Raw genomic sequence first — 57671 nt, forward strand, 5'->3', positions numbered from 1 at the left:
GAGGTACTTGTTCATAAGGCGTTGCAGGCGGTAAAAAGTGTTGGTGTGAATACGCTAGTGTTAGCTGGTGGCGTTGCAGCCAATAGTGCACTTAGAGAACGATTAAATAATGAATGTGAAAAGACTAATATAGAGTTTTGTTACCCTACACCTATTCTTTGTACGGATAATGCGGCAATGATTGGCTGTAGAGCATATTATCAAAGTAGATTAAAAGAGTATTCGGATTTATATTTGAATGCTGTACCTAGTTTGAAACTAACGAGTAAAGTGCAGGCGGGATAACCTGCACTTTACTTTTTAAGTTCAAGATATAATATTTTGTTCAGTCATAGATCAGGCTACTTTAAATTACTAATCAATCCCAGAGGATTTGATTTTTTTTCATTGAATAGAATAATTTTAAATATTATTTATTGGAGTGATATTTGTGAACTCTATTATAGATATGTGCCATATGATGACGACATTATCAGTTGTGCAAATGGATATTTTAGATAAACTACATAGTGTATATCCGATTGTTGCAGATATTGCCCATGCACAGCTTACTGTTTATGTAAAATCGTCGGAAGTAAAGAACCTATTAGTTATTTCTCAAATCAAACCTAATACGAATTTTAGTCAATATCGCGCTAATAATAAACTTGAATCTCAGGTAAGAATTGCTGAGGAGCCATTAGTTTGGCATACGTTGTCTACTGGTGAAACACTGCAAGGAAAACGTGAATGGGCTTGGGGTCTCATGATGGATATGTATACCTACCCGATTTATGATTATTATGGAAAGATTATTGCATGTGTAAGTTTTGAGACAAATTGGAAGGATTTAAAAATTAAAGGATATAATTACTTATTAGAAACTGCTTATGCAATTATATCAAATGCAAGTTTTCCGATAGATTATGAATTATACCGTTCTTTGTCGGCGAGTGATGGAATTGTCATTACAGATAAGCATAGTAAGATTACATTTGCTAATACCGCAGCAAGAAGTATCTATAAAGTCCTTGGTGTAGGTGAAATGGTAGGACATCATATGTTTGATCGCGAAATTACGATGCATATAAAAAAAGAAACGACACTTGTTCAAAGACCGCATGAAAAGGAATTAGAAATTGGGAACCTAGTTTTAATTCAAAGAAGTATACCAATTTATGAAAATCAGAGATTATTTAGGACAGTTATTATTGTTTCTGATGTTACGGAATTAAAAAAGAAAGAAAAAGAATTAATTATAAAATCTGCGGTTATTCAAGAAATTCATCATCGTGTAAAAAATAATTTGCAAACGATAGCTAGTTTATTGAGATTGCAATCAAGAAGGACAAATTCACCGGAAGTAAAGGCTGCCTTGAAAGAAAGTGTGAATCGTATTTTGAGCATTTCTGTTGTCCATGAATTTCTATCTCAGCAAGATGCTGAAATTATTGATGTAGTTGAAGTAGCAAAAAATATTCTTGATTTAGTTATGCAGAATATGCTCGAACCGGACTTTAAGCTCGAAACAAAATTTAAAGGGGAAACGATTATTTTACCATCTGAACATGCTAGTAGTTTAGCGCTAGTAATGAATGAACTTATACAGAACTCTATTGAGCATGGATTTATTGGTTGTAATGAAGGTGTTATTGGACTTAATATTGTCAGAGAAAGCGATAATTATCTTATTGACTTATATGATAATGGGACAGGATTGCCGGAAACCTTTCAAAAACATGCATCAAAAAGTTTAGGACTGCAAATTGTCCGCACATTAATTGAAGATGACTTAGGTGGGACATTTGAACTTTACAGTGATAAAGGAACACATGCGCGCATAAATATTCCAAGAAAAATGGGAGGGGGCAGGTAAATGGAGAGTTTACGAATTGTAATTGCCGATAATGAATCTATTATTCGCATGGATTTAAAAGAAATTCTTGAGGAAGCTGGACATGAGGTTATTGGAGAGGCTACAGACGGGATAAAAGCGATTGATCTTACTCGTAAATATAAACCGGATTTAATTATTATGGATATAAAAATGCCAGAGATGGATGGAATTACAGCGGCGAAAACGATCGCAAATGAAAAACTTGCACCCGTACTCTTACTTACGGCTTTTAGCCAAAAAGAAATTGTTGATCGTGCCAAAGATTCGGGTGTTTTAGCATATCTAGTGAAACCAGTAAAAGAAAGTAATCTTTTTCCGGCGATGGAGATTGCAATTTCAAGATTTCGTGAAATTGCTCAATTAGAGCAAGAATTAGATGATGTTAAAAACTCTTTAGAGATGCGAAAGCTGCTTGATCGTGCAAAAGGCATACTAATGGATGCGTATGGAATTAATGAAAGTGAGGCATATAGAAGAATTCAGCAATATAGTATGGCGAAAAGAAAAACGATTAAGGAAGTAGCAAAATCAATTATAGATTCAGTTTTGAAAAAAAATAGATAGTTTTATTCTTAATAAAAAATTGGAGATGGAACTTTTTAAAAATAAATGTGCTGAAATAATTTCATTGTAATTTTTATATGTATAAATAAGGAGAAAATATCATATAATTTTAGTATGGGTTCTATTCTATTAGGGATTTGGGGTAAAAATTAGCATGAGGAAGTAAAATGGAGAAATTCTAAAAGAATAATAGATTTTTATTACTTTTTGAAAAATTTTTTTTTATAAAAAGTCTAAAATTTTGTTTATTGCTATTGATTTTTGGCAATGAATTATATATTATGAATTATGTAATTAGCACTCACATATAAAGAGTGCTAACAAAATAATAATAATTTTATTAAAATAAAGGGAGGCAAACCAACATGATTAAGCCATTAGGCGACAGAGTTGTTATCGAAGTTGTAGCAGGAGATATGAAAACTGCAAGTGGTATCGTATTGCCTGATAGTGCAAAAGAAAAACCACAAGAAGGTAAAGTATTAGCTGTTGGTACTGGTAAAGTATTAGATAATGGTCAACGTGTAGCATTAGATGTTAAAGTTGGCGATAAAGTTATCTTCTCTAAATATGCTGGAACAGAAGTGAAAGCACAAGGACAAGATTATTTAATCGTTAGCGAAAGAGACATTTTAGCTATTGTTGAATAATTTCTTTTTATTTACTATTTAAATATTTATAGGAGGCAAATACATAATGGCAAAACAAATTTTGTTTGATGAAGAAGCTCGCCGTGCATTGGAAAAAGGTGTAGATGCTTTAGCCAATGCGGTAAAAGTAACTTTAGGACCTAAAGGTCGTAACGTTGTACTGGACAAAAAGTTTGGTGCTCCAACAATTACAAATGATGGTGTTACGATTGCTCGTGATATCGAATTAGAAGACCCATTTGAAAACATGGGTGCACAATTAGTGAAAGAAGTTGCAACAAAAACAAATGATGTTGCTGGTGATGGTACAACAACTGCAACTTTACTTGCACAAGCAATGATTCATGAGGGTATGCGTAATGTTGCTGCTGGTGCTAATCCGATGATTATCAGAAAAGGTATCGAAAAAGCAGTAACTGCATTAGTTGGTGAAATCAAAAATAATGCACATAAAGTAGAAGGTAAAGATGCGATTGCTCAAGTTGCTTCTATTTCAGCTGCCGATGATGAAATTGGTAAATTAATTGCTGAAGCTATGGAAAAAGTGGGTAAAGACGGTGTTATCACTGTTGAAGAGTCCAAAGGTATGGGCACTAGCCTTTCCGTAGTAGAAGGTATGCAATTTGATCGTGGATATATTTCTCCATACATGGTAACAGATACTGATAAAATGGAAGCTGTATTCAATGATCCATATATCTTAATTACAGATCGTAAAATTTCTGCAATTGCTGATATCTTACCTGTACTTGAAAAAGTTGTACAACAAGGTAAAGAATTAGTAATTATTGCTGAGGATGTTGAAGGCGAAGCTCTTGCAACATTAGTTGTAAACAAACTTCGTGGTACATTTAAAGCTTTAGCAGTGAAAGCACCTGGTTTCGGTGATCGCCGTAAAGCTATGCTTGAAGATTTAGCTGTTTTAACTGGTGCAAGTGTAATTACAGAAGAATTAGGACGTAAATTAGACAGTGTAGAGCTTGAAGATCTAGGTCGCGCTCGTCAAGTACGTGCGAATAAAGAAGAAACTACTGTAGTTGATGGTGCTGGTGATGCTAGTCAAATCAAAGCGCGTGTAGAGCAAATCAAAGTTCAAATCCAAGATACTACTTCTGATTTTGATAGAGAAAAACTTCAAGAACGTCTTGCTAAATTAGCTGGCGGTGTAGCTGTTATCGAAGTTGGTGCAGCTACCGAAGTAGAATTAAAAGAAAAGAAACTTCGTATTGAAGATGCATTAAATGCAACTCGTGCTGCAGTTGAAGAAGGTATTGTAGCTGGTGGTGGTACTACATTTATCGATATTCTTCCTGTACTTGACACAATTGAAGTAACTGGCGATGTAAAAACTGGTGTATTAATTGTAAAACGTGCAATTGAAGAACCTGTTCGCCAAATTGCAAACAATGCAGGTCTTGAAGGCTCTGTTGTCGTTGAAAACGTGAAAAAATCTGGTAAAGGCATTGGATTCAATGCTTTAACTGAAGAATATATCGATATGATTGCTGCTGGTATCGTAGATCCAGCGAAAGTAACTCGTTCAGCACTTCAAAATGCTGCTAGTATCGCTGCTATGGTTCTTACTACAGAAACTTTAGTTGCTGATAAACCAGAAAAAGATAATGGTGCTTCTGCCGCTGCTGCTATGGCTGGCATGGGCGGCATGGGTGGTGGCATGGGAATGATGTAAGCTTTGCTTACACATTCTCAGCTTGAGTAATTTGTAAAATTATAATTTACAAATTTCCACGAACTCAATAAGGTCACTACATGTGTAATAAAATAATGAAGAGCAGTGTTCGCAATTCCACGGTTGCGAGCATCCACGACTGCTAAACGAATAATAAAAGAGGAGCTAAAAAGCTCCTCTTTTTATTTTGGATTAGAGAAAATGAAATTAACTATTATTTTTATTATCGAATAATAATTTGTAAATATAAAATGGTAGATAAATAATTTTTTTGATACAATAAGAAAGAAGCCAAAAGATTGCAATGATAAAATTTAAAATTGTATTCATGAATAAAACCTCAGATTAATATGATTTAATTCTACTGTATGTAAAGTTTAAAAGAATTTTTAGATAAAATCAATTGGTCTTCTATATTATATTTAGTAAGGTGATGCTAATGCAAAAAAAGATTTTTTCTTTAAAGTTAAATCAAGGTGGGTGGATTTATATTGATTCGTTAATTGCAATGATTATACTATCTGTTGCTTTGATTGCGCTATTAATCACTTATCAACAATCGACTTCTTCCACTGTTCATGCGAAAACCTATAGTCAGGCAGCTTTATTAGCGCAAAGTGAACTTGAAAAGTTGACAAACGTAGAAGAAAACTTACATAGCAATGATTTACTTAATGAAGAAGTTGAAAGGGAAATTGATGGGGTAAAATATAAACTTTTTACTATATGGACGAAGCCATCTTTAGAACAAGCGGAAAACATTTATCAGTGCGAAGTGAAGGTACAATGGCGTGCACCAATTGCAAAAACAGACTCGATCCTATCGATGGTGAGTTATTTTGAAATACAGCGATGATAAGGAGAAAATAGGCGATGAGAAAAAAGGATGCGCAAAGGGGTTTTTCGCTTATCGAAGTAATGATTGGGATTGCGATTATGGTAATTATTTTTGCTGGAATTACCAATGTATTTAGAAGTTTAATGACCAGTCAGGAATATACCTTTACACAAAATAGCAATATGCAAGATGCTAATGCGGTGATGAAGTTAATTCAACGTGAAGTTCAAAAAAGCAAAGAAATTGTACAGCCAATAAAGGATGAGGAAGCAACCGATTTTTTGGAATATTATACGGAGGAAAAAAATGAGAAAGGGGAGGTTAGGGACATTTTAAATCGGATTTTTATTGAGGGAGATGCCGTTGTATGGCAGCATGGAGAAACAAAGCAACTGCTTGCAATCCATCGGGTAATCGCAAGTGAAGATTTAACAAAGAATTCGTTGCGGTTTCAAAATATTTCTACCAATTCGGATAGAAGTTTAATTGAAGTACATGTGTTATTGAAAGATGTGGAAAAGAAAAATACAACTGAAGCAGCTGCGGTTCACTTAGAAGCACAGATTTCTACACGGTAATTAGATCCTGCATAAAAAACGTGGCATCGTAATTTAAGATACGATGCCACGAATTTCTTATTGTTAAATTAGACCGATACTATATTGAACGATAAGTGAAACTATAGCAACAGCAATCCAGCAAATGAGACCGAGGATAATCAGTCGTATGCCATTGCCTAATAGTTGACGAATATTAGTATTTAATCCGATTGCACTCATTGCTAAGATGATGAAAAATTTCCCGGTGTTCCCTAAAAATTTACTTACTTCCCCAGGTAAAAATCCAGTGGTATTTACAATTGATGCTACTACGAACCAAAGGATAAACCAAGGAAAAACTCTCGCAATGCTAAAGTTACCTGATTTTGCGTTTTTACGAGAAATAAAAATTGCGAGAATGATTGTAATTGGCACAATCATTAGCGCTCTCGTCAATTTAACGATGGTCGCATAATCGCCAGCAGCTTGGCTGTAGGAGTACCCAGCAGCAACAACTGAAGAGGTATCATTAATTGCTGTGCCAGCCCACATGCCAAAACCAGCATCTGTAAAGTTAAATAGATGTCCAAAGAATGGAAAGATAAAAACAGCTAAAATATTAAAAAGAAAAATAGTTGATATGGAAAAAGCAACTTCCTTTTCTTTTGCACCGATAACTGGCGCTGTTGCAGCGATGGCAGAACCACCGCAAATTGCAGTACCAACACCGATTAAAGTTGTTGTATTGCCGTCTAGGTTCAATAGTTTACCAAAGATATAAGCCGTGATAAATGCAGTGAGCAGGGTGAAAATCATTACGGATAAAGACTGTGCTCCAACAGCAAAAACATTATATAAATTCATTTCAAATCCAAGTAAAATAATTGACCATTGTAAGATTTTTTTCCCTGTAAATTTAATGCCTGGTTCAACTGATTCAGGTCGCTTAAATGATGCAGCGATTATTCCTAATAAAATCCCAAACACGGGGCCGCCAATGATTGGGAATTGGTTGCCTAAAAACCAAGCAGGAATTGCAAAAATAAGTGTGAATCCAATGCCTTTTAATAAGCGGATATTCATGTTAAATCATCTCCTTTGAATAACTGTAGTCTATCACTTGTAGTTGCATATGTACAATAATATAATTATATAAAAACGATAGGTATTTACATATAGAAAGTGGTGTTTGCTTTGACTTTAAGACATTTACAAATTTTTATTTGTGTTTGCGATGAACTTAGTATGACTAAAACAGCAGAAAAATTACATATGACTCAGCCATCTGTTAGCCAAGCCATTCATGAAATTGAAGATCATTATAAGGTTCGTTTGTTTGAGAGATTAGGCAGGAATTTATTTATTACGGATGCCGGAAATAATTTATTAACTTATGCACGGCATTTTGTTAATTTAAGTACAGAGATTGAAAATGCTATGCAAAAGTTTGGCAAGCAGTATATGATAAGAATTGGTGCAAGTGTTACAATTGGTGAATGTGTATTAATAGATTTAATAAAAAAACTACATATAGAATATCCAGAATATCAAATAAAATCCGAAATTCATAATACGAGAGTTTTAGAAAAAATGGTACTAAGTGATAAACTCGATATCGCTTTAGTAGAAGGGAAAATAAAATCAGAATATTTGATTGCTGATGCATTTTTGGATGACGAACTGGTTTTTATTGCATCTCCTGATTTAGAATTGATGAAAAAAGATAAGATTGAAATAGCTGATATAGAAAAGATGAATTTCTTTGTAAGAGAGGAAGGAAGCGGGACGCGAAACTTATTTGATCAAGTTATGGAAAGCAAAGAAATAAAATGTAACATTGTAGGTGTTTATAATAATGCAGATACAATAAAAAAAGCGGTTTTGGCGGGATTAGGTATAAGTGTAATTTCTAGATGTGCTGTTCGTAATGAAATTAAAAGCGGAGAACTTTCTGAGTTTAAGATGAAAAATATTAATTTTAAACGGAAGTTTCATATCGTGTATCATAAGAATAAATATTTATCTCAAGGAATTAAAAATATTATGGAAATTTGCAAAAAAATGAGTGAATGAGTTTCTTGGATTTTTAGATATAATATAGTAGAAGTCATTTAAATATATTGGGTTAGGGGAAAGGAGGATGAGATCGTTGTTTGCAAACTTAAAAATGGAAAAAGGCGTTACAACGTTGACTGCTGCTATGATTGTGGCATTAGTTGGTATTGTCTTAGCTGGTATAGTACCCATGATTTCTCAATCAGCAAGAGCGAATATCAGTAATAAAGATCAAATCCAAGCTATGTACGCTGCAGAATCAGGGATTAAAAGAGCAATGAATGAATTGAAAAATAAACCTGATATAGATTCATGGTCAAATGAAGAAAATATTTGGTTGGAAAAAAATGCAAAAAATTATTTGACTGATGGTGTTAGATATGAGGTACAAATACATAGACAAGGTATTTCTGGAAACCAATATACATACAAAATAGAGTCTAGAGGGATTGTTGAGTCGACATTTGGAACTGAGAGTAAGTCGGAAAAAATGGCAATCCTTGTCGTTATAAAAAATGATGATAATTCAGCTGATGAAGTTTTTGGTAAGTATACGTTGTATGGAAATGGACACGTCATACTAACAGGTACTGCTGGATCTATGGTTTATGGTGATATCGTAGCAAATACAAATTATACGTTATCTGGATATACTAGAATCGTTGGCGATATATATATTTATAATAATGCTACGGGAAAATATAACACGATTAAGGAAATGCCTAAACTTACTGTTAATATCCCTGGAATTCCAAGTTGGGAAAGTACAGGGTATACGGAAGCACCTAAAATAAAAGGTGATAATGTTAATTTGTTTGGAGATATTTCTTTATCAGGTAATTATAAAACATCGAATGCGCAGAATTTATACAATATGAATGCTGTTTTATCTGGAAATACCAATCTTTATATAAATGGGCAAAGTGGTTTTAACATGAATAATCAATCTTCCATTAATGGTCAAAATCACGAATTGACTTTAGTAGTAGATGGAAATGTTACACTTACAGATGATTCCTATATTAAAGCAAAGAAGCTTAGAATTTATGCTACAGGTGATGTGATTTTAACAAGTAGAGCAGCGTTAAAAGGTGATGATGTTTTTATATCAGCAGGAGGAAAATTTAAATTTACCGATTCTAGTAATGGAATTAATCCAGATTTTTTTACTGTTGAGAATTATGATATGAATAATAGTTCTGTTCGAGTCTATGCTACGGAAATTGATATTACAAATGGACGGAATATTAATGGAAATAAAATTGTTTTGCATGCAAAAAATCGTTTGTCTTTTAATGGGGACGTTGGGATTAATCGCGGTTTAGAACAATATTTACAAAAGAATCCGAGCTATCAGACAGAAGCTGAAATTTATAGTAATCAACATTTAAGTTTTCAAAACGCTTGTCTTGTAAATGCTAGTGATTGCCGAATTCAAAGTGGAGATAGTATGGAGCTGCGAGGAGATGTAAAAGTCAATGCATATCGAAATATTGCCTATCCGGTTGTTACGCAAATTTACAGTGGAAACCAACTTGTTATACAGGGATATAATAAATTTGAGATTACGGACAGTGTCAAGGATTCACGGAATGATGCGATTATAAAAGCTGAAAATCTGATTAATTTATCAGGGGAAATTTATGCTAAAAATACATTGGTTATTGGTAATCAGAATATAGTTAGTAGTTATGGCAATATGAATCTAGCTGCTATATATAGTAATGGTTTTATGGAAATAAATAATTGGAATCTGCTTATGATTAATGAGGACTATCGTAAAGGTGGAATAATAAAAACATTGGCAAACTATTTGTCATCTGGTGTTGCTGGAGAGAATGAAGTTATTATAAAGGAATGGAAATAATTTAAGTTTTATAAAGAAATCTTCTTGCATAGGTTTAGTAATAAGTTTTATGCAGGGAGGTTTTTTTATGGTAATCAATTTAAAAAAATTAATTGGGCAGAAGCAGTTTGTTTATGGACTTATTGGTTTATTTATCTTTAGTACCGCTTATGTTCAAGTCGCAAATCTTGTAAACACTGGACCCATTGCAATTGCAGGAACCAATACGGAACAAAAAGTGGTTGCATTGACATTTGATCATTCCTGGGGAAATAAATTTACTCCTTCGATTTTGGAAACACTAAGAGCAAATGATGTAAAAGCTACATTTTTTATCATGGGGCCATGGGCGCTTAAATATCCAGAGGTTGCAAAGCAGATAGCTACTGACGGTCATGAAATTGCTAGTCATGGGCATAAGCATGAAAACTATGGAGACCGAACAGCAGATTGGGTAAAGAATGATATTGAAAAAGCCGAAGCGGAAATTAAGGAAGCAACAGGGGTCGAATCAGTGTCTTTAGTTAGACCTCCGAATGGAAGCTATAGCAAAGAAGCATTATCCGTCATTGATAGTTTAGGCTACAAAACGATTATTTGGAATATTGATTCTTTAGATTGGAAAAATCCCGGGAGAGATGTAGTTATTGATCGTGTAGTAAAGCGCTTAAAACCAGGTGGTATTATTTTAATGCATGCCTCTGATACGCCACAGCAAACAGCAGAAGCTTTACCAATTTTACTAGAAAAGATTAAAGCAGAGGGATATCAAATTGTAACAGTGGGGGAACTTTTACAAAACTACGCTGAGGGTGGATTGAAGCGCCACTGATAGCTGAATAAAGAATAAAAAAACCTTTAGCAGGATTTTAGCCAGAGCTAAACGAATTTTATAAAGTTATGTAGTGCGAATATAGATAGCAGTATAAATTATGCTAAAGGTGGCGATTTTTGTGATAGATATGATGACGCCTGCCCGAAAAGCGGCAGAGGGTATTCGACTAGATTTTTCTGACGCAGTGCAGCTATATAAGGAAGAAAATTTGCTTAATTTAGCAAATTGGGCGCGAGCAATCAAAGAAAAAAAGAGCGGCAAAAATGTGTATTATAATGTTAACCGTCATATTAATTTGACGAATATATGTGTATCTGAATGTCCGTTATGTGCATTTGCGTGTACAGCTGAAGAAAAAAGAGCGTATGTAATGAGCCAAGAGGAAGTGGAGAGAATTGTGCAAAGCACGATGGCGAAAACTCCTGATTTAAGTGAGTTTCATATGGTAAGTGCACTTCATCCGGAGAAAGATTTTGATTACTATTTAAATATTGTAAGAGCGGTAAAACGCATTGCGCCTCAGGTACATTTAAAAGCGTTTACCCCGGTTGAAATTGTCCATTTTTCAAAGATATCCAAACGAAGTATTGAAGATGTGCTAAAAACATTAAAAGAAGCTGGGCTGGATTCATTACCTGGCGGTGGTGCTGAAATTTTAGATGATGAAATAAGAAAAGAGATTTGTCCGAATAAAGCAACGACAAAAGAATGGATTGAAACGATAAAAACGGCACATCGCCTAGGTATATTGACAAATGCAACGATGCTTTACGGTCATAAAGAAACGATTGAGCAGAGAATCCGCCATCTGTTCACCTTGCGTGATATTCAAGATGAAACAGGTGGCTTTCAAGCTTTTGTCGCGTTCCCTTTTCATCCGGCAAATACAGGATTTTCAGACCTTAAGCGTGTCAGTTCTTGGGAAGATTTAAAAATGATTGCGTTAACGCGATTGATTTTAGATAATTTTGACCATATAAAAGCTTTTTGGATGATGCTTACGATGCCAATTGCACAGTTATCACTAGCCTTTGGGGTAGATGATTTGGATGGAACGGTCGAAGAAGAAAAGATTATCCATGCAGCAGGAGCAAAAACAAATAAAGGAATTACAAAACAAGAAATTATTCAATTGGTGAGTGAAACGGGATATATTCCTGTAGAACGTGATACATTTTATCAACCAGTAGAAAAATTTTAGTGAGGGAAGAACCATGGGAAAAGCAAAATTAGGGCATATTAATTTTATTAATTGTTTGCCATTAACATATAGCTTTGAAAAAGAAGGGTTTGGAAAAGGACTAAATATTACTTCGGCAGTACCGACAGTGCTAAATAATGATATTGTCAATAACAGGCTGGATGTCAGCCCTGTATCTTCTATTGTTTATGCACGAAATAGTGAAAAGTTTTTGATTATGCCAGATGTGGCAATTAGCGCAGATGGCAACGTGCAGAGCATTATTTTAGTCTCGAAAAAACCAATTGAAGAGTTAACGAATGACAAAATTATTCTAACGGCAAAATCGGCAACTTCTCACTGCTTATTGAAAATAGTTTTAAATAAAGCATATGGTGCAAGACCAAATTATTATATTCGTATTATTGATATGAATCGGATTATTCCCGAGGATGCAACTGCAACTTTATTAATCGGTGATGATGCATTATATGCAAATCACAATCATCAAGAAGGTTTTTATTATTATGATATCGGTATGGAGTGGAAAAAACTCACCGGACTTAGAATGGTATATGCAGTATGGATTATCAATCGGAATTTTGCCAAAAGCCATGCTGATTTATTACAGCTCGTTTTTGATAGAGTAACAAAGGGATTTGCGAATGGTTATCAAAAGAAAAAGCAAGCAATTGAAATGATTTTAAATCATAAACCATTTTCATTTGCGCAATTAGATGAATATTTAGAAGTGATAAAATGGGGTTTTTCCCAGGAACATCAACGTGCGTTGTTGATGTTTTATGAGATGGCACATGAGATGAATTTGATTGACCATGTACCGAAAATAGAACTGGCAGAGGTGATTCGATGAGTTTGTCGCCCAAAGAAGGTTTAGATTTGTTATGTAATGGCGATGTACTCGCACTTGGCAAGCAGGCAGACGAAGTACGTCGTAGCTTACATCCGGATAATACAGTAACTTTTATAGTTGATAGAAATATCAACTATAGCAATGTATGTGTAAGTGAATGCAAGTTTTGTGCATTTTATCGTCGTAAAGGGGAAAAGGGGCAGTATTTATTATCGAATGATGTCATTCTTAAAAAGATTGATGAAACGATTTCAGCAGGGGGAACACAAGTTATGATTCAGGGGGGGTTACACCCTGATTTGGATTTTCAATATTATCTTGATATGCTGAATTTAATAAAAAAGAAGTATCGGATTACTATCCATTCTTTTTCGCCAGCAGAGGTCATTCATATGGCGAAGAAAGCCAATTTATCTATTTTAGATACGCTTAAAGAATTAAAAAAAGCCGGATTAGATTCACTTCCGGGAGGCGGTGCTGAAATTTTAGTCGATGAAGTTAGGCAGCGTGTCAGTCCAAAGAAAATATCAGCTGGTGAGTGGCTAGAAGTCATGGAAATTGCGCATGGCATTGGTCTTGAGAGTACTGCAACGATGGTAATCGGTATGGGAGAGACGCTAGAGCAAAGGATTGAACATATGGAAAAGGTTCGTCAATTGCAAAAGCGTACGGGCGGCTTCCGGGCATTTATTACATGGACATTCCAACCCGGGAATACTGAACTTGGCGGGAAAAAAGTTACTGCCTGGGATTATTTAAAGACGTTGGCTGTAACGAGAATTTATTTAGATAATATTAAACATATTCAAGGTTCGTGGGTAACGCAAGGGCAAAATATTGGACAACTTACGTTAGCTTTTGGGGCAGATGATTTAGGTAGTATTATGTTAGAAGAAAATGTGGTCAGAGCCGCAGGAACTTCTTATCAAATGTCAATTGATAAGATGGTAAATATAATTCGTGACGCTGGAAAGGTTGCCGCTCAACGTGATACCCAGTATAATATAATAAGAAAATTTGAATAGAGGGAAAAGAATGAGTATACCAAATGTAGAATTTGCTGTAATCGGAGGATCAGGTACATTGTCTAGCGATTTTCCATTGGGTGCAAAAGCTGATGATGTAACGATATTAGAAGATGAACTCGTTTTTGATACGCCATATGGGACAAGTCCGGTTTTTCGTTTATTTTCGGTAGGTAAGAAAAAAGTTTTAACTTGTAGAATGCATGGTTGGCGTAGTGAAGTGAGCCGAGCGGATGCGTCCAGACAAATCTTTTGGGTGTTTCGGGAAGCTGGAGTAAAACGAATTATCTCAGAAGGTGGAGTTGGGACAATCAATCCACTATTAGATCCGCGTGATTTTTTAATTCCAGATGATTATCTTGATATGTCAGAGCGTAAAGGCGTGGGCTTGGAAGGTAAGTATTTACTGATTATGCGTGATGCGCTTTGCCATGAACTGCGTCAAACGTTGATTGAAAAAACGAGAGCTGAATATAAAGGCAGAATTTTTACCCGTGGAACTTATGCAGTAACTGAAGGCAGACATTTTGAAAGCCCAGCAGAAATTGCAATGTTAAAAGGACATGCTGATATTGTTGGACAAAGTATTTGCCCAGAAGTGTATTTAGCAAGGGAAATTGGTGCATGTTATGCAGGAATATATTTTGTTGTAAATTATGGTGAAGGGTTAGTAAAATCTTGGTCGCATGAAGTTTTGGAAAATATTTTTTACGATGATGCTCCAATGATTAGTCGTATTATTTTAGATACAATTCGCGATACAAAAAGTGAAGGAAAATGTGAATGTAAAGATCTTCGCAAAGAAACACTATTAAAAGGTATTTACAATAAGTAGAATCTTGTGGTATATTGTCGTCATTACCAAAGTCGAGGAGGAAAGAAATTTTGGAAAGTAAGCATCATGAAATGGTATTAATATTAGATTTCGGTGGTCAATATAATCAATTGATTGCCAGACGTGTAAGAGAATGTGGCGTTTATTGTGAAATAGTGCCTTATGATTATAGTATTGAAAAAATTAAAGCGAAAAATCCACGTGGTATTATTTTTACAGGTGGACCGAATAGCGTGTATGGAGATGATACACCAAAAGCAGATCCACAAGTTTTTGAACTAGGAATTCCTGTACTTGGAATTTGTTATGGACACCAATTTATGGCATATACATTGGGCGGAGTAGTAGAAAGCCCAGATATTAGAGAATACGGAAAAACTGCAATTGCTTTAGATGGCGCATGCAAGTTATTTGAAGGAATTGATGCCGATAACGAATGCTGGATGAGTCATACAGATTTTGTTTCTAAAGCACCAGCAGGCTTCAAAATTGTTGCAACTACGAAACAATGTCCAATTGCAGCAATGGCAAATAAAACAAAAAAATTATATGGTGTACAATTCCATCCAGAAGTTGAACATACACCATATGGCAAAAAAATGTTGGCGAATTTCTTATTTGATGTTTGTGAATTAGAAGCAGATTGGAATATGTCTTCTTTTGCTGAGAGTAAAATCGCTGAAATTAAAAAAATCGTTGGCGATAAAAAAGTTTTATGTGCTTTATCCGGTGGTGTTGATTCCTCAGTTGCAGCAGTGCTTGTACATAAGGCTGTTGGTAAACAATTAACTTGTGTGTTCGTTGATCATGGCTTACTTAGAAAAGATGAGGGTGATCAAGTAGAGGCGATTTTTAGAGAACAATTCGATATGAACTTAATTCGTGTTGATGCAAAAGATCGTTTTCTTGGAAAACTTGCTGGGATATCTGATCCAGAGCGTAAACGTAAAATTATTGGTGAAGAATTCATTCGTGTATTTGAAGAAGAATCTAATAAACTTGGCAAAATTGATTTCCTAGTACAAGGTACAATTTATCCAGACGTTGTTGAAAGTGGAACAAAAACCTCTGCGACAATTAAAAGTCATCATAACGTAGGTGGTTTGCCAGAAGATATGGATCTAGAATTGATTGAACCACTTCGTGAATTGTTTAAAGATGAAGTTCGTGCGGTTGGTGAAGAATTGGGAATTCCACATCATTTAGTATGGCGTCAACCATTCCCAGGTCCAGGTCTTGCAATTCGTGTACTTGGTGAAATTACGGAAGAAAAACTATTTATCACGCGCGAAGCAGATGCAATCTTTAGAGATGAAGTTGCAAAAGCAGGCCTAGAAGGTAAGATATGGCAATACTTTGCTTGCTTGCCAAATATTCGTTCCGTAGGTGTTATGGGTGATGAAAGAACTTACTGTCACACAGTAGCACTAAGAGCAGTAACCAGTTCCGATGGAATGACTTCCGATTGGGCACATATTCCATACGAAGTATTAGATAAAATTTCCCGCCGTATCGTTAACGAAGTAAAAGGTGTAAATAGAATTGTTTATGATATAACAAGTAAACCACCATCCACAATTGAGTGGGAGTAAAATGAATGTCGTAGGGCACTGCCATTTATGCTCCAAAGGGCAAAATGGCTTAACCTGCCGACATAGAAAAAACGACCTTGCATTAAAGCTTTTCGAAGCTTGTGCAAGGTCATTTTTTTATCCTCAACCCGCGTAAATACAGGAAGTTCTGCTTGCTAAAAGAGGCGGGCACCATGGAGTGGCGGGCATTCCTGGCAAAGCCAGGGAGAATACAGGAAAATGCCCTTTGGAGAATAAATGGCAGTGCCCCACGACATGGTGATGTTTTCTTTTATGCTTTTTGGCAAAAAGCATAGCGCTATGACTTTCATGAACATTGGCTTGAACGCCCGTAACATAGGGGAGAGTATATTCATGATTTTCTGTTTCCCAAAAACCGAGTCTCCAATTCCCCCAAAACCGCCCATTTTCATTTTTGGGCGCGTTTTTGGGAAAATGGAGTCAAGCAGCAGAGCGTTCCTAATATGGAGGTTTTGCAAAGGTGAGGAAGAAAAATTTTAAAGGTCGTTGTGAAAAACGTGTCATTGCAAAGTGCAATGAAGTATGCAGGACATACGATGCGATCCAGTATGTCTATGCAGATATTCTGCAAGCAAGTGATGAAGTAAAAGAAATCAGGTGCAATGTCCCGCTTAATGGGCGGGACATTAGCGAATACACATCGGATTTTGTCTGCGTCAAGTCTGACAATGATTTGATGGTGCGTGAATGTGTGTTCCGCAAGTTTCTGATGAAGGCACTTACGGTCAAGCTGCTGGATGCTTCAAGGGAATACTGGTTAAGGCATGGGGTCACCGATTGGGGGTTAGTCATTGATGAGAAAAATGATTTGTTGAAGGACGGTGACAACATTATCAGGGTTTTAGAGGTAAAGCCTGATAAAATCCTCATTATCGACTGCATCAAAAGGACTATGCCCGTATGGGTGGAATCTTCGGCTTTGGATTCCTTCTCTTGCTGCACTGATGAAGTACTGAACCAGGCTACAAATTTTATCGTCACCGATATTGAAAATCTAAATGCTAATCAGAAAAGAATCATGTTTGAGCGTTATACATTAATTGCATCAATTTTCCCTTTTGTAGCAGAGGAAAGAATGCGTTCAAAAGTTATCGATTCTATAGATACAGAACACAACATATCTAAGCAGACCATCAGAAACTATTTATGCTTGTATTTGGTCTATATGAATATAATAGTCCTTGCCCCAAGGCAACGGCTAGACGATGATGGAAAGCTTACACAAGATGAAAAAAACATACGATGGGCTTTGAACAAATTCTTCTATACCACGAAAAAGCAATCACTTATGACTGCTTATACCATGATGCTGAAAGAGAAGTATTGTGATAGTATGGATATTCTAGCAAACCAATACCCGTCTTTTTATCAATTTCGTTACTTCTACCGTAAAACAAAAAAGATGCAGAACTTCTATATTTCCAGAGATGGATTGAAGAGTTACCAGAGAAATAACAAGCCTCTTATTGGTGATAGCATACGGTCGTTTGCTCCTGCTATTGGCGCTGGTATGCTGTATTCTACTATACTTGTTCAGAACGAACATATACATTTCCACCCCAGTGGTGATGCGCTGCCAATCCAAGAAGACATTACTATCATTAGAAAACTGGTCGAAGCAGGTAAGTTACTGGATATTAACATTTTGGACCATATTATTATCGGTAAGGGGAATTTTGAGAGTTTAAAAGAGCGAGGAATCTTGTGATAAATAGTTTATCAATATTAAGAGGCTTATACTACATCTAAGCTGGATAAGACAATAAAAGTACCCTATTGTTGCATCGAGACAATGGTGTATTTCTGCTTTTTAAATTGGAAGTTTTCAATTGTTTAACCTTGCTGAAATTACTGGATTATCTAATTAGGTTCCTGCCAACATTTTGACCCAAATATACGCTAAGCTTCAATTTTGTTTTGTTATTTCTGCGTTGAGGTTATCTATTTATGGGAAACTAACCTGCTCTATTTACGTCGATTCCGCTTACCATCATTTGCAAGTATTCTTTCGCCTGTGCCTTTGAGCACTCCTTTTTATCGAGATATTTCCATTCCAAGATAATCAATACCGCTTTACTGTATAGTTTTGCAGCCATCTCCTGCGGTATTTTGAATTGGTGGGTATTCGGACTGCTTTTAAAAGCTGCCATCATATTTGTGATCAGATAAAAATGAATTTGATTGATAAAGTATTGATTCGGGCAATTATTCTTCAAAATATTCTGTACGATTTCAATGTTTTGGTCAAAGAAATCAATAAAGTTTTCCATCAGTGCGTTCAATCGTTTCTGACAATTACCTGTTTCTTGATTGCTGCTGTCAATTTGCTTATGAACGGTCAAAAAACAGTATTCCAGAAAGTCATATTTATCATCGAAATAATTATAAAAGGTAGCTCGCGGCAGCATTGATTTTTCGCAAAGCTCTTGAACGGCAATTTCCTCGAAAGATTTTTCGGCGAGCAAGGTCAACATTGCTTGCTGCAAAGAAATGAGAGTCCGAGATGCGCCAATGGTTAATTTTTTAGATAAATCATACTTCATTTGAAGACCTCCTTTGACATTTTTTCAAATCTGTATAAATTTTGACTTTTCTACGATTCTGTCACTTGTATTCTTGATGAGTCCATTATAGACTAGAATAAAAATTTAGACAACTGCAAAAATACGGTCACGAGAAAATATAGCAAGCGATTATAGTTAGTCTTTTAAAAGGTGAGGTACAGTTGTGGAATACAATGAAATTTTAGCGATGCAGAAAAATTTTTTTTATTCCGGTAAAACCAAGACGTATCAATACAGGCTGGATGCGTTAAAGGCGCTGAGGGAATCCCTAATTTATTATGAAGAAGAAATCAACCAAGCGCTTATGGACGATTTAAACAAATCGCCATATGAAACTTATATTTCTGAATACGGCATATCGCTGCAGCAGCTTACTTACGCAACCCGTCACCTGAAAAAATGGATGAAGCCAATACCCAGATCGGTTGGAATCAATTCATTTCCTGGCAAGGCTTATGACATCTTTGAGCCTTATGGCACAGCCCTCATCGTATCGTCTTGGAATTATCCCATTACACTGACCATCTTACCGCTAATCGGCGCTATAGCAGCGGGTAACTGCTGTGTCATTAAGCTGTCAGAATTGTCGCCGAACACATCAAACGTAGTCGAAAAGATTGTGGCACGCGCCTTTCCGAAAGAATATGTCACCACCATATTAGGTGGAAAAGAGGAAAGCCAGCAGCTTCTCGAACAGCGTTTTGATTACATCTTTTTTACCGGAAGCACCGCAGTAGGTAAGTATGTGATGGAAAAAGCGGCACAGCATCTTACTCCGGTGACACTTGAATTGGGTGGTAAATGCCCGTGTATCGTGACTGCCGATGCCGATATACGGGAGGCGGCAAAAAACATAGCGTATGGCAAAGTTCTCAATAGCGGACAGACTTGTACCGCTCCGGATTACGTGTTGGTGTATGAAAAAGTAGCGGAACAGTTTTGCAGAGAAATTACAAATCAATATAAAAAGATGGTTGGGGATTCGCTTACAAATCCGGTATATCCGCGCATTGTAACTGAAAGACACTTTGAACGGCTTCGACGCCTCATGGAAGAGGGAACGGTTTATAGTGGAGGACATTTTGATCAAGGAGCGTTGAAAATAGAACCGACCGTCCTGGTCGATGTGAAGCCTGATTCTCCCGTGATGCGCGAAGAAATATTCGGTCCCCTCCTCCCAGTCATTCCCTATAGCACGCTGGACGAGGCGGAGACATTTGTACAAGAGAGGGAAAAGCCGCTGGCGCTCTATCTCTTTACAACAAGCAAAAGCACAGAAATAAGAGTACTTAACAAACTCTCCTTTGGCGGAGGCTGTGTAAATGACACGATTTCCCACATGACCTGCGATGGTCTGGGGTTTGGCGGGATCGGCCACAGCGGCATGGGAACGTACCACGGTGTATATAGCTTTGAGGCCTTCAGCCACAAGAAAGGGATTTATAAAAAATCCAGGGTGTTTGGGCTGTCGCTGCGATACCAGCCATATGCCCAGAAAGTAAGCAGGCTGCTTAGGTTCTTGATGAAATAAGTGTAAATTCGTATTTCAAAAACAAACAGAAAAGAGGGTAAAGGGATGAGGTATCCAAATTTATTTTCACCCATGAATATTGGTTCAGTGACCATCAAAAACCGAATTGTGATGTCCTCCATGTGCATTGGATTGGCGGCGCATGACGGCGCGGCGAGCAAAGAATTATCCGACTATTATGAAGAACGCGCCGCCGGAGGCGTGGGTCTTATCATGACAGAATGTACCCGCGTCAATGAGACGGATTGCGTGTCCCATTCTAGCATGTTATCCATGTCACACGACAGATATATTGAGCCGTTTCGCAGAATCACGGAAAAGGTGCATGCCCATGGCACTAAGATTTTTGTTCAATTGTTTCATCCCGGTCGGCAAAACGTGGTTATTTTCCCAACGCTGTGGCAATTCAATGAGAGAGTTGCAAGGATTTTTCCTCCATATTGGGATTTATTTTTTAAAGCCACCGGTAGCTTTGATGAATCCGCCATGGAAGATCCCAAAACCGTGAAGCGGATGAAGCGCTATATGAAGCCGCTCCTTGCACCAAGCGCTGTTCCTTGTGGCCTTGGTGACAATCCTATTCGTAATCAAACTACCATTGCCATGACAATACCTCAGATTAAAACACTGGTCAGCCAGTTTTCCGCCGCTGCGAAACGGGCGAAAAAAGCCGGAGCCGATGGCGTGGAGCTACACGCTGCCCATGGATATTTGCTGCAGCAGTTTTTAAGTTCCTACACTAACCGTCGTACGGATGAATACGGTGGCTCTCCGGAAAACCGGATGCGACTCATTCAGGAGATTATAGAGGACATCCGCCAAAAGTGCGGGGCTGATTTTCCCATCAGTGTGCGATTGACAGCAGATGAGTTCTATGACACGATTGGTTATCCCGGTCAAGGGATCACCTTGGGTGAGGGCGTAGAGATTGCGAAACGGCTGGAGCAGTTCGGAATTGACGCGCTCAATATCAGCAGCGGCGCTTACGATACGGAGCACACCTCCTGCGAACCAATCAGCTATGAACCCGGCTGGCGCAAGTATTTGGCGAAAGCTGTTAAGGGAGAGGTCAGCATTCCGGTAATGGCGGCTAATTTGATCCGCTCTCCGGAACAGGCGGAAGCGCAGCTCGTGGAAGGAACCCAAGACTTCATCGCCATGGGGCGGCCTTTCCTCGCTGACCCTGAATGGTCCAATAAAGCGAAGGAGGGGCGCAGCGAGGATATCCTTAAGTGTATTTGCTGCCTGCGTTGTATGGAATGTTTACGTAAAAACATCATGAACGGCCAGCCGATTGAATGTGCCGTCAATCCCCGCACCTGTCAGGAAAATAAATATGAACGCAATGCACCGAAAGATGGTCATCAGCGGCAGATCGTCATTGTGGGCGCTGGCCCGGCGGGCTTAACAGCGGCAAGAGAACTGGCGGCGCGGGACTTCAAGGTAACCGTACTGGAAAAGAATGCAGAACCCGGCGGTCAGCTTCTCTTGGCGAAATCGCCGCCGCATAAGGAGAAAATCGGTTGGCTCATTGAGGGATTAACCCATTTGGCAACTCAGCAGGGTGTAACAATTGAGTACAATATCGAAGCCACCAAAGAAGTTATTGATACGTATCATCCCCATGCCGTGATCTTCGCAACCGGCGGAGAGGCAATCTCACCGAGAATATCGGGATCAGAATCAGAATCGGTTGTCACGGTGACGCCGATTTTGACAGGGGAAAAAACCTACTCCAATAAGAAGATTGCCGTTGTCGGCTCCGGTATGACCGGGCTGGAGACAGCGGAATTACTGTTGGAACAAGGGAATACCATCACTGTAATTGAGATGGTGGATAAAATCGCTCTCGGCGCACATCCTTCTAACTCTATGGATGTAGTTAAAAGATTAAAACAGGGGAATGTTAGATTTTTCCTTGGCAGGCGGTTGGATCAAATCGACGATGGCATGCTGCACCTGAGCCGGAAAGACGGCGTTCTTGAATCAATCAGTACGGATGTGACGGTGCTTGCCACTGGTGTACGTAGTTGCAACAGGCTGGCAAAGGAATGCTTCGGCCATTATGATCATCTTTATACCATCGGCGACGCAGAAAAAACCGGACGCATCGGCGACGCGACTCGCGGAGCTTTCGAGCTGGCACGCTCTTTACATTGATGTTACCCATAATCGTGAATTATTTGGAAAAATGAAAAAGCTGGTAGTTGACATCGAAATAGTAATGAATCATTTGGAGGAATAAGAAATGTCAGATTGTATTCGAATTGATAAAGCCGCTTGCATTGGCTGTGGAATGTGCGTGAAGGATTGTCCGCACCATGCCATTGTTTTGAAGGATAAAATAGCTGAAATGAAACTTGATCGTTGCATGGAATGCGGTCACTGCGTTGCGGTCTGTCCAAAAGCTGCCGTCAGCATGAATGGCTATGCTATGGACGAGGTAAAAGAATATGATAGGGATACTTTTACCATCGCGCCTGAAACCTTCCTCAATAACATAAAGTTCAGACGCTCCATCAGGCATTATAAGAATATGCCTGTAGAACATGAAAAAATCATGCAGATAATTGATGCTGGAAGGTACACCCCTACGGGAAGCAATAAGCAGCGGATACGTTATGTTGTTGCTGAACACCCGGAGGATAATATCGAAAAGGACGCAATCATAACCTTTCGGAAGATAAAGTCCGTAACCGATGTGGTTGGTAAATTCATTAAGTTACCGATTGATACGAGAAAATATCAAGTTGATAAAGGGTTTTTCTTCCAGGGGGCGCCAACAGCTATTTTTGTAATATCCGATGATACGGTCGATGCTGCATTGGCTTCAACAAATATGGGTACTATGGCTGAATCACTTGGTCTTGGTGTATTATATGTTGGATTCTTTGTACGAGCTGCACGAATAAATAAAACTATCCGCAAAAAGCTATCGATTACAGGGAAAGAACGATTGGTAACTGCTATTGCTATTGGCTATCCTGATGCTCATTACAAGCGGACTGTTCCGAGAAAACCAGCAAAAGTGCAATGGCTGTAAGCTTGTTCAAATATTACAGAATTGTGAAAGGGATTTGACCTGATTGACACCCTAGTGTCTTGACAAAGTTAATTACACTACCTTAACGTGCAGGTGGATACAAAGCACGACCAGCATATCGAAACCTTGAAACGGGTATAGATCACTGTTGCGAGCTCTTTTAGTGTTTGTTTGAATATTAAAAGTGTAGAGGTTTGCCCTTAATAAGCAACTTTCTGCGCTAAATTTACTTTCATCATCCAGCGTACAGGGATGATGAGGTATTCTGTTTGTCTCTTTTGCGATCGGGAGGAAAGGCAGCTATAATAATTGTAACAAGGTCGAGGATACTATGTCGTGGGCACTGCCATTTATCCGCCAAAAGGGCAAAATGGCTTAGCCTGCCGACATAGACAAAACGACCTTGCATTAAAGCTTTTCAAAGCTTATGCAAGGTCATTTTTTTATCCTCAACCTGCGTAAATACAGGGATTTCTGCTTGCTAAAAAAGGCGGTCACCATGGAGTGGCGGGCATTCCTGGCAAAGCCAGAGAGAATAATCTTGGACACGCCCCCTACTTGTGAAGTTCTTTTGTGGAAAGAAAGCGCTAAGAATGAAGGGACGCTGCCTATTAATGTTTTTCACCTAATAAAGTAACGATGATTTCAGAAAGTTTTTCAGGCGATTCTTGATAATTATCATTTATCCAAGTATTTTTTATGTTTCCCAAGCCACCTGCCATAAACGATTGAATGTATTTCGTGTCTACTTTTTCGCTACAAATCTGGTTTTCAACTGTACTTAAAATTTTTTCCATATATGTGTGATAACATTCAATAGGATCATATCTAAATTCAGTTTTATTTAGTAGATTTAAAAAATCCCTATGGTTTTTCCAAAATTCAAAATAGACTACTAATACTGCATAAAATGTTTTTACCTCCAATTTATTAACCTCTTCAACAAGAGCTTCGTATAACTGAGCGATATAAGCAAATAACACAAAATCTTTTGATTTAAAGTGTCGGTAAAATGTTTGTCGAGTTAAAGCTGCTCTCTCAATAATATTTTGTGTTGTAATTTTATCATATTTTTTTTCGGCCATTAATTCTAACAAGGCACTAATGATCCATTTTCTTGACCTTATGGCTATGATGTTTGAAGGTTCTTTTGTCAAAATGTTACACTCTCCCTTAACTTGTATCACTTGCTTAGAATCCATTGACTATATAGTACTGCTTAATTATAATACAACTCAGAAGGTGTTACAAGTGTCACACTTTGCAAATAAATAAAGAAAGGAGGTGGCGTAAATGATTTTTTATTTTTCCGGTACAGGAAATTCCCTTACTACTGCAAAGAGATTAGCGGAACAACTTAATGATCAAGTTATGGCAATGAATACCGCTTTGAAATTCAAAGATGAATTTACAAATAAGAGAATTGGTTTTGTATTTCCTGTATATTTTTATGATGTGCCCAAAGTTGTTGAAAAGTTTATAGAAAAACTTGAACTGGCCTCAGGATATTACTTTTACGCTATAGCCACTTGTGGTGGTGAACCAGGAAATGCATTGCATTCTGTGCGGGAATTATTTTTTAAAAAGGGATTAGAGCTTTCTTATGCAAAAGCAATAACATTGCCTGATAATACCGCGCCTCTGCTTAACTCGCATTATGATCTAACTACTCTGAAACCTCTACAAAATACAATTGAACAAATAGCTTCGGATATTCTATTGAATACTGAAAATACAGCAGAGACGAGATACAAATATAAAGCCAAGCTGTTAAATATTACAACTAGAAAGTTTGCAGAAAGAGAACTATCAAAAAAACAGGCTGATGAAAACCTTTGCATTCAATGTCACATTTGCGAGAAAATATGTCCGGCAAAAAACATTAGACTCATAGATGGAAAAGTTAACATTGGAAACTCGTGTGATGAGTGTTTAGCCTGTGTTCATTGGTGTCCACAGGCTGCGATTAGATTTAATAAGCGAAGTATTTCCATAAAGCAGCAATACCATCACCCAGACATTGTACTGCAAGACATGATTAATTCTTAGGCTGATATGCTTTGCGCACAAGTTTTTATTAGAACCAATAAATCAGAAAGAGGAAGAAAAATGCATTATACCGGAACCATCTATAGACCGCCTGTTGAAGCAGATTCATTGCTTTTGCAAGTCACTGTGGGGTGTGCCCATAATAAATGTACTTTTTGTAGTATGTATAAAGATGTGAACTTTAGTATAGAGAGATTGGAACAAATAGAGAAAGATTTAATGGAAGCACGAACCTACCATGATCGGGTGGAAAGAGTTTTTTTGGTAAATGGGGATGCTTTTGTTCTCAATGCAGATTACTTAAAAGCTATAGCCACAAAGATCAGGGATTATTTCCCTGAATGTAAAACAATAACAATGTATGCTTCCATACAGAATATTAAAGCTAAGAGGGATGAAGAATTAATTGAGTTAAGAAGATTGGGGATAAACGATTTATACGTGGGCTTAGAATCAGGATCTAGTGATGTTGTAACCCGAATTAATAAAGGTCATAGCATTCAAGAAGCTAAGGAACAATTAGAAAGATTAAATAATGCAAACATAAATCATATGGCATTGCTTATGTTGGGGGTAGCGGGAAAAGGTAAGGGCGTAGAAAATGCTAAATTAACGGCAGAATTGCTTAATATAACTAAACCAAAACTTGTCTGGGTTGGAACCTTGGGGGTAATAGCAGGAACGAAGTTGCAGGAAGAAATCATAGCGGGTCGTTTTGAAGAAGCTACTGAAATCGAAAATCTGATTGAGGAGAAAACATTGATTGAAGAGATTCAATTAAAAAATATTCCATTCTATGGTGTGCACAACACGAATGCTATCCCACTTGCAGGGATGCTACCCAGAGATAAAGAGAAAATGTTGATGATACTCGAAGATGGCATTAATGATTTTGACGAAGACGCCTTTAAGAAAACATTTAAACGAATTCCCAGGTAGAAAAACAGAAACCATGTTTTATTAACCAATTACTCAAATGATCGTATTAATAGCGCGAAATTTTCAATTTGTAAATCCAACCAAAATCATTTTTAGGAAAGGCGAGATTATTCAACTATCGAAGGAAATTCCTTTAAACAGCAAGGTCTTGGTCTTATACGGTGGAGGAAGTGTCCCAAAAAGTGGGTTGCTTCAAAGTATCAAAGATGTATTGCAGAATTTTTACGTGGGAGAATTTGGCGGTATTGAGCCCAATCCGACATATGAAACGCTCATGAAAGCGGAAAAAGCAGTCAAAATACTTCAGTATGGGGAGCGAGTATGGAATATAACTGGAGATATGCCGGAAAAAGAAAAAATCAACCTGGCTATGAACTGACCCCCAAAAGTTAGACCTAAATTTAACTTTTGGGAGGTCAGTTTTTTCATGGCAAAATATAGTTTTGAAATTAAACAAAAAGTTGTCCAAGCATACTTATCTGGTGAAGGTGGATACAAATTTATAGCAGATAAATATAAAATAGCAGACAAATATATAGTAAGGAGATGGATAAAAACTTATGAAAAATTGGGTTCTAATGGATTAATGAGATCCCGAAAAAATCAAACTTACTCTTTTGAATTTAAACTTTATATGGTAGAGTCATATTTAACAACAGAAGTCTCGTATGAGGAGTTGCTTTAAAGGCCGGAGTGAATAATCATCCACTAATTACCAAGTGGGTAAATGATTTTAGAATTGCTGGTCCTGAGGCTCTGAGAGAAAAAAGAAAAGGACGGCGACCCAAAGTGATAAAACCTAAAAATGATAAAACATTGCAAGGTATAAGTCAAACTCCTGGTGCACAATATCTTGAACAACTAAAAGAAGAAAATTTAAGACTTAGAATCGAAAATGCATATTTAAAAGAACTGAGGAGACTGCGTTTAGAGGAAACACCTCTAAGCAAAAAGCGAAAATCATCCACAGCCTCCGGGGAGAATTTAAACTAAAAAGATATTCTCGCATTTACAGGTTTCCAAAAAGCAACATATATGTATTGGCAAAAACGCTTTGAACGCAAAAATCCTAATGAAGAACTAGAAACCCTAATCCTTAAGATTCGAAACGATAATAAAGATTTTGGATATAGACGAATTTACGGTCAATTGCGCAAACAAGGGATGAATGTGAACCATAAGAAAGTGCAAAGAATTGTTCAGAAACTTAAAATATAAGTAACTTCCTTTATCCGGCTGTTGTTCATAAGGTATTGGAAATCAGTTTATAATTAATTAATGGAAGGAAGATTGTTAGTGATACAAGATAAAAAATATTTGCTATGGGAAATGATTTTTGGTATTTATGCATGCTCAAAGTTCGAATAACTTACTATCAATGGCTAATTATATTTGTCGAAAGGGATGAAATGTTATGAACGAAGTCATACAAAATATGTTAACAAGAAAAAGCATAAGAACTTATAAAAAGGATCAGGTCAAAGATGAGGATTTAAAGGACATTATTCAATCCGCAATCCATGCACCGTCCGGAGGAAATTCGCAATCTTGGATTTTTACTGTGTTGCAAAATGACGATAGACTAGCTGAACTTAACGACCAAGTAAAAGAGGTATATAAAGATATTGAAGTAAATGAAAAAACATATCGGTCCATTGTAGCAGGAAAGAATGCAGCAAAGAATGCAGGCTATAATATATGATCCAGGATTTGTTAGTTTCCATCAGGATAAAGGAATCGGGCAAAAAGATTTTAAAAATGGTAAAAAAATCGCATGGTGGGAATTATTAATGTTACATCAGATTCTCTTGCTGATGGAGGAAAATAGTGAAGAGGTTATCAGCTTTTTTCAGAGAATAAGAACAACATAAATTTGTTTAGAGTGAATACTGAGACAATAAGTAGAATTTATTGTGGTTATAGGTGTGATGCTGATGAAGTAAAGGAGTTCGCTTGTAGTAATTCACAATTGGCATGCAAAAATGAAGCTTATAAAAAAGCAGAAGGCAAGCATAGGATATATCCCAAAAAAGAAATATGGTATCATTATGCTTTTAAAGATCAAGGAATAAAAATTGAATATCATGACAATACTTTCAAGAAAAAGATTAAGTTTATGAAAAATTTAAACTGGAAGAATGGAAAAAGGAATTTTGGAAAGCCCCAACATTGCTTGATACAACAAATCCCGATATTTCGGCGTTCCGGAAAAATGGCGGTAAATTGATTATCCTTCATGGAACAGCTGACCGGGTTTTGGCATTGTCAGGGACTATAGATTACTATAACAAATTTGTAGAAAAGTTTGGACAACGTCCACTGAATAATTTTGTGAAATTTTATATTGTGCCAGGTTACGGACATGGCAAGGAAAGTGTCTTTACTATGGGAAGAAATGTGCTGCAAGATCTGGATCATTGGGTCGTAAGTAAAGAAGAACCGGGGAACTTGGTCGTTACGGACCAAAATGAAAAAACAAAGGGACGTGCACTGCCGTTGCAGGTCTATCCTGGGTACCCCCGATATTCGGGAAATGGTAATGTGAATTCAGCTGCGATTTATGTATATGGTTCATTAGCGAATGGAAGATAATTTTTGGTATTTATGCATGCTCAAAGCTCGAATAACTTACTATCAATGGCTAATTATATTTGTCGAAAGGGATGAAATGTTATGAACGAAGTCATACAAAATATGTTAACAAGAAAAAGCATAAGAACTTATAAAAAGGATCAGGTCAAAGATGAGGATTTAAAGGATATTATTCAAGCCGCAATCCATGCACCGTCCGGAGGAAATTCACAATCTTGGATTTTTACTGTGTTACAAAATAACGATAAACTAGCTGAACTTAACGACCAAGTAAAAGAGGTATATAAAAATATTGAGGTAAATGAAAAAACATATCGGTCTATTGTAGCAGGAAAGAATGCAGCAAAGAATGCAGGCTATAGTTTCTATTATCATGCACCTACCCTGATTCTTGTGTCTAATGCAAGGGAATATCCGAATGCAATGGCCGATTGTTCCGTGGCTATTGAAAATATGATGTTGGCAGCCCATTCTTTGGGTTTGAGTTCATGTTGGATTAACCAGCTTACATGGTTTGGTGATATTCCGGATATAAGAAAGCTCTTATCAGGTTATGGCGTTCCAGATGATTATATGGTATGTGGTTCTGTCGCATTAGGTTATAGTGAAAATGACTCGGGGAAATTGGTGCCTAGAAAAGAACCAAATGTGACTATTATAAAATAAGCAATAGAATAAGATTTAGATTGTTCATATATATATGATCAAGGATTTGTTAGTTTCCATCAGGATAAAGGAATCGGGCAAAAAGATTTTAAAATTGGTAAAAAAATCACATGGTGGGAATTATTAATGTTACATTAGATTCTCTTGCTGATGGAGGAAAATAGTGAAGATGTTATTTCCAACCTTGGAAAGACAGATGACGATTTGTCAGTGAAGTCGCAGCTAATCCTAATTTACTAGGTATAATTAAACGTTCTGAAAGCAACCGTATTAAAAGAAACGCAAAGATATTAACTCAAATTCAGCGAATTCACAAAGAAAGTCATACTAAGAAGATCCCTTGATTTTTTATTATGGAAAATCAGCCAACGTACAGGGATGATGAGGAATTCTGTTTATCTCTCTTGCAATTTGAAGGGTGGTAGCTATAATAATTGTAACAAGGTCGAGGATACTATGTCGTGGGCACTGCCATTTATCCTCCAAAGGGCAAAATGGCTTAGCCAGTGAGACATAGAAAAAAATGACCTTGCATTAAAGCTTTTCGAAGCTTATGCAGGGCCATTTTTTTTATTTTTCAAACTATCCTCAAACCGCGTAAATACTGAAATTTCGGGAATATTCTGCTTATTAAAAAAAGGCGGTCACCATGGAGTGGCGGGCATTTCTGGCAAAGCCAGGGAGAATACAGGGAAATGCCTTTTGGAGAATAAATGGCAATGACTCACGACATGAAAAACACGAATCCTTTAAAATGTTTATTACATGATTTAACTGTTTATTGTTGCTATATGGAAAATATGGTACAATTCTAACAGGTGCTACTAAACGTAGGCGGTTAGTTCCCATTTGTATTCCGTTACATACGGATGAATGGGGGTGATGCCATGAATGATGCAAATTTAACATTGTTACTTTTCATCATCCTGGTTTTTGCCATAAAAAAAGATTAACCGCCCAGCCTCAGAAACTTTGCGGTTAATCTAATCGTAATTTCATGGGAGCTAACCGTTTTATCGGTAGCACTTTTATATGATTATCATAACACAAATATTTTATACTATCAATTCAATTATTTAATAAAACATATGGATAAAGAGGATGAGGTATTGTGAAAATGCAAATTGAAACGGATCGTTTACTTTTGCGTCCAATTACTATGGAGGATGCAGGAGATATTTTTGAATACAGCAAGAATCCTCATGTTGGTTCAAATGCGGGATGGAAGTCACATGGAAATATTGAAGAAACGATAGAAATCATGAAAATGATATTTATAAATCAAGACGGTATTTTCGGAATCATTTTAAAGAGTAACAAGAAGTTAATTGGGATAGTAGGAGTAATGTTAGATCCAAAACGGCAAAATCACAAGGCGTATATGTTAGGATATTCTTTAGCAGAACCATATTGGGGGCAGGGGATAATGACGGAGGCGGTAATGGAAACGATAAAATATGGATTTAGTCAGTAAATCTAATCTTTTTGCGTCTTAGAATTTTTTATCATTTTGGATTTTTATTCGAATCTTTTTTATTCAAAGAGTTCCCAAAGGATTTTCCGAAAGTTTTCAAATCTTTCCTTGATAAGATAAAGACAAATTAGGAAAGGTGGAATTTAAATGAATAAGTTAACTAAAGGATTTGTTGCTATAGCAATGGTCGGAGTATTGCAAATTGGATTTACGAGTGCTGTTTTAGAGGCTTCTCCTAGAGATGATAGACCGCCACAACGAGTTAATCATCATGACAAACATCGAGATAAAGCTCACTATGATAAAGAGATGAAAAAAGAAAAAGAGCGTCATGAAAAAGAAATGAAACGTCATCCGGGAGAATCTAGACACGAATGGGAAAAAAGAAAGCATGAAGAAGAAAAGCGGCATCAGAATGAAATGGATAGAATTGCCGCTCTGCTTGTTGGAATTGCTATAGGAAGCTCTTTGTAAATTCCATTAATGATTGTAATTTTATAAGCTTTGTAAAAAATAAATAATGGCTGTCTGGCGAACCTTTTGGAGCTACATAAAAATAGGTATGTAAAGATTCGTTATGACAGCTCTTTTTGTATAAAAAATAAGTAATTTTAAAATAAACAGTCTTTACGGTAAAGAATATTTTTTATAAATGCCTTTTATGACGAATACAAACAAAATACTGCAAATTCCGTTGACATTCTTAAAAATAATCTGTTATTATAAATAGAGTGGCGCAAATAGTAGTATAAGTTTTTAATTTTTATATATTTATTTGTCATTGTAATTATAGGATGCTTTTTGACAATTTTTGTTGATAAAACCATAAAATATTATCGACTCCGGCCCAATTGGTCGGAGTCGAATGAATTTACGATATAGGTGATAAGCTGAATTGGGGAACGATTGCCCTGTGGATTATTTGCATTACATGCAGATAATCGGAGCCCATATATTTTTATATGGTTAATATAGATAATTTTAAGCTAGTGAAGTTTATTCGCAAACAGAATTGATCCAAATGAATAAACTACGATAATTCGCGTATGTTAGGAAAGGTGGTTAATTCATGAAAAAAGTAGCTATTGTTATGGGGAGTGACTCTGATTGGCCGATATTAAAAACGGCGGCAGATTTACTAAACGATTTTGGTATTGAATATGAGGTCGTTGTTGCATCTGCACATCGTACACCAGCAAAAGTACACGATTTTGTTACTTCAGCACCTGAAAAAGGGATTGGTGTGTTTATTTCAGCAGCAGGCGCGGCAGCCCATTTAGGTGGTGTGATTGCAAGTCTTACAACACTTCCTGTAATTGGAGTTCCAATTAATGCAACTCCTTTAAATGGTATGGATGCATTACTTAGTACAGTTCAAATGCCATCTGGAATTCCAGTTGCAAGTATGGCTGTGAATGGGGCAAAAAATGCAGCAATTTTTGCGGCGCAAATTTTGGCTGTAAGCAATCCTAGTTTACAGGAAAAACTAATTGCACATCGCAAGCAAATGGCAGAAGAAGTTGAGAAGAAAGCAGCGAAGGTTGCAGAAAGTTTATAATATAAAGTAAGACTTAATTCAGGTGGAGTGTTCACTCTAGCTGAATCTTAGTCGACCTTATTCAGGAAATTAGCCGCTCACCTGTGCCCTGTGGGTATAACTCCTACTTATAGAAGTTAGGAGTCTTATAAGCAGAGAACAAAAATCTTTGATTTTGTGTGAATCGCTTATTTTGTCAGATGGGCGGGATAGTTATCTGGTAAAAAACTATGAAATTTGGAGGCTATAAGCAATGGGAAAAAAACCATTATATGAAGGCAAAGCAAAGCAAATTTATGCAACGGAAAATCCTGATGAAGTATTAGTATATTATAGAGATGATGCAACTGCTGGTAATGGAGCAAAAAAAGGTACGATAGCAGATAAAGGGATTATGAATAATAAAATCGCATCATTTTTCTTTAAATTATTAAAAGAAAATGGTGTTGATAACCATTTTGTAAGTATGCCAAGCGATCGTGAGATGTTAGTAAAATCCTTGAAAATTTTACCTCTTGAAGTTGTAGTAAGAAACATTGCAGCAGGAAGCCTTGCGAAGCGTTTAGGTTTAGAAGAAGGCATAAAAATGTCTTGCCCTGTTGTTGAATTATATTATAAAAATGATGAACTTGGTGATCCATTAGTTAATGATTATCATATAAAAGCAATTGGCTTAGCAACGGAAACTCAAGTTGCTGAAGTAGAAAGCATTGCTTTAAAAGTAAATGAAATTTTAACAAAATATTTAGCAACAAAAAATATTGAATTGATTGATTTCAAACTTGAATTTGGTTTATACAAGGGTCAAGTATTGTTAGGGGATGAAATTTCTCCAGATACTTGTCGTTTCTGGGATACAGTAACAAAAGAAAAATTGGATAAAGATAGATTCCGTCGTGATATGGGCAATGTTGAGGATGCCTATAAAGAAGTATTACACAGATTAACAGGAGAGGTTAGATGATAGATTTAGAACTGGACAAGCTAAAAGAAGAATGTGGTGTTTTTGGCATTTATTCGCGAACTGAGGATGTAGCACTTAATACGTATTGGGGACTTTATGCGCTTCAGCATCGTGGACAAGAAAGTGCCGGGATTGCTATTACTGATGGTTCTTGGATGGATGTAACACGTGGAATGGGATTGGTAAATGAAGTTTTCCGCCATCAAGTACCACATATGGACAATCAATATATTGCCATTGGTCATGTTCGTTATTCGACGACTGGCTCCAGCCTTCTAGCTAATACTCAACCGTTAATGGTAAATTATTCTGGTGGTAAAATTAGTTTGGCTCATAATGGTAACTTAACAAATGCAGCAGAAATTAGACGTGAATTAGAAGAGCAAGGTACAGTTTTCCAAACTTCAATTGATAGTGAGGTTTTTGTGAATTTAATTGCGAGATCTCGCAAGGAATCAGTTGAAGAAAAAATTATGGAAAGTTTAGTGAAAATTAAAGGTGCATATTGCTTAACGATTATGACAGAAGAAAAGTTAATTGGTGCACGTGATCCGCAAGGGTTCAGACCGCTTTGTATCGGGAAAATGGGAGATTCATGGGTGCTATCTTCTGAGTCTTGTGCACTTGATACAGTTGGAGCTGAATTTGTTCGAGATGTAGAACCAGGTGAGATGGTTGTGATCAACGATAAAGGGCTTAAGTCATATCATTTTGCAACAGCTGATAAAAAGGCAGCATGCGTATTTGAATATATTTACTTTGCTCGTCCAGATAGTGTGATTGATGGACAGAGTGTTCATGATGCAAGATTTGAAATGGGTCGTATATTAGCAAGAGAAAGTGGCTTTAAAGCAGATATTGTTATTTCTGTACCTGACTCTGGTACTACGGCGGCAACTGGCTTTGCTTATGAATCTGGAATTCCATTTAAAGAAGGTTTAATGAAAAATCGTTATATTGGGCGTACTTTTATTCAACCTAGTCAACAAAAACGTGATACAAGTGTCAGACTTAAATTAAATGCAATTAAATCAGTAGTAAATGGTAAATCTGTAATTATGGTTGACGATTCTATTGTGCGCGGTACGACGAGCGGAAAAATTGTTCGCATGCTCAAGGCAGCTGGTGCTACAGCTGTTCATATGTGTGTAAGTTCGCCTCCAATCGGTTATCCATGTTATTATGGAATTGACACTTCTGCACGTAAAGAATTGATTGCAGCTACAAAATCAGTAGAAGAAATTCGTCAATATATTGGGGCAGATTCTTTACATTTCTTATCTATTGAAGGATTAAAAGAGTCGCTAAAAGCAGTAAGCTGTGAAGATATGTGTTATGCTTGCTTTAATAGTGCATATCCTGGTGAAAAACCTAAAGAAGATACAATTGGTGCAGATAAATACGTTTTTGAAAAGAAAAAGTAAAAATAATTAAGCTCTGAATTGGGGGAGTTCGATGACTACTGAAAATAAATCTCAACAATTAACTTATCGTGATGCTGGTGTTGATATTGACGCCGGCAATCATGCTGTAACATTGATGAAAAAACATGTAAAATCTACTTATCGTCCTGAGGTATTAGGTGATTTAGGTGGTTTTGGTGGATTATTCGCTTTAAATAGCGGAAAATATAAAGAACCAGTTCTCGTCTCTGGTACAGATGGTGTGGGGACGAAATTACGTTTGGCTTTTATGCTAGACAAACATGATACAATTGGTCAAGATGCAGTTGCAATGTGTGTGAATGATATTTTAGTGCAAGGTGCAGAACCTTTATTTTTTCTTGATTATTTAGCTGTGGGCAAACTTGAGCCAGAAAAAGTTGCAGCAATTGTAAGTGGTGTTGCTGGTGCTTGTAAAGAATCTGGGTGTGCGTTAATTGGTGGAGAAACTGCTGAGATGGCAGGTTTTTATCCAGATGGTGAATATGATATTGCTGGTTTTGCTGTTGGTATCGTGGATAAGGCAAAGATTATTACAGGTGCAAATATTAAGCCAGGTGATATTTTAATCGGATTACCATCAACTGGTGTACATTCTAATGGTTACTCACTTGTAAGAAAAATTTGTTTTGATGTAAAAGGGTTTAAAGGCGATGAATATATTGAAGAGTTCGGTAAGACGATTGGTGAAGAATTATTAACACCGACACGTTTATATCCAAAAGTTTGTATGCCTTTAACAGAAAAATTCACGATTCATGGTATGGTGCATATTACTGGCGGTGGATTCTATGATAATATTCCACGGGTTTTACCAGAAAATTGTGGAGTAGAAGTAGATTCTACATCTTGGGAAAGACCAGCTGTTTTCGATAAATTGCAAGAGTGGGGCAACGTTGCTTGGACGGAAATGTACCGTACTTTTAATATGGGGATTGGTATGGCTTTAGTTGTTCCAGCAAATGAAGTTGAAAAAATTCAAGCGCATTTAGCAGCAAATAATGAAACTGCTTATGTGATTGGTAAAGTTGTCGAAGGTAAGCAAGAAGTTGTGATAAAAGGTGGGGTTTTTAATGACTAATACTGCAGTATTAGGCGTTTTAGCCTCTGGTCGCGGCAGTAATTTGCAATCGATTATTGATGCAATTGATATTGGTAGAATTAAAGCAGAAATTGCAGTTGTTATTAGTGATAAACCAGAAGCAAATGCTTTAAAACGCGTAGCTGAATTAGGGATACCTGCGGTTTGTGTAGATCGCAAACTTTATGATACGAAAGAAGAATTTGAAAAAGCACTGGTAGAAGAACTTGAAAAACATCGTGTGGATTTAGTTATTTTAGCTGGATTTATGCGTATTTTAAGTCCGTATTTTGTAAATGCTTTTAAAAATAAAATCATGAATATTCATCCTTCTTTATTACCGGCTTTCCCTGGTGCACATGCACATCGCAGTGTTTTAGAATACGGTGCGAAAGTTTCTGGCTGTACAATTCATTTTGTAGACGAAGGAATGGACAGTGGTCCGATTATTTTGCAGGAGTCTGTTCCAGTACTTGATGATGATACAGAGGAAACTCTGGCTGCTCGTGTACTTAAAGTGGAACATGTATTATATCCAAAAGCAATTGCATTGTATTTGGAAGATAAACTTGAAATAAACGGTAGACGTGTAATGATTAAAGAATAGAGAATAGGTGGGAAGAGCATGAAAATTAAACGTGCCTTAATCAGTGTTTCTGATAAAACTGGTGTTATTGAATTTGCGAAAAAGCTTCATGCTGCTGGGGTAGATATTATTTCTACTGGCGGTACAATGAAAACTTTAAAAGAAGCAGGTATTCCTGTAACTTATGTAAGTGAAGTGACTGGGTTTCCTGAGATTATGGATGGTCGTGTAAAAACTTTAAATCCATATATTCATGGTGGTATACTTGCAATTCGTGATAATGCAGAGCATGTGGAAGCGATGAAAAAACATAATATTACAGGCATTGATATGGTTGTTGTAAATCTTTATCCATTCCGTCAAACAATTGCCAAACCAGGGGTTGAACTTGCAGAAGCAATTGAAAATATTGATATTGGTGGCCCCGCGATGATTCGTGCGGCAGCAAAAAATTTCAAATATGTAACTGTGGTTGTAAATCCTGCACGTTACGATGAGATTGCAGCTGAACTTACAAGTGATGCTGGTATTACTGATGGACTTCGTATGTCTCTTGCAAAAGAAGCTTTTGGGCATACCGCTGAGTATGATGCTTGTATTAATCAATACTTAGCTAAAGAGTTAGGCGAAGGCAATTTCCCTAATACAGTACATATGACGTTAGAAAAAGTTCAAGATTTACGTTATGGTGAAAATCCACATCAAAATGCGGCTTTCTATCGTGAAGCGCATAGTCCAATCGGGGTTGCGAATGCGAAACAATTGCACGGAAAAGAACTTTCCTTCAATAATATTGTTGATATAGAATCAGCTTATAATATTGTAGCTGAATTTAAAGATCCAGCAGTAGCGATTATTAAACATACAAATCCTTGCGGTGCAGGAATTGGTGCAACAATTTCTGAAGCTTACACAAAAGCATATGAAGCAGATCCGTTATCTGCTTTTGGTGGTATTGTGGCATTAAATCGTACAGTAGATAAAGCAACTGCACAGCAAATTAGTGAAATTTTTATTGAGGTTGTGATTGCTCCTGCCTTTGATAAAGAATCGCTTGAAATTTTAACAGCGAAGAAAAATATTCGCCTATTAACATTACCGCTTCCTGAACTTGGCGGTTCTCGTATGGATATGAAAAAAGTGGCTGGTGGAATGTTACTTCAAGATGCAGATACGCTTGAGGCAAAACGCGAAGAAATGCAAGTCGTTTCTAAGCGTCAACCAACGGAAGAAGAATGGCGTCAAGCAATGTTTGCTTGGAAAATTGTAAAGCATGTAAAATCTAATGCGATTGTTGTTGCTGGCAATGACCAAACGTATGGTGTTGGTGCAGGTCAAATGAATCGTGTAGGTTCAGCAGCAATTGCGCTTGAACAAGCTGGTGAAAAAGCAAAAGGTGCTGTACTTGCTTCTGATGCATTCTTACCGTTTAGAGATTCTGTGGATACGGCTGCAAAAGCTGGTATCACATTAGTTATTCAAACTGGCGGATCAATTCGTGACCAAGAATCTATTGATGCAGCGAATGAACATGGAATTACAATGATTTTCACTGGTAGAAGACATTTTAAACATTAATTGAATTGATTTTCAATATTTTAAGATAAAGTCGCACTTACTTTTTCGCAAGGATGAGTTTTCGTGCGACTTATCTATATAGGAGTGATTGTGTGCGTATATTAGTCATTGGCGGCGGTGGTCGCGAACATACGTTAGCTTGGAAACTTTCTCAAAGTCAAGGTGTGGAGAAAATGTATGCGATTCCGGGCAATCCTGGGATGGAAAGCCTTGCTGAATGTATAAGTAATATTTCTATTTCTGATAATATTTCCTTGGTGAAATTCGCCGAAGAACATAAAATTGACCTAACTGTTGTAGGACCAGAATTACCATTGGCAAACGGTTTGGTAGATGCTTTTGAAGAAGCAGGATTAAAAGCTTTTGGCCCAACAAAAGCAGCAGCTGAAATTGAAGGATCAAAAGCTTTTTCTAAATGGTTAATGAAAAAATACGAAATTCCTACAGCTAAATTTGAAGTATTTACTGATGCTCAAAAAGCGCGTGAATATATAAAAGCGCAAGGTGCACCAATTGTTATTAAGGCCGATGGCTTAGCGGCAGGCAAAGGTGTAATTGTAGCAGCGACACTACAAGAGGCTTTAGAAGCTGTGGATAGCATTATGTGCGATCATACTTTTGGTGATGCTGGAAGTCGCGTAGTGATTGAAGAATGCTTGGTTGGTGAAGAAGCTTCCCTACTTGCATTTACGGATGGTAAAACGATTATTCCAATGATTTCTTCACAAGATCATAAACGTGCATTTGATAATGATGAAGGTCCAAATACTGGTGGGATGGGAACTTATGCACCAGCTCCAGTATTAACGCAAGATTTACTCAAGCAAGTACAAAAAGAAATTCTTGAACCAACCGTAAAAGCAATGCAGCAAGAAGGCCGGAAATACTGCGGTTGTTTATATGCAGGTCTTATGATTACAGCAGACGGTCCGAAAGTTATTGAGTTCAATGCACGCTTTGGTGATCCGGAAACACAAGTTGTATTGCCATTATTGGATGGTGATTTAGCACAAATTATGCTAGCGTGTATTGAGGGGAATTTAGCTAAAACTGAAGTGAAATGGGAAGAAAAAGCGACTGTTTGTGTAGTTATGGCAGCAGGTGGTTATCCAGCGAATTATAAAAAAGGTGATGTAATCACTGGCATGGATAAAGCAGAGGCTGATGGGGCGGTGGTATTCCATGCAGGTACGGCAAAAACGGAGGCTGGAATTGTAACCAATGGCGGACGCGTATTAGGCGTTACAGCGAAAGCAGATAATATTAAAGAGGCTGTAGATAAAGCCTATAAAGCAGTTAGCAAAATTAATTTTGCAAAAGTACACTATCGTAAGGATATTGCATATCGTGCAATTGCTCGTTTAAAATAAAGAGTATTTTTTAAATCATGGGAAAGTATATCAATAATACTACCCATGATTTTTTTGATTGAAAAAGGTATAATGTCATAGATTGACGAATAAAAGAATGCAGGAAGGAGTATGTATATGGATGTTGGTTTATTATTAGTGAATATTGGTTTAATTATTATGCTGCTGGCGAGTTTAGGATTAACGATCATCGGTATGCCCGGGAATATTGTTATTTTTCTTACTGCACTTGCCTATGGCTTTTATGATCACTTTGTCCATCTTTCTCTTATGGATTTAGGCATTGTATTGGGTGCTATTATATTAGGTGAAGTATTTGAAACATTTACAGGTGCAGTTTGGGCAAGCAGAGAGAAAGCATCAAAACGTGCTGTTATATTTGCTGTAATTGGAACAGTTATTGGAGGACTTATAGGCACGGCTTTTACTCCTATTATTGGCTCAATTATTGGCGCCTTAGCCGGTGGATTTACAGTAAGTTGGTTTGTTGAGTATCAACTAACTAATGATAAAGAACATGCAATTCGTGTGGCAACGAGTGTAATAAAAGGACAGATACTTGGTGTGATCATAAAATTCACCATTGCGTTAGTTACGATTATTTATTTATTATTTAATTTAGCATGGTAACTAAGTTGTTAGCTGAGAAATATCATAGGAAGAGAAAAAAAGTATATACTATTAAAAACTTATTTATCAGATGACTAATCTACTCATCTGACGAAATAAGCGATTCACACAAAATCAAATGTTTTGGTTCTCTGCTTATAAGACGCTCGCCTTCTATAGGTGAGAGATATACCCACAGGCGAGAAGCTAAGTTTCTGAATCAAGTTTACTTTATAAAAATTTTTAGTCAGATGTAAATTTACAAAATAGACGTATAATTTAGAACTAAGATTCTAGATTTAGAATAAGGAGGATATTGATGTCACTTATAGTTGGTCAAGAGTATAGTGGATTTGAATTAAAAGAAATAGCAGAGGTTAAAGAAATAGGCTCAACAGCTTATCAGTTTATCCATAAAAAAAGCGGCGCAAAATTATTATTTATGGAAAATGAAGATGACAATAAAGTTTTTTCGATTACGTTTCGAACGCCACCGAATGACAGTACGGGTGTACCGCATATTGTAGAACATTCTGTATTATGTGGTTCGCGGAAGTTCCCAATGAAAGAACCATTTGTAGAGCTTGTTAAGGGGTCATTAAATACGTATTTAAATGCAATGACGTTTTCAGATAAAACGATGTATCCAGTCGCAAGTCGCAACGATAAAGATTTTCAAAATCTAATGGATGTTTATCTTGATGCGGTGTTTTATCCTGTAATGTATGATTGTCCAGAAGTTTTTATGCAGGAAGGCTGGCATTATGAAGCGGAATCGAAAGATTCCGAATTGAGATATAAAGGTGTTGTATACAATGAAATGAAAGGGGCTTTTTCTTCTCCAGAGGCTATTTTGGACAAGGAAATTCTCGCTTCTTTATTTCCTGATACCACGTATGGATATGAGTCTGGAGGAGATCCAGATGTAATTCCAGAGCTTACATTAGAAGGTTTTTTAGCTTTTCATCAAAAATATTATCACCCATCCAATAGTTATATTTATTTGTATGGAAAGATGGATATAGTAGAAAAATTATCGTTTTTAGATAAAGAATATTTAAGTGCTTTTGAAGCGAAATCGATTGATTCAACCATCCAAGAACAAAAACTGTTTAGTGAGCCAAAGTATGTAGAAAGTTATTATCCAGCTTCGGCAAATGAAGATATTCAGGACAAAACGTTTTTAAGTTTAAATTGTATTGTTGGAAAAGCAGAAGAAACGGAAACAATGATGGCATTGCAAATCCTTGAGCATTTCTTATTGAGAACACAATCAGCACCATTGAAGAAAGCTTTGATTGATGCAAACATCGGTAAAGACGTATTGAGCTCATTTGCAGATAGTATCTTACAGCCATCCTTTAGCATTATTGTTAGTGGTTCTGATGTTGATCAAGTAGAAGCGTTTAAACGGGTGACGAAAGAAACATTAGAAAAGTTAGCCCGTGAGGGAATTGATCGAGAGTTAATTGAAGCATCGATTAATTTATTAGAATTTAAATTGCGTGAAGCTGATTTTGGGCAAAGTCCAAAGGGTTTAATTTACAATATTAAATGTATGGATAGTTGGCTTTATGATGCCAGTCCATTATTAGGGATTTCGTATGAAAAGCCTTTGGAACACATTAAGAGTGCGCTAGATAATCGTTATTTTGAAAAACTAATTGAAACAAGATTTCTTAATAACTCACATATGACGTTAGTAGTATTAAAGCCAAAACAAGGGTTAGGCGAATTGCGTGCCAAAGAAATCAGAACAGAATTAGCTGCACATAAAGCAAAGTTATCGGAAACAGAAATTGAAAACTATATAGAAATGACGAAAAAATTACAGCTTCGCCAAGAAACCCCTGATACACCAGATGCTTTAGCGACAATTCCATTATTAAAACTACAAGACATTGAGCCGAAATCTGAACAACTGATTTTAGAAGAAAAAAACATTTTAAATACACAAGTGTTATTCCATCCTATTTCCACCAATAAAATTGCCTATTTGAATTTATATTTTGATGCAGCGACTTTGCCGCAAGATTTAGTTTTATATGCTTATTTATTGGCAGAGCTGTTAGGCAAAGTATCAACGGAAAATTATGAATATAGTTCACTGGCAAATGAAGTAAATAGCAGTACGGGCGGCATTGCGTATGATGTGATTGCATTTACGGAAAGTCATAGTGCAGAGGTTTATTATCCGAAATTTAAGGTTAAGGCAAAAGCTTTGGTCAAAAAACTTCCAAAGCTAATGAAACTTTTGTCTGAGGTTTTAACAAAGAGTAAATTTGATGATAAAAAACGTGTAAAAGAATTGATCGCACAATTAAAATCCTCACTCGAAATGTATTTGCTTAGAAATGCGCAACAAGTGGTTGCAGGTCGCGTTTTATCCTATTTTTCACCGGCAAGTCGGTATAATGAGCAAGGCTTGTTAAGCTTTTATGAGTTTATCGTAGACTTAAATAAGAATTTTGAATCGCACTATGCTGTTATTCAAGAAAATTTTGCGAAAATTATGCCGATGCTCTTTAATAAAAATGAAATGGTTACAAGCATTACTTTAGATAAAAGCGATTATGATATTTTTGCAAAAGAGTACCCAAAATTTTTAAATGTTTTACATGACATAAAATTTGCAAAGCAAGAATATGAATTTACAATTGATAAATTGAATGAAGGTTTAATGACGTCAAGTAAAATTCAATATGTAGCAAAAGGTGCGAATTTTAATCGCTTAGGTTTTGCATTTAGTGGAAGCCTACGTGTTTTAGAGACAATTTTACGTTATGATTACCTATGGAATCGTATCCGTGTACAAGGTGGAGCTTATGGCGCGTTTACGCAATTTAGACGTACGGGGAATATGGTTTTTGGCTCTTATCGAGATCCAAATCTAGCAGAAACCATTGATGTATATAATGAAACTGCAAATTATATGCGTAACTTTACTGTAGATGAACGTGAAATGACAAAATACATCATCGGGTCAATGAGTACGCTTGATACACCGCTTACGCCGCAAATGAAGGGTGAAGTTGCAGCTGAATGTCATATTCGACATATTACACAAGCAGATATACAAAGGGAACGAGACCAAGTACTGGCAACAAAGCAAGAGGATATTAGAAGTTTAGCTAACTTAATTGATGCGTGTATGAAAGAAAATTATCTTTGCGTATTAGGCGGGGAAGAAAAGATAAAAGAAAATAAAGAGATATTTAATAACTTAAAACAAGTATTTAATTAATCAATAAAAAAGATTGCCGTATTTACAATAATGCGTGCAATCTTTTTTTCGAATTTTTTATTGTAAATCCAAAAATAAGAAGTTAACAAGTCGAAAAAAGATGATATAATGTAGAATGAGTCGTTTGGAGGGAATTGTTTGATTGATTTACATTGTGATACAATTTCTGCTTTATATAATAATCCTGAATATGGTTCTTTAAAAAAAAACTCGCTTCAGGTAGATATAGAAAAGTTGAAACAGGGGCATAGTACTGCCCAGTTTTTTGCGATGTTTGTTGATACAGCAGTAATTGAAGATTCTTTTTTATATTGCAATAATTTAATTCGTAAATTTTATCAAGAATTAGCCTTAAATAAAGACTGTATAGAAATTGCTCACAATTTTTATGAGTATTTACAAAATGATAAGAATAAGAAAATATCTGCTTTTTTAACGATTGAAGAAGGCGCAGTGCTAAAAGGTGATTTAACGAATATTAATAGATTTTATCAGCAAGGGGTTCGTTTAATTACTTTGACCTGGAACTATGCCAATGAAATTGGCTATCCGAATTTTAATTTTACATATCAAAATAAAGGCTTAACTTCTTTTGGAAAATCAGTTGTTTGCGAGATGAATCGCTTGGGGATGATTGTCGATGTGTCACATTTGTCTGATCAGGGGTTTTATGATGTTGCAAAAGTTAGTTCTAAACCTTTTATTGTATCTCACTCTAATAGTCGTGATGTAGTTTATCATAGTCGTAATTTGACTAATGATATGATACGAATAGTAGGGGAAAAAGGCGGTGTCATAGGTATTAATTTTTCTAATAATCTTTTGTCTGGATCAAGTTATAGTTATGTGGAAGATATGATACGGCATATTAAGCATATTTATCAAATTGGTGGCAGTGATGTATTGGCCTTGGGGACTGATTTTGATGGAATTCATGCAATTTTGGAAATTGAAAACATTGGTCAAATTGACAAATTATTTGGAGCTTTGAAAAGTCAAGGGTTTAAAAATGATGATATTGAAAAACTTTCTAAGTTAAATTGTTTAAGGGTAATTAAAGATTGTCTAGTTTAGGAACAAAGGGATGGGAGTGGTAATATGGACAAAATTAAAGATCAGATTGATTTAAGCGATCCCAAAAATAAACGTCAGCATATTTTGGATGCAGCTTACATTGTATTCTCACGTAAAGGGTTTCATCGTGCAACAGTAGATGAAATTATAAAGTTAGCGGATACCGGAAAAGGAACAGTATACAATTATTTTATTAATAAAGAAAATTTATTTTATACTTTAATAGAAGAAAGAAGTGCCCCTTTTCGTCATCATATTTCTAATATAAAGAAGGATAATATTCCGCCATTAGAGAAAATACGATTAATGACACGTGAGTTTTTATCTTTTTATGATAAACATGCAGATTTATGGCGTGTTTTTATGCATGAAGTTCGTTGTTTTGGGGAAGTGGGCTATCCAGGGTTTAGTGAAGAACAGCAAAAAAAATGTCGGAGAAATTTTGAAGAACCTTTAGAAACCTTAGAAGCTGTGATAAAAGAGGGAATTGAACAAGGACTTCTTATCGTAGCAAGTTCTAAACAAGCTGCCTATGGTTTATTAAGCGCAATTCTTGCGATTGTGTTTCAAAAGTTAATTGGTGATGAATTTGACCAAACCGCAGAAAATATTGCTCGAGTATTTTTATTTGGTATCGCAAATAAATAAGTGCTATAATATAGCCTTGTAAATGATTTTGCAGGGGGCATTTTTTTGGAAATCGATATTACCGAGAAAGTATATAAAATAATAAAATATTGTTTGATTTGTATCTTATTTCTTGTACTTGGAATGAGTTCAATCATATATTGCTGGCAAAAAAATGATGTTTATCTTGTTATCTCTGATGCGCAAATTCAAGGAAAAAACGTAAATATCATGAGTAAGGTATCAGGTACGGTACAAGATATTTTAGTAGAAGATGGAGCTATGGTGGAAGCTGGTCAGACAATTGCAATTTTGCAAGTCGAAATTTCGCCAGAGCAAATAAAAGAATTAGAAAATAATTTAGAAAATGAAAAACTTCATTATAACAATATACTATCAACACCGGATGTGATTACGCCATCTGTGCAGAATAATACAGTAGTAGATCAAGCATCTGTTGAATCAGCGCAGAAAAATTTAGACAGAGCAGCTGCGAATAGGGACAAGATGGAGAAGCTATTTGCTATGGGAGCGATTAGCGCTGTACAAAATAATGCAGCGCAAGTTGCTTATCAGGCAGCTCTAGATAATTTTACTGCTGCAAATACACCTAGAGTAAATTCCACAGCGGTAGTTAATCAGGTTGCGAATAAGCAAGAGCTATTGCGTATTGCTCAATTACAGATTGACCAGGCTAAATTAGCGTATGAGCAAAGTAAATCTGCCCAGCAATCTGCAGTTATTACTGCGCCAGTGAGTGGAATGGTAAATTTGAATAGTTTTACAATAGATACAAAGGTTCAAGCAGGGCAGAATTTATTTACTGTAAGCGATATTGCTGATGTTTGGGTAGAAGCTAAAATTAATCGAAATGATGTTTATAAAGTGGGGTTAGGCAATTTCTCAAGTTATTCAATAACAGAATATCCAAGGCTAATTTTTAAAGGAACGGTCTTTGATATTATAGGTGATGAAGCTTTGGAACAGGTTGATGATAATATGGCGATACTAAAGATTTCTGTTCCAATGGATGAAGATACGGTATTTAAACCGGGAATGCGTGTAAATTTAAAAATTACATTATAAAAGAATTTAGTAAAATTAAATTTACTATTCAATTTTCAGCATATTAAAAAGGTCTCTTTTAGTTTATATTTCTATGAATAAAAATTTAAAAAATATGCAAAACAAAAGTCGTCGACCACAGATAGCGTAAAAACAGCTAGAGGTCGACGACTTTTTAATAAAAAGTTTATGGGTTTTTAAAAGAAAATGCCAATAAAGTTAAGTATTTGTATAAATATTAGTGGATTTTTCGATATTTTAAGGTATAATTAGGGTTATTAGATTACCTATAAGGAATTGAAACTCATCTTCTGTGCCAATGTAAACATAATCGGGAATAGGTTATTAGATTACCTATAAGGAATTGAAACTAGCATACGATATGTGTGTTTGTCAAATTTTTACCGTTATTAGATTACCTATAAGGAATTGAAACGAGGTCAACATACTCACTCACCTCTATTTGAATCTTATCGTTATTAGATTACCTATAAGGAATTGAAACTCTAATCCTTGCTAAAGTGGCTCAAAACACAAGCGGTGGTTATTAGATTACCTATAAGGAATTGAAACCTTGAAGATGTACTCGTAATTGATGCACCTTCAATTTAGTTATTAGATTACCTATAAGGAATTGAAACTGGTCAATGGCGCAGGAAGTTCATGCAAAAATGAGTTATTAGATTACCTATAAGGAATTGAAACGTATCACCAGAAGGTATTACAATTGAAGTAAAAGCCTCTGTTATTAGATTACCTATAAGGAATTGAAACAGATAACCTCTTCCATATTACATCCCTCGATAGTGTTATTAGATTACCTATAAGGAATTGAAACTGGAGGTGGCATAGTTGGCTAGATATTTTGTGGAGTTATTAGATTACCTATAAGGAATTGAAACTATATCTATGTGGAATGATAGAGATTGGAGTATCCAAGTTATTAGATTACCTATAAGGAATTGAAACCTCTTTTATATGCCACAGTTACGCAAACCCTTGTTACAGTTATTAGATTACCTATAAGGAATTGAAACGTGATTGAGTATGTGGGATATGGATAATGTAGAAAATGGTTATTAGATTACCTATAAGGAATTGAAACAAGGTTAAGCTTGCATTGCCCTGTTTGTCGTTTTCTATGGTTATTAGATTACCTATAAGGAATTGAAACTCTAAACCAGCAATTCGACTACCATCGTGAATAACAATGTTATTAGATTACCTATAAGGAATTGAAACGAAGAATAAAGGGGGAGTTAAAAGTGGGTCAATTTAGTTATTAGCTTACCTATAAGGAATGATTACAAACTAAGTTTATTTGAAGGAGGCGTCCTGTAATCAGGGCCCGCAAGTTACTTGGAGTGTTCTTCTGCCTTTCAGAGGGGAAATAAAAAAACTTGTTACACTTTAATTTGTAATAAGTTTTTTATGTGGAATTTATGGAATTTATCTGTTATAATAAATCATAATGTTTTCACAAGATAAAGAATAAAAGTAGTAAAGAGAGAAAATGCTATAAGAAAAGAGTTTTTAAAGTATTATGCTAAGGGGTGTTTTTATGTCGGCAAATCCTAAATTAAAGGATGAATTAACAGATCAATTATGTAAAGCAGTTTTGTTATTGAAAGATACGGAAGAGTGTTATCAATTTTTTGAGGATATTTGTACAATTAGTGAAATAAAAGCTCTGGCGCAGCGGCTAGAAGTTGCACGTATGCTTAGAGATGGTCATACTTATGATGATATTGTTGACCGAACTGGTGCAAGTACAGCAACGATTAGCAGGGTAAAACGTTGTTTAAATTATGGCGCAGATGGATATAAATCTATTTTAGAGAGATTAGATGAGCGGAAAAAGAAATAGTGGTGAGGGGAGAAGATGATGAGTAAAAATGAATTCGTTTTGCAGATTCCTTATGGAACTAGAGATTTTTTGCCAGGCGAAGCAGCTTGTAAGAGAGAAATTGAGGATTCGCTTGCGGAGGTATTTGATCAATGGGGTTATGATGAAGTTGTTACGCCGACAATTGAATATTTAGATACGTTAACTATTGGGAATGGCAGTGAAGTTGAGCCCCATATGTTTAAATTTTTTGATAAAAACAATCGGACATTAGCTTTGCGTCATGAAATGACGACACCAATTGCGAGAGTTGCAGCAAGTCGTTTAGCAGAGGTGGAGTTTCCACTTAAATTATCTTACATTACAAATGTTTATCGTTATGAGCAAGCGCAAACAGGAAGACAATGTGAATTTTATCAAGCTGGTGTGGAACTAATGGGGATGACAGCGGCAACTGCGGATGCTGAGGTGATTGCACTTGCAATTGAATCACTTCGTCAAGCTGGTCTAGAAAATTTTCAAATTAGTTTAGGGCAAGTTGAATTTATTAATGGTGTGATGAAGCAGTTTAAATTATCTGCAAAGCAGCAACAAGAAATAAAACATGCTATGGTAACACGTAATCTGGTTGAACTTGGTAATATGCTTGATAAAAGTGAACTGGGTAAAAATGCGAAAGAAATATTAAAAAAAATACCTTTATTGCATGGAAAAATAGATATGCTCAAGAGCGTTTACCATATGATTTGTAATGAACAAAGTAAAAGAGCATTAGATAACCTAAATGAAATTTATAATCTTTTAGATTCTTACGGTGTTGCGGAGTATGTAAACTTTGATTTAGGTGTGATTCGTGATTTTAATTATTATACGGGAATGGTATTTGAAGCATATACGCCAGGTCTTGGTTTTCCTTTATGTGGCGGCGGACGTTATGATAATATGTTATCTGATTTTGGGACTGCCTGCCCCGCGACAGGATTTGCATTAGGAATAGAGAGAATTATGTTAGCTTTAGAAAGACAAGGTCTTTCTATTTCGGCAAAAAATAAAGATATTTACATAGGATGGGGCGAAGGTAAAGTAATCGAAGCAATTAAAAGGGCAAAAGAGTTACGTGGCGAAGATAAATTGGTTGAAATTGGGCTGCAAGCACAAACAAAAAAAGATGCTGAATCATATCAGCATGCTAAAAATTATAATCAGCTCATTTATATAGATTAAAATGTTACAACGTATTCGTCAATTTTTCATAGCAGTAGTGGCAAAAATTAATGATGCAGATCGTTTATTTATAAAAAAGCATTTAATAAAAAGCGAACAGAGCTTATTTTTTGCCATGTCGATTCCAGAGCAACGCCATGCACTAAATGTTACTTACACGGCATTGAAAATGGCTGAAGTTGAAAAAAATATTAATATAGATAAGTTAATTAAATGTACACTGCTTCATGATGTAGGAAAAAAAGCTGGAGATATCAGTACGACAGATAAAGTTATTACAGTACTGGCAGATAGGTTTTTAAGCAATTGGGCGAAAAGATGGGGCAAATTGGGGCGTGGCGATAAGGTAAGCAATCTTCGTCATGCCTTTTATATTTATTATCATCATGCACAGTATAGTGCAGAAAAACTTATTCAAATTGGTGATAGCGAAATTGCTGAAATTGTTGGAAAACATCACGAAGCTCCAGCAGCAAATGATGCGCCAGAGCTTCGTTTGTTAAGAAAAGCTGATGTATTGAATTAATAGCCCTTGGCTTTATCAATAACATTAAGCATATCCGTACTATGCATATATTTTGTTAGATTTTCAATAAATAATTTTATTGCACGTTCTAAATAATACGGTGACATAGCAGCAACGTGTGGTGTGATTAAAACGTTTTCCATTTCCCAAAGTGGTGAATCGGAAGAAAGTGGTTCAATATCTACTACATCGAGAGCTGCACCTTTAATATATCCTTCTTTTAATGCTGTAACCAGATCTGGCTGATGGACAATAGAGCCGCGGGCTACATTAATAAAATAAGCTGTTTTTTTCATTGATTTAAATTTATCTAGTACAAATAGATTGCGTGTTTTATCTGTCAGAGGCAAAGTGACTACAACGAAATCAGAAGCTGATAATACAATGTCTAATTGCTCAGGAGAATACAGTTTGTTGACAAAAATCTCAGTTGTTTGTGTACGTTTGGTAGCAATAACTTTCATTCCCATTGCTTTTGAACGTTTTGCAATTTCTCGACCGATACTGCCAAGACCAATAATTCCAATTGTTTTATCATAAATTTCATCAGGACGTGTTCGTTGCCATAATTTATTTTGTTGATTTTTTAGTGATTCTGGTATTTGACGTGAAAGGGTTAAAATCATCGCCATAACGTGTTCAGCCATAGGAATCCCATGGATTCCACGCGAGTTTGTTAGTATGATGTCAGATTCAATTAAATCGGGGATTAAAAGTTCGTCTACGCCAGCACTTAAGGCATGAATCCATTTAAGTCGCGGTGCCTTTGGTAGAAGCTTGAGAATACTAAGATGTCCCCAGGTAACAAGAATATCTGTGTTTTCAATATAATCAGGTGCATTTTCTGGCTTGCATAAAGTGATATTAGCATTCGGAACGGTATCTTGAATACTTGTAAGTTCCTTTTCGCTTAACCGATTTAGCACAAGTATATTAAGTGAAGGTATCATAATAATCTCCTTATGATTATTTAATGTTTTACCGTCAAAACGACGATTTCCTCATTGATATCTATTCGACATCGGATTAAAAATCCCTACATTTAATATTGACGAATCTACCAAATGATGCTAATATGGTAATATATTATTACTTTAAATAACTAAAGGATTCTATTCCTTAGGAGGATAACATGACTTCAAATGATATGGAATATCTAACAATAGCGTTACCAAAAGGTAAATTATTTACACCTTCTGCAGAAATTTTGGCTAAAATTGGCTATACAGCAGAAGGGCTAAGTGAAAAATCACGTAAACTAGTAATTACAAATGAAGAAAAAAAGATAAAATTTATTATTACAAAAACTGTAGATCTCCCAACTTATGTGGAATATGGTGCAGCTGATATTGGAATTATTGGGAAGGATATTTTATTGGAAGAAAATAAAGATGTTTATGAACTTCTTGACTTAAAATATGGATTATGCCGTTTGATGGTCGCTGTTCCAGAAGCCTTATTACAAGAAAAATTAAGTGATTACGCGCATATGCGAGTAGCTACAAAGTTTCCGCGAGTGGCTGAAAACTTTTTTAATGGTAAAGGTATTCAAATGGAATTTATTAAATTAAATGGTTCCATTGAGTTAGGCCCTATGGTGGGATTGGCAGAAATCATTGTAGATATCGTAGAAACAGGTCGTACATTAAAAGAAAATAATTTGATTGAAATTGCCCAAATTACGAATGCAACGGCAAGGTTTATTGCTAACAGAGTAAGCTTTAAAATGAAATTTGACCGGATTAATCAGATGGTAGAAGATTTAAGGGCAATTGTTGAAAGTGGTGAAAAGAAATGAGAACGATAAGTACGCAAGAGGTGGGAATTGAAGAACTTAAAAAAATCTTATCTAAACCAGCCTTTGATCAGGTTGTATTGAGTGATCGAATTCGTGAAAAAAATAAAACCTTGTTTGGTGAAGATTTAACTGCGGCACAGATTGTCGATAAAATTGTCAAGGGCATTCGTGAAGATGGAGATAAAGCGGTTATTGATTTTACTAAGTTAATTGATGGTGTAGAATTTAGTGCAGAAAATTTGGAAGTCAGTGAAGCCGAATTTATGGAAGCTGAGTCCTTAGTTGACTCTAAAATTTTAGCTTCTATTCGAAAAGCGATTGATAACGTTCGTTCTTATCACGTGGAACAGAAACCCAGATCTTGGATTACTTATCGGGAACATGGGTCAATGCTTGGGCAATCTTGTATCCCTTTAGATCGTGTGGGAATTTATGTACCTGGGGGTACAGCATCTTATCCATCTTCTGTAATTATGAATGCAGTACCAGCATCTGTTGCTGGTGTAAAAGAAATTATTATGGCAGTACCGCCAGCAAAAGATGGAAAAGTAAATCCGTATGTGCTTGTTGCCGCTCGTGAAGCAGGTGTTGACCGTGTATTTAAGATTGGTGGTGCGCAGGCAATTGCAGCTTTTGCTTTCGGTACAGAAACGGTTCCTCGGGTCGATAAGATTACAGGCCCAGGAAATATTTTTGTTACACTTGCGAAAAAAGCCGTATATGGACATTGTGATATTGATATGCTAGCTGGTCCAAGTGAAATTTTAATCATTGCCGATGAATCAGCAGATCCAGCTTATATAGCGGCTGATATGCTTAGTCAGGCTGAACATGACGTACTTGCATCTAGTATTGTCATTACGAATAGCATAGATTTAGCAGAAAAAGTAGAGACTGAGGTAAAAACTCAGTTGACTGCATTGCCTAGGCAGGAAATTGCTGCTGCATCAATTGAGAAAAATGGGTTACTTATTGTAGCCGATGATTTAATGCAGGCGATGGAACTTGCCAATCTATCGGCACCAGAGCATTTAGAGATTTTAACACGTGAACCATTTACATTGCTTCCCTATGTTCGTCATGCAGGGGCTGTTTTTCTAGGTGCATATTCACCAGAACCTTTAGGTGATTATTTTGCCGGTCCTAATCATGTATTACCGACTGGTGGAACAGCGCGATTTTACTCGGTGCTAAATGTAGAAACTTTTATGAAACGAACAAGCATTATTTCTTATACAGCCCCAGCTTTAGCTGAGGTAAAGGATGATATTATTCGATTGGCAGAGGCTGAAGGATTAGAAGCGCATGCCAATGCAATTAGAATGAGAGGTTAGAAAAATGTATAGACAAGGATTAGAATCATTACCAACGTATGATGTATCTGAAAAGGATTGGAAGATAAAACTTAATGCAAATGAAAGCAATCTAAATTTACCGCCATTGGTAGAGGAACGAGTAATAGCTCGTTTGGGAAGAGTGGCGTTTAATCGTTATCCTGATACTGAAATGGATGATTTAAAGGATTTAATTGCCAGAAATTTTCGTCTAAATGAAGAGAATGTACTAGTTGCAAATGGATCAAGTGAAATTTTAGAAAAATTATTTTTTGCTTTTGGCGGTCCAAAGCGTTCTATCGTTTTTCCTATGCCCTCTTTCTCTATGTACAATATCTATGCAAAACTAAGTGAATCGGAAGCTAAAGTTGTTCCGTTAGAAGCAGATTATACATTAGATGTAAAAAAATTTATTCAAGCAGTACAAGAGTGCGATGCTAAGCTTGCAGTAGTTTGTACGCCAAATAATCCAACGGGAACAATTATCCCTTTAGCAGACATAGAATATATTGCAAAAAATATTGATTGTCCGTTAGCGGTAGATGAGGCTTATGTAGAGTTTTATGGAATATCTGCAGCAAGTCTCATTGAAAAATACCCAAATTTAATTGTTGCGAGAACATTTTCGAAGGCTTATGGCATGGCAGCAGCGCGCGTTGGTTATATGTTAGCGGGTAAAGATATCATTCATATGATTGGTAAAGCTTGTATGCCTTATCATGTGAATGTGTTGAGCTTGGCTGCAGCAGCCATTGTATATCAAATGCGCGATGAATTTGTACCGAGAATTCAAATGTATGTTGCTGAACGCAAACGGATGTTTGAAGCATTGGAAAAAATAAAAGGGATTACGGTATATCCTTCAGAAACGAATTTTATTTTGATTCGTTATGAAAATGCGGTAGCATTAAATGAATATTTGGAAAGTTTAAAAATTGGTGTGCGCAGTTTTGGCAATGCGCCGGGGCTAGAGAATTGTTTGCGCATTACAATTGGTACGAGAGAAGAAAATGACCAGTGGTTAAGTGCTGTAAAAGCTTTTGTTGAAAGGAGCTGACAAAATGCGAATTGCAGAGATTAGTAGAAAAACTGGGGAAACAGATATTCAAGTGAAATGTAATTTAGATGGTAATGGATTTGCGAAGGTTTCGACTGGGATTGGCTTTTTTGATCATATGTTAAATTTGTTTACGAAGCATGGTTTGTTTGACATGGAGATTTTTTCTCAAGGGGATTTAGTGGTGGATGGACATCATACCGTTGAAGATGTGGGCATTGCGCTGGGGCAAGCGGTGTTAAAAGCCGTTGGCAGTAAGACTGGAATTAAGCGCTATGGAACTGCTTTTGTGCCAATGGATGAGGCGCTTGCAATGGTGTCGCTTGACCTTAGTGGCAGAGCATTTTTAGTCTATGATGTGGCGCAGCCATTAACACCGATGATTGGCAATTATGATACCGAACTTACGGAAGAGTTTTTACGTGCATTTACGATGCAAGCAGGAATTACTTTACATGTTAAAGTATTGCATGGTAAAAATTCACATCATATCGTGGAAGCTATTTTTAAAGCGCTTGGCAGAGCCTTGTGTGAGGCTGTAACGAAAGATGCACGTATTCAAGGTGTGATGTCGACAAAAGGGATGCTGTAAGCGAATTAGGAGGATGCTCTATGATTGCGATTATTGATTATGGACGTGGCAATTTGTTTAGCGTGGAAAAAGCTTTTGTAAAGCTTGGCGCAGATGTCATCGTTACGAATGATATAGAAAAAATAAGACGGGCAGATAAAGTTGTTTTACCAGGTGTCGGTGCATTTGGCGATTGTATGGAGACGTTAAAAAAAGCTGGATTGATTCCGGTTATTCAAGAGGCAGCTACATCTGGTAAACCTTTTTTAGGAATATGTTTGGGCCTTCAACTTTTATTTGAGCGTAGTGAGGAATCGCCTGGTGTTGCTGGGCTTGGAATATTTAAGGGAGCAATCAGACAAATTGTTGCTCCTAAGTTAAAAGTTCCTCATATGGGATGGAATAGTTTATCGCTAAAGAATGCTACGTCACTATTAAAGGGGCTGCCGGAAAATCCATATGTGTATTTTGTCCATAGTTTTCATGCCGTGCCAGAAGACGCATCCATTATCACTGCGGTCACGGAATATGGAAGTTCATTAACGGCTGCTGTCGGCAAAGGTAATGTGCAGGCAATGCAGTTTCATCCAGAAAAATCTAGTAGTGTTGGCTTAAAAATACTTGAGAGTTTTGTAAAAAACAAAGCAGTATAGAAAGTAAGGAAGTGTTGGCATGATTGTATTTCCAGCGATTGATATTCGCAAGGGCAAATGTGTTCGCTTAACAGAAGGGCGATTCGATAAAGAAACAATTTTTGGCGACAATCCAGAAGAAATGGCAAAAAAATGGGCATCGTTGGGTGCTGATTTTTTACACGTTGTGGATTTAGATGGGGCTTTGGCTGGAAAATCAGTGAATTTATCGGCAATTGAAGCGATTGTAAAGAGTGTAGATATTCCAGTACAGCTCGGTGGCGGGATTCGCACTTTAGAAAATATTGAGGAACTTTTATCATTAGGTGTTTCTCGAGTGATATTAGGTTCTGTAGCAGTAAAAAATCCAAACTTAGTAAGAGAAGCTTGCAAAAAATATGGTGATCGAATCGTTGTCGGAATTGATGCACGTGACGGCAGTGTTGCTGTTGAAGGATGGGGTGTATCAGGCGGCGTTGAGGCAGATACACTTGCAAAGCAGATGGCTGAAGTTGGTGTCAAACGGATTATTTATACAGATATTTCACGTGATGGAATGCTAAACGGGGTAAATGTAAAAGCAACAGCACGTTTAGCAAAACTAAGCAATATTGCTGTAATTGCTTCGGGTGGCGTAAGCTCAATTGAGGATATTAAAGCTGTCAAAGCAGTGGAAAGTTCAGGCGTTGAAGGCGTTATTGTCGGTAAGGCAATTTATACGGATTCGCTTGATTTAAGAGAAGCGTTAAAAGTTGCAGAAGGGGAGTAATGCAATGTATACAAAACGAATTATTCCTTGTCTTGATGTAAAAGGTGGTCGTGTTGTAAAAGGCACAAATTTTGTTGGGTTGCGTGATGCGGGAGATCCTGTAGAATTGTCGGCGGTATATGATAAAGAAATTGCCGATGAACTTGTTCTACTGGATATCACAGCGTCACATGAAGAGCGGAATACGATGGTGGATGTTGTTTCGGCTTGTGCATCTCAAGTTTTTATTCCTTTTACCGTTGGTGGCGGTATACGGATTGAAGAAGATATTCGCCGGATGTTAAAAGCCGGGGCGGATAAAGTATCTTTAAATACTGCAGCAATAAAAAATCCACAGCTTATTGTTGAGGGAGCAGAAAAGTTTGGTCGTCAATGTATTGTTCTTGCCGTTGATGCGAGAAGAAATGGCGAAAATAGTTGGGAAGTTTTTATCAATGGTGGTAGAACGCCGACTGGGCTTGATTGTTTAGAATGGGTAAAAAAAGCGGTTGATTTAGGTGCAGGTGAAATCCTTTTAACGAGCATGGATTGTGATGGGACGAAGAATGGGTATGATATTCCATTGACGCGAGCCGTATCAGAAGCGGTGAATGTTCCGGTTATTGCTTCTGGTGGTGCAGGAGAAATGGCGCATTTTTATGATGTTTTGACGGAGGGAAAAGCCGATGCGGTTTTGGCAGCTTCGGTATTTCATTATGGAACATTCACCGTAAGGCAAGTGAAAGAATATTTGAAATCGCGTGGTGTGGAGGTTAGATTGTGAATTTAGAGCAAGTTAAATTTAATGAAGCTGGTTTGGTTCCAGCAATTGTACAAGATGAAAATGGTGAAGTTTTAATGCTTGCCTATATGAATCAAGAATCGTTGCAAAAAACGATTGAAACAGGCGTAACCTGGTTCTATAGTCGCAGTCGTCAAACTCTCTGGCAAAAAGGTGAGACTTCGGGCAATGTGCAAAAAGTTCAGGATATTTGCTATGACTGTGATGGCGATAGTTTATTAATTAAAGTACAACAAACTGGGGCTGCTTGTCATACTGGTACATATTCTTGTTTTAGCGGACGCAGTCTAATAAAAACGAAGGATATTGCTGAAAAAATCTTTGATGGGGCACAAGTATATGGTAATAGTGCAGCGACGATTTTACATGATTTATACCATGTAATTAATGAACGTAAAATGAGTCCAGCCGAAGGGTCCTATACAAGTTACTTATTTGAAAAAGGGCAAGATAAAATAGTAAAGAAAGTTGTAGAAGAGGCTGGAGAAACAATTATTGGATCTAAAAATATGGATAAAGCTGAAATTCTTTACGAAATGTCTGATCTTTGGTATCATTGTTTAGTATTACTGGCTTTTCATGAGATTACACCAAGTGAATTGCTAGCAGAACTAGAAAAACGCAGAAAGGGTGGAAACTATCATTGTTTCCAAAGACCAGAGTAATATGGAAAAATCA

The 57671-nt window shown here is 36.5% G+C and carries 59 protein-coding genes and 1 CRISPR repeat array (2 of these 60 running past the window's edge); of the genes, 55 read left to right on the forward strand and 4 right to left on the reverse strand.

Annotation, left to right across the window (positions count from 1 at the left end; all coding sequences use genetic code 11):
* The 7 genes from tsaD to P3F81_RS04175 all read left to right on the forward strand — a co-directional run.
* On the forward strand, positions 1–285 hold the 3' portion of the coding sequence (gene tsaD / locus P3F81_RS04145) for a tRNA (adenosine(37)-N6)-threonylcarbamoyltransferase complex transferase subunit TsaD (protein WP_147668217.1). Its footprint begins 750 nt before the window's first position; the window shows 285 of its 1035 coding nt (coding positions 751–1035); the start codon falls outside the window, past its left edge; the stop codon is at positions 283–285.
* Positions 286–430: 145 nt separating this feature from the next.
* Positions 431–1855: a histidine kinase N-terminal domain-containing protein gene (locus tag P3F81_RS04150; protein ID WP_309320681.1), complete on the forward strand. Its 1425-nt coding sequence runs from the start codon at positions 431–433 to the stop codon at positions 1853–1855.
* Positions 1856–2440: an ANTAR domain-containing response regulator gene (locus P3F81_RS04155; RefSeq protein WP_147667789.1), complete on the forward strand. Its 585-nt coding sequence runs from the start codon at positions 1856–1858 to the stop codon at positions 2438–2440. It begins immediately after the preceding gene.
* A gap of 365 nt (positions 2441–2805) precedes the next feature.
* The gene (gene groES / locus P3F81_RS04160; RefSeq protein WP_147667790.1) at positions 2806–3090 is read left to right on the forward strand and encodes a co-chaperone GroES; all 285 of its coding nucleotides are present in this window, start codon (positions 2806–2808) and stop codon (positions 3088–3090) included.
* A 46-nt stretch (positions 3091–3136) separates the two neighbouring features.
* Positions 3137–4780 (forward strand): chaperonin GroEL, encoded by a 1644-nt coding sequence (gene groL, locus P3F81_RS04165; protein ID WP_147667791.1) that lies wholly within the window; start codon positions 3137–3139, stop codon positions 4778–4780.
* Positions 4781–5219: 439 nt separating this feature from the next.
* Complete coding sequence (locus P3F81_RS04170) at positions 5220–5636, forward strand: type IV pilus modification PilV family protein (RefSeq protein WP_147667792.1); 417 nt, start codon at positions 5220–5222, stop codon at positions 5634–5636.
* A 17-nt stretch (positions 5637–5653) separates the two neighbouring features.
* Positions 5654–6196: a PilW family protein gene (locus P3F81_RS04175; protein ID WP_147667793.1), complete on the forward strand. Its 543-nt coding sequence runs from the start codon at positions 5654–5656 to the stop codon at positions 6194–6196.
* 63 nt (positions 6197–6259) lie between these two features.
* Here P3F81_RS04175 and P3F81_RS04180 read toward each other — a convergent pair whose 3' ends face one another.
* On the reverse strand, positions 6260–7240 hold the full coding sequence (locus tag P3F81_RS04180; RefSeq protein WP_309320682.1) for a YeiH family protein: 981 nt from the start codon (positions 7238–7240) through the stop codon (positions 6260–6262).
* Between the two features lie 111 nt (positions 7241–7351).
* Between P3F81_RS04180 and P3F81_RS04185 the strand changes: the two genes are divergently transcribed.
* The 9 genes from P3F81_RS04185 (at position 7352) to P3F81_RS04225 (ending at position 18128) form a co-directional block, all read left to right on the forward strand.
* Entirely contained in the window at positions 7352–8230 is an 879-nt protein-coding gene (locus P3F81_RS04185) for a LysR family transcriptional regulator (protein WP_147667795.1), read from the forward strand.
* Between the two features lie 67 nt (positions 8231–8297).
* Positions 8298–10079 carry a hypothetical protein gene (locus P3F81_RS04190; RefSeq protein ID WP_147667796.1) on the forward strand — a complete coding sequence of 594 codons (1782 nt, stop codon included), beginning with the start codon at positions 8298–8300 and terminating at the stop codon, positions 10077–10079.
* A gap of 67 nt (positions 10080–10146) precedes the next feature.
* Positions 10147–10890, forward strand: a complete 744-nt coding sequence (gene pdaB / locus P3F81_RS04195; protein ID WP_147667797.1) for a polysaccharide deacetylase family sporulation protein PdaB — start codon at positions 10147–10149, stop codon at positions 10888–10890.
* A 130-nt stretch (positions 10891–11020) separates the two neighbouring features.
* Positions 11021–12094, forward strand: coding sequence for an aminofutalosine synthase MqnE (gene mqnE / locus P3F81_RS04200; RefSeq protein WP_147668221.1), 1074 nt, complete (start codon positions 11021–11023; stop codon positions 12092–12094).
* Between the two features lie 13 nt (positions 12095–12107).
* The gene (locus tag P3F81_RS04205) at positions 12108–12947 is read left to right on the forward strand and encodes a menaquinone biosynthetic enzyme MqnA/MqnD family protein (RefSeq protein WP_147667798.1); all 840 of its coding nucleotides are present in this window, start codon (positions 12108–12110) and stop codon (positions 12945–12947) included.
* A complete protein-coding gene (mqnC, locus tag P3F81_RS04210; protein ID WP_147667799.1) occupies positions 12944–13972 on the forward strand; it encodes a cyclic dehypoxanthinyl futalosine synthase in 1029 nt (342 codons plus the stop codon). Before P3F81_RS04205 ends, mqnC begins: the two co-directional genes overlap by 4 nt.
* 10 nt (positions 13973–13982) lie before the next feature.
* Positions 13983–14807, forward strand: a complete 825-nt coding sequence (locus tag P3F81_RS04215) for an MTAP family purine nucleoside phosphorylase (RefSeq protein WP_147667800.1) — start codon at positions 13983–13985, stop codon at positions 14805–14807.
* A 71-nt stretch (positions 14808–14878) separates the two neighbouring features.
* Positions 14879–16399, forward strand: a complete 1521-nt coding sequence (gene guaA, locus P3F81_RS04220) for a glutamine-hydrolyzing GMP synthase (protein ID WP_147668223.1) — start codon at positions 14879–14881, stop codon at positions 16397–16399.
* Positions 16400–16880: 481 nt separating this feature from the next.
* A complete protein-coding gene (locus P3F81_RS04225; protein ID WP_309320683.1) occupies positions 16881–18128 on the forward strand; it encodes a JAB domain-containing protein in 1248 nt (415 codons plus the stop codon).
* A 247-nt stretch (positions 18129–18375) separates the two neighbouring features.
* Here the strand turns inward: P3F81_RS04225 and P3F81_RS04230 are convergent, their stop codons facing one another.
* Positions 18376–18963 (reverse strand): TetR/AcrR family transcriptional regulator, encoded by a 588-nt coding sequence (locus tag P3F81_RS04230; protein WP_147667895.1) that lies wholly within the window; start codon positions 18961–18963, stop codon positions 18376–18378.
* A gap of 184 nt (positions 18964–19147) precedes the next feature.
* On the opposite strand from P3F81_RS04230, the gene P3F81_RS04235 reads away from it, so the two are divergent.
* The 3 genes from P3F81_RS04235 (at position 19148) to P3F81_RS04245 (ending at position 23558) form a co-directional block, all read left to right on the forward strand.
* A complete protein-coding gene (locus P3F81_RS04235; RefSeq protein ID WP_309320684.1) occupies positions 19148–20515 on the forward strand; it encodes an aldehyde dehydrogenase in 1368 nt (455 codons plus the stop codon).
* Positions 20516–20560: 45 nt separating this feature from the next.
* Positions 20561–22675, forward strand: coding sequence for an NAD(P)/FAD-dependent oxidoreductase (locus P3F81_RS04240; RefSeq protein ID WP_147667897.1), 2115 nt, complete (start codon positions 20561–20563; stop codon positions 22673–22675).
* Positions 22676–22763: 88 nt separating this feature from the next.
* Positions 22764–23558, forward strand: coding sequence for a nitroreductase family protein (locus P3F81_RS04245; RefSeq protein ID WP_147667899.1), 795 nt, complete (start codon positions 22764–22766; stop codon positions 23556–23558).
* 611 nt (positions 23559–24169) lie between these two features.
* Here P3F81_RS04245 and P3F81_RS04250 read toward each other — a convergent pair.
* Positions 24170–24715 carry a TetR/AcrR family transcriptional regulator gene (locus tag P3F81_RS04250; RefSeq protein WP_309320685.1) on the reverse strand — a complete coding sequence of 182 codons (546 nt, stop codon included), beginning with the start codon at positions 24713–24715 and terminating at the stop codon, positions 24170–24172.
* A 136-nt stretch (positions 24716–24851) separates the two neighbouring features.
* Between P3F81_RS04250 and P3F81_RS04255 the strand changes: the two genes are divergently transcribed.
* The 27 genes from P3F81_RS04255 (at position 24852) to P3F81_RS04380 (ending at position 50051) form a co-directional block, all read left to right on the forward strand.
* Positions 24852–25607: an EFR1 family ferrodoxin gene (locus P3F81_RS04255; RefSeq protein ID WP_147667903.1), complete on the forward strand. Its 756-nt coding sequence runs from the start codon at positions 24852–24854 to the stop codon at positions 25605–25607.
* A gap of 60 nt (positions 25608–25667) precedes the next feature.
* Positions 25668–26546: a radical SAM protein gene (locus tag P3F81_RS04260; RefSeq protein WP_147667905.1), complete on the forward strand. Its 879-nt coding sequence runs from the start codon at positions 25668–25670 to the stop codon at positions 26544–26546.
* Positions 26547–26583: 37 nt separating this feature from the next.
* Positions 26584–26925: an iron-containing alcohol dehydrogenase gene (locus P3F81_RS04265; protein ID WP_147667907.1), complete on the forward strand. Its 342-nt coding sequence runs from the start codon at positions 26584–26586 to the stop codon at positions 26923–26925.
* Between the two features lie 48 nt (positions 26926–26973).
* Positions 26974–27231 (forward strand): helix-turn-helix domain-containing protein, encoded by a 258-nt coding sequence (locus P3F81_RS04270; RefSeq protein WP_309320688.1) that lies wholly within the window; start codon positions 26974–26976, stop codon positions 27229–27231.
* Between the two features lie 8 nt (positions 27232–27239).
* Positions 27240–27539 (forward strand): hypothetical protein, encoded by a 300-nt coding sequence (locus P3F81_RS04275; RefSeq protein WP_309320689.1) that lies wholly within the window; start codon positions 27240–27242, stop codon positions 27537–27539.
* Positions 27540–27581: 42 nt separating this feature from the next.
* Positions 27582–27764 (forward strand): IS3 family transposase, encoded by a 183-nt coding sequence (locus P3F81_RS12900; protein ID WP_147667910.1) that lies wholly within the window; start codon positions 27582–27584, stop codon positions 27762–27764.
* A gap of 196 nt (positions 27765–27960) precedes the next feature.
* Positions 27961–28248, forward strand: coding sequence for a nitroreductase family protein (locus P3F81_RS04280; RefSeq protein ID WP_147667912.1), 288 nt, complete (start codon positions 27961–27963; stop codon positions 28246–28248).
* Positions 28217–28417, forward strand: coding sequence for a hypothetical protein (locus P3F81_RS04285; protein ID WP_147667914.1), 201 nt, complete (start codon positions 28217–28219; stop codon positions 28415–28417). Before P3F81_RS04280 ends, P3F81_RS04285 begins: the two co-directional genes overlap by 32 nt.
* Positions 28418–28676: 259 nt before the next feature.
* Positions 28677–29138, forward strand: coding sequence for a tannase/feruloyl esterase family alpha/beta hydrolase (locus P3F81_RS04290; RefSeq protein WP_147667918.1), 462 nt, complete (start codon positions 28677–28679; stop codon positions 29136–29138).
* 81 nt (positions 29139–29219) lie between these two features.
* Positions 29220–29804 (forward strand): nitroreductase, encoded by a 585-nt coding sequence (locus P3F81_RS04295; RefSeq protein ID WP_147667920.1) that lies wholly within the window; start codon positions 29220–29222, stop codon positions 29802–29804.
* Positions 29805–30921: 1117 nt separating this feature from the next.
* Entirely contained in the window at positions 30922–31278 is a 357-nt protein-coding gene (locus P3F81_RS04300; protein ID WP_147668239.1) for a GNAT family N-acetyltransferase, read from the forward strand.
* A 147-nt stretch (positions 31279–31425) separates the two neighbouring features.
* Positions 31426–31752, forward strand: coding sequence for a hypothetical protein (locus P3F81_RS04305; RefSeq protein WP_147667922.1), 327 nt, complete (start codon positions 31426–31428; stop codon positions 31750–31752).
* A gap of 595 nt (positions 31753–32347) precedes the next feature.
* Positions 32348–32836, forward strand: a complete 489-nt coding sequence (purE, locus tag P3F81_RS04310; RefSeq protein WP_147667924.1) for a 5-(carboxyamino)imidazole ribonucleotide mutase — start codon at positions 32348–32350, stop codon at positions 32834–32836.
* A gap of 232 nt (positions 32837–33068) precedes the next feature.
* Positions 33069–33779: a phosphoribosylaminoimidazolesuccinocarboxamide synthase gene (purC, locus tag P3F81_RS04315; protein ID WP_147667925.1), complete on the forward strand. Its 711-nt coding sequence runs from the start codon at positions 33069–33071 to the stop codon at positions 33777–33779.
* Positions 33776–35203: an amidophosphoribosyltransferase gene (gene purF / locus P3F81_RS04320; RefSeq protein WP_147667927.1), complete on the forward strand. Its 1428-nt coding sequence runs from the start codon at positions 33776–33778 to the stop codon at positions 35201–35203. The genes purC and purF overlap by 4 nt, the downstream gene beginning before the upstream one ends.
* A gap of 31 nt (positions 35204–35234) precedes the next feature.
* Complete coding sequence (gene purM, locus P3F81_RS04325; protein ID WP_147667929.1) at positions 35235–36302, forward strand: phosphoribosylformylglycinamidine cyclo-ligase; 1068 nt, start codon at positions 35235–35237, stop codon at positions 36300–36302.
* On the forward strand, positions 36295–36909 hold the full coding sequence (gene purN / locus P3F81_RS04330; RefSeq protein ID WP_147667931.1) for a phosphoribosylglycinamide formyltransferase: 615 nt from the start codon (positions 36295–36297) through the stop codon (positions 36907–36909). Before purM ends, purN begins: the two co-directional genes overlap by 8 nt.
* A gap of 18 nt (positions 36910–36927) precedes the next feature.
* Complete coding sequence (gene purH / locus P3F81_RS04335; RefSeq protein ID WP_147667933.1) at positions 36928–38466, forward strand: bifunctional phosphoribosylaminoimidazolecarboxamide formyltransferase/IMP cyclohydrolase; 1539 nt, start codon at positions 36928–36930, stop codon at positions 38464–38466.
* A gap of 92 nt (positions 38467–38558) precedes the next feature.
* The gene (purD, locus tag P3F81_RS04340; protein ID WP_147667936.1) at positions 38559–39836 is read left to right on the forward strand and encodes a phosphoribosylamine--glycine ligase; all 1278 of its coding nucleotides are present in this window, start codon (positions 38559–38561) and stop codon (positions 39834–39836) included.
* Between the two features lie 117 nt (positions 39837–39953).
* The gene (locus P3F81_RS04345; RefSeq protein WP_177504256.1) at positions 39954–40466 is read left to right on the forward strand and encodes a DUF456 domain-containing protein; all 513 of its coding nucleotides are present in this window, start codon (positions 39954–39956) and stop codon (positions 40464–40466) included.
* Between the two features lie 298 nt (positions 40467–40764).
* A complete protein-coding gene (locus P3F81_RS04350; RefSeq protein WP_147667940.1) occupies positions 40765–43689 on the forward strand; it encodes an insulinase family protein in 2925 nt (974 codons plus the stop codon).
* 138 nt (positions 43690–43827) lie between these two features.
* A complete protein-coding gene (locus P3F81_RS04355; protein ID WP_147667942.1) occupies positions 43828–44763 on the forward strand; it encodes a dipeptidase in 936 nt (311 codons plus the stop codon).
* A gap of 24 nt (positions 44764–44787) precedes the next feature.
* Positions 44788–45411: a TetR/AcrR family transcriptional regulator gene (locus P3F81_RS04360; RefSeq protein WP_147667944.1), complete on the forward strand. Its 624-nt coding sequence runs from the start codon at positions 44788–44790 to the stop codon at positions 45409–45411.
* A gap of 45 nt (positions 45412–45456) precedes the next feature.
* Entirely contained in the window at positions 45457–46476 is a 1020-nt protein-coding gene (locus tag P3F81_RS04365; RefSeq protein WP_147667946.1) for an HlyD family secretion protein, read from the forward strand.
* A gap of 253 nt (positions 46477–46729) precedes the next feature.
* Positions 46730–47763: direct repeats of the CRISPR family, unit length 30 nt; unit sequence GTTATTAGATTACCTATAAGGAATTGAAAC.
* A 253-nt stretch (positions 47764–48016) separates the two neighbouring features.
* Positions 48017–48322, forward strand: coding sequence for a YerC/YecD family TrpR-related protein (locus P3F81_RS04370; protein WP_147667948.1), 306 nt, complete (start codon positions 48017–48019; stop codon positions 48320–48322).
* Positions 48323–48340: 18 nt separating this feature from the next.
* Positions 48341–49525 (forward strand): ATP phosphoribosyltransferase regulatory subunit, encoded by a 1185-nt coding sequence (hisZ, locus tag P3F81_RS04375; protein ID WP_147668241.1) that lies wholly within the window; start codon positions 48341–48343, stop codon positions 49523–49525.
* A 1-nt stretch (position 49526) separates the two neighbouring features.
* Complete coding sequence (locus P3F81_RS04380; protein ID WP_147667950.1) at positions 49527–50051, forward strand: HD domain-containing protein; 525 nt, start codon at positions 49527–49529, stop codon at positions 50049–50051.
* Here P3F81_RS04380 and P3F81_RS04385 read toward each other — a convergent pair.
* On the reverse strand, positions 50048–51001 hold the full coding sequence (locus tag P3F81_RS04385) for a D-2-hydroxyacid dehydrogenase (RefSeq protein WP_309320694.1): 954 nt from the start codon (positions 50999–51001) through the stop codon (positions 50048–50050). The two genes, P3F81_RS04380 and P3F81_RS04385, sit on opposite strands and share 4 nt — an antisense overlap.
* A 182-nt stretch (positions 51002–51183) precedes the next feature.
* On the opposite strand from P3F81_RS04385, the gene hisG reads away from it, so the two are divergent.
* The 9 genes in view from hisG to P3F81_RS04430 are tightly spaced (at most 20 nt apart) and all read left to right on the forward strand, a layout consistent with a single transcriptional unit that may run on beyond the window.
* Positions 51184–51849: an ATP phosphoribosyltransferase gene (hisG, locus tag P3F81_RS04390; protein WP_147667953.1), complete on the forward strand. Its 666-nt coding sequence runs from the start codon at positions 51184–51186 to the stop codon at positions 51847–51849.
* Entirely contained in the window at positions 51846–53183 is a 1338-nt protein-coding gene (gene hisD, locus P3F81_RS04395; protein ID WP_147667955.1) for a histidinol dehydrogenase, read from the forward strand. The genes hisG and hisD overlap by 4 nt, the downstream gene beginning before the upstream one ends.
* 4 nt (positions 53184–53187) lie before the next feature.
* Entirely contained in the window at positions 53188–54240 is a 1053-nt protein-coding gene (gene hisC / locus P3F81_RS04400) for a histidinol-phosphate transaminase (RefSeq protein ID WP_147667957.1), read from the forward strand.
* Positions 54241–54244: 4 nt separating this feature from the next.
* Positions 54245–54832: an imidazoleglycerol-phosphate dehydratase HisB gene (hisB, locus tag P3F81_RS04405; protein ID WP_147667959.1), complete on the forward strand. Its 588-nt coding sequence runs from the start codon at positions 54245–54247 to the stop codon at positions 54830–54832.
* Positions 54833–54852: 20 nt separating this feature from the next.
* Positions 54853–55464, forward strand: coding sequence for an imidazole glycerol phosphate synthase subunit HisH (gene hisH / locus P3F81_RS04410; protein ID WP_147667961.1), 612 nt, complete (start codon positions 54853–54855; stop codon positions 55462–55464).
* Positions 55465–55483: 19 nt separating this feature from the next.
* On the forward strand, positions 55484–56212 hold the full coding sequence (gene hisA, locus P3F81_RS04415) for a 1-(5-phosphoribosyl)-5-[(5-phosphoribosylamino)methylideneamino]imidazole-4-carboxamide isomerase (protein WP_147667963.1): 729 nt from the start codon (positions 55484–55486) through the stop codon (positions 56210–56212).
* A 4-nt stretch (positions 56213–56216) separates the two neighbouring features.
* Positions 56217–56975 carry an imidazole glycerol phosphate synthase subunit HisF gene (gene hisF / locus P3F81_RS04420; protein WP_147667966.1) on the forward strand — a complete coding sequence of 253 codons (759 nt, stop codon included), beginning with the start codon at positions 56217–56219 and terminating at the stop codon, positions 56973–56975.
* The gene (gene hisIE / locus P3F81_RS04425) at positions 56969–57658 is read left to right on the forward strand and encodes a bifunctional phosphoribosyl-AMP cyclohydrolase/phosphoribosyl-ATP diphosphatase HisIE (RefSeq protein WP_147667968.1); all 690 of its coding nucleotides are present in this window, start codon (positions 56969–56971) and stop codon (positions 57656–57658) included. Before hisF ends, hisIE begins: the two co-directional genes overlap by 7 nt.
* 1 nt (position 57659) lies before the next feature.
* Positions 57660–57671 carry the start of a SagB/ThcOx family dehydrogenase gene (locus P3F81_RS04430; protein WP_147667970.1) on the forward strand. The gene runs 723 nt beyond the window's last position, so the window shows 12 of its 735 coding nt (coding positions 1–12); it begins with the start codon at positions 57660–57662; its stop codon lies beyond the right edge, outside the window.

The sequence above is a fragment of the Selenobaculum gibii genome, from assembly GCF_030273445.1.
Taxonomy (GTDB): domain Bacteria; phylum Bacillota; class Negativicutes; order ICN-92133; family ICN-92133; genus Selenobaculum; species Selenobaculum gibii.

Coding starts and splice junctions, on each gene's coding strand:
- P3F81_RS04155 (WP_147667789.1), top strand. CDS start 1,856: ATGGAGAGTTTACGAATTGTAATTGCCGATAATGAATCTATTATTCGC.
- groES (WP_147667790.1), top strand. CDS start 2,806: ATGATTAAGCCATTAGGCGACAGAGTTGTTATCGAAGTTGTAGCAGGA.
- groL (WP_147667791.1), top strand. CDS start 3,137: ATGGCAAAACAAATTTTGTTTGATGAAGAAGCTCGCCGTGCATTGGAA.
- P3F81_RS04170 (WP_147667792.1), top strand. CDS start 5,220: ATGCAAAAAAAGATTTTTTCTTTAAAGTTAAATCAAGGTGGGTGGATT.
- P3F81_RS04175 (WP_147667793.1), top strand. CDS start 5,654: ATGAGAAAAAAGGATGCGCAAAGGGGTTTTTCGCTTATCGAAGTAATG.
- P3F81_RS04180 (WP_309320682.1), bottom strand. CDS start 7,240: ATGAATATCCGCTTATTAAAAGGCATTGGATTCACACTTATTTTTGCA.
- P3F81_RS04190 (WP_147667796.1), top strand. CDS start 8,298: ATGAGATCGTTGTTTGCAAACTTAAAAATGGAAAAAGGCGTTACAACG.
- pdaB (WP_147667797.1), top strand. CDS start 10,147: ATGGTAATCAATTTAAAAAAATTAATTGGGCAGAAGCAGTTTGTTTAT.
- mqnE (WP_147668221.1), top strand. CDS start 11,021: ATGATGACGCCTGCCCGAAAAGCGGCAGAGGGTATTCGACTAGATTTT.
- P3F81_RS04205 (WP_147667798.1), top strand. CDS start 12,108: ATGGGAAAAGCAAAATTAGGGCATATTAATTTTATTAATTGTTTGCCA.
- mqnC (WP_147667799.1), top strand. CDS start 12,944: ATGAGTTTGTCGCCCAAAGAAGGTTTAGATTTGTTATGTAATGGCGAT.
- P3F81_RS04215 (WP_147667800.1), top strand. CDS start 13,983: ATGAGTATACCAAATGTAGAATTTGCTGTAATCGGAGGATCAGGTACA.
- guaA (WP_147668223.1), top strand. CDS start 14,879: ATGGTATTAATATTAGATTTCGGTGGTCAATATAATCAATTGATTGCC.
- P3F81_RS04230 (WP_147667895.1), bottom strand. CDS start 18,963: ATGAAGTATGATTTATCTAAAAAATTAACCATTGGCGCATCTCGGACT.
- P3F81_RS04240 (WP_147667897.1), top strand. CDS start 20,561: ATGAGGTATCCAAATTTATTTTCACCCATGAATATTGGTTCAGTGACC.
- P3F81_RS04245 (WP_147667899.1), top strand. CDS start 22,764: ATGTCAGATTGTATTCGAATTGATAAAGCCGCTTGCATTGGCTGTGGA.
- P3F81_RS04255 (WP_147667903.1), top strand. CDS start 24,852: ATGATTTTTTATTTTTCCGGTACAGGAAATTCCCTTACTACTGCAAAG.
- P3F81_RS04260 (WP_147667905.1), top strand. CDS start 25,668: ATGCATTATACCGGAACCATCTATAGACCGCCTGTTGAAGCAGATTCA.
- P3F81_RS04265 (WP_147667907.1), top strand. CDS start 26,584: ATGATCGTATTAATAGCGCGAAATTTTCAATTTGTAAATCCAACCAAA.
- P3F81_RS04270 (WP_309320688.1), top strand. CDS start 26,974: ATGGCAAAATATAGTTTTGAAATTAAACAAAAAGTTGTCCAAGCATAC.
- P3F81_RS12900 (WP_147667910.1), top strand. CDS start 27,582: ATGTATTGGCAAAAACGCTTTGAACGCAAAAATCCTAATGAAGAACTA.
- P3F81_RS04280 (WP_147667912.1), top strand. CDS start 27,961: ATGAACGAAGTCATACAAAATATGTTAACAAGAAAAAGCATAAGAACT.
- P3F81_RS04285 (WP_147667914.1), top strand. CDS start 28,217: ATGCAGCAAAGAATGCAGGCTATAATATATGATCCAGGATTTGTTAGT.
- P3F81_RS04295 (WP_147667920.1), top strand. CDS start 29,220: ATGAACGAAGTCATACAAAATATGTTAACAAGAAAAAGCATAAGAACT.
- P3F81_RS04300 (WP_147668239.1), top strand. CDS start 30,922: ATGCAAATTGAAACGGATCGTTTACTTTTGCGTCCAATTACTATGGAG.
- P3F81_RS04305 (WP_147667922.1), top strand. CDS start 31,426: ATGAATAAGTTAACTAAAGGATTTGTTGCTATAGCAATGGTCGGAGTA.
- purE (WP_147667924.1), top strand. CDS start 32,348: ATGAAAAAAGTAGCTATTGTTATGGGGAGTGACTCTGATTGGCCGATA.
- purC (WP_147667925.1), top strand. CDS start 33,069: ATGGGAAAAAAACCATTATATGAAGGCAAAGCAAAGCAAATTTATGCA.
- purF (WP_147667927.1), top strand. CDS start 33,776: ATGATAGATTTAGAACTGGACAAGCTAAAAGAAGAATGTGGTGTTTTT.
- purM (WP_147667929.1), top strand. CDS start 35,235: ATGACTACTGAAAATAAATCTCAACAATTAACTTATCGTGATGCTGGT.
- purN (WP_147667931.1), top strand. CDS start 36,295: ATGACTAATACTGCAGTATTAGGCGTTTTAGCCTCTGGTCGCGGCAGT.
- purH (WP_147667933.1), top strand. CDS start 36,928: ATGAAAATTAAACGTGCCTTAATCAGTGTTTCTGATAAAACTGGTGTT.
- P3F81_RS04345 (WP_177504256.1), top strand. CDS start 39,954: ATGGATGTTGGTTTATTATTAGTGAATATTGGTTTAATTATTATGCTG.
- P3F81_RS04350 (WP_147667940.1), top strand. CDS start 40,765: ATGTCACTTATAGTTGGTCAAGAGTATAGTGGATTTGAATTAAAAGAA.
- P3F81_RS04360 (WP_147667944.1), top strand. CDS start 44,788: ATGGACAAAATTAAAGATCAGATTGATTTAAGCGATCCCAAAAATAAA.
- P3F81_RS04370 (WP_147667948.1), top strand. CDS start 48,017: ATGTCGGCAAATCCTAAATTAAAGGATGAATTAACAGATCAATTATGT.
- hisZ (WP_147668241.1), top strand. CDS start 48,341: ATGAGTAAAAATGAATTCGTTTTGCAGATTCCTTATGGAACTAGAGAT.
- P3F81_RS04380 (WP_147667950.1), top strand. CDS start 49,527: ATGTTACAACGTATTCGTCAATTTTTCATAGCAGTAGTGGCAAAAATT.
- P3F81_RS04385 (WP_309320694.1), bottom strand. CDS start 51,001: ATGATACCTTCACTTAATATACTTGTGCTAAATCGGTTAAGCGAAAAG.
- hisG (WP_147667953.1), top strand. CDS start 51,184: ATGACTTCAAATGATATGGAATATCTAACAATAGCGTTACCAAAAGGT.
- hisD (WP_147667955.1), top strand. CDS start 51,846: ATGAGAACGATAAGTACGCAAGAGGTGGGAATTGAAGAACTTAAAAAA.
- hisC (WP_147667957.1), top strand. CDS start 53,188: ATGTATAGACAAGGATTAGAATCATTACCAACGTATGATGTATCTGAA.
- hisB (WP_147667959.1), top strand. CDS start 54,245: ATGCGAATTGCAGAGATTAGTAGAAAAACTGGGGAAACAGATATTCAA.
- hisH (WP_147667961.1), top strand. CDS start 54,853: ATGATTGCGATTATTGATTATGGACGTGGCAATTTGTTTAGCGTGGAA.
- hisA (WP_147667963.1), top strand. CDS start 55,484: ATGATTGTATTTCCAGCGATTGATATTCGCAAGGGCAAATGTGTTCGC.
- hisF (WP_147667966.1), top strand. CDS start 56,217: ATGTATACAAAACGAATTATTCCTTGTCTTGATGTAAAAGGTGGTCGT.